This window comes from Fibrobacter sp. UWB16 (assembly GCF_900215325.1).
In the GTDB taxonomy this organism is placed as follows: Bacteria; Fibrobacterota; Fibrobacteria; order Fibrobacterales; family Fibrobacteraceae; genus Fibrobacter.
On record NZ_OCMS01000001.1, the window covers coordinates 1268775 to 1326445 of the forward strand.

General features: G+C 48.4%; 46 protein-coding genes (2 of these 46 cut by a window edge). 12 read left to right on the forward strand and 34 right to left on the reverse strand.

What is annotated here, in order from left to right:
* Nucleotides 1–380: the 5' portion of a hypothetical protein gene (locus CRN95_RS05185; RefSeq protein ID WP_088631154.1), read on the reverse strand. It extends 64 nt beyond the left edge of the window; the window shows 380 of its 444 coding nt (coding positions 1–380); it begins with the start codon at nt 378–380; its stop codon lies off the left edge, out of view.
* Nucleotides 381–476: 96 nt separating this feature from the next.
* On the opposite strand from CRN95_RS05185, the gene mltG reads away from it, so the two are divergent.
* Entirely contained in the window at nt 477–1490 is a 1014-nt protein-coding gene (gene mltG, locus CRN95_RS05190) for an endolytic transglycosylase MltG (RefSeq protein ID WP_235002885.1), read from the forward strand.
* 197 nt (nt 1491–1687) lie between these two features.
* On the opposite strand, the gene CRN95_RS05195 is transcribed toward mltG, so the two are convergent.
* The 8 genes from CRN95_RS05195 to CRN95_RS05230 form a co-directional block, all read right to left on the reverse strand.
* On the reverse strand, nt 1688–3943 hold the full coding sequence (locus CRN95_RS05195; protein WP_097020268.1) for a patatin-like phospholipase family protein: 2256 nt from the start codon (nt 3941–3943) through the stop codon (nt 1688–1690).
* The gene (locus CRN95_RS05200; protein ID WP_088631151.1) at nt 3915–4922 is read right to left on the reverse strand and encodes an ATPase, T2SS/T4P/T4SS family; all 1008 of its coding nucleotides are present in this window, start codon (nt 4920–4922) and stop codon (nt 3915–3917) included. The genes CRN95_RS05195 and CRN95_RS05200 overlap by 29 nt, the downstream gene beginning before the upstream one ends.
* Nucleotides 4923–4933: 11 nt before the next feature.
* Nucleotides 4934–6580, reverse strand: a complete 1647-nt coding sequence (locus tag CRN95_RS05205; RefSeq protein WP_088631150.1) for a type IV pilus twitching motility protein PilT — start codon at nt 6578–6580, stop codon at nt 4934–4936.
* Nucleotides 6577–7380 carry an ABC transporter permease gene (locus CRN95_RS05210; protein ID WP_088631149.1) on the reverse strand — a complete coding sequence of 268 codons (804 nt, stop codon included), beginning with the start codon at nt 7378–7380 and terminating at the stop codon, nt 6577–6579. The genes CRN95_RS05205 and CRN95_RS05210 overlap by 4 nt, the downstream gene beginning before the upstream one ends.
* On the reverse strand, nt 7367–8278 hold the full coding sequence (locus CRN95_RS05215; protein WP_088631195.1) for an ABC transporter ATP-binding protein: 912 nt from the start codon (nt 8276–8278) through the stop codon (nt 7367–7369). The genes CRN95_RS05210 and CRN95_RS05215 overlap by 14 nt, the downstream gene beginning before the upstream one ends.
* Before the next feature lie 20 nt (nt 8279–8298).
* On the reverse strand, nt 8299–8616 hold the full coding sequence (locus CRN95_RS05220; protein ID WP_088631148.1) for a hypothetical protein: 318 nt from the start codon (nt 8614–8616) through the stop codon (nt 8299–8301).
* Nucleotides 8617–8826: 210 nt separating this feature from the next.
* A complete protein-coding gene (locus tag CRN95_RS05225; RefSeq protein WP_073423721.1) occupies nt 8827–9351 on the reverse strand; it encodes an FISUMP domain-containing protein in 525 nt (174 codons plus the stop codon).
* A gap of 182 nt (nt 9352–9533) precedes the next feature.
* Nucleotides 9534–10895, reverse strand: coding sequence for an RNA-binding domain-containing protein (locus CRN95_RS05230; RefSeq protein ID WP_088631147.1), 1362 nt, complete (start codon nt 10893–10895; stop codon nt 9534–9536).
* A 543-nt stretch (nt 10896–11438) separates the two neighbouring features.
* Between CRN95_RS05230 and CRN95_RS14635 the strand changes: the two genes are divergently transcribed.
* Complete coding sequence (locus tag CRN95_RS14635) at nt 11439–13007, forward strand: FISUMP domain-containing protein (RefSeq protein WP_141099879.1); 1569 nt, start codon at nt 11439–11441, stop codon at nt 13005–13007.
* A gap of 130 nt (nt 13008–13137) precedes the next feature.
* Here CRN95_RS14635 and CRN95_RS05240 read toward each other — a convergent pair whose 3' ends face one another.
* The 7 genes from CRN95_RS05240 to CRN95_RS05270 form a co-directional block, all read right to left on the reverse strand.
* A complete protein-coding gene (locus CRN95_RS05240; RefSeq protein WP_088631146.1) occupies nt 13138–13893 on the reverse strand; it encodes a geranylgeranylglyceryl/heptaprenylglyceryl phosphate synthase in 756 nt (251 codons plus the stop codon).
* A gap of 240 nt (nt 13894–14133) precedes the next feature.
* Entirely contained in the window at nt 14134–15885 is a 1752-nt protein-coding gene (locus tag CRN95_RS05245) for an FISUMP domain-containing protein (protein WP_097020269.1), read from the reverse strand.
* Between the two features lie 8 nt (nt 15886–15893).
* Entirely contained in the window at nt 15894–16724 is an 831-nt protein-coding gene (locus tag CRN95_RS05250; protein WP_088631144.1) for a TIGR02147 family protein, read from the reverse strand.
* A 399-nt stretch (nt 16725–17123) separates the two neighbouring features.
* On the reverse strand, nt 17124–18914 hold the full coding sequence (locus CRN95_RS05255; RefSeq protein WP_088631143.1) for an FISUMP domain-containing protein: 1791 nt from the start codon (nt 18912–18914) through the stop codon (nt 17124–17126).
* 9 nt (nt 18915–18923) lie between these two features.
* A complete protein-coding gene (locus CRN95_RS05260; RefSeq protein ID WP_088631142.1) occupies nt 18924–19757 on the reverse strand; it encodes a TIGR02147 family protein in 834 nt (277 codons plus the stop codon).
* 315 nt (nt 19758–20072) lie between these two features.
* Nucleotides 20073–21995, reverse strand: coding sequence for an FISUMP domain-containing protein (locus CRN95_RS05265; RefSeq protein ID WP_088631141.1), 1923 nt, complete (start codon nt 21993–21995; stop codon nt 20073–20075).
* Between the two features lie 9 nt (nt 21996–22004).
* Nucleotides 22005–22835: a TIGR02147 family protein gene (locus CRN95_RS05270; RefSeq protein ID WP_088631140.1), complete on the reverse strand. Its 831-nt coding sequence runs from the start codon at nt 22833–22835 to the stop codon at nt 22005–22007.
* Nucleotides 22836–23038: 203 nt separating this feature from the next.
* Between CRN95_RS05270 and CRN95_RS05275 the strand changes: the two genes are divergently transcribed.
* Entirely contained in the window at nt 23039–24088 is a 1050-nt protein-coding gene (locus CRN95_RS05275) for a GSCFA domain-containing protein (RefSeq protein ID WP_088631139.1), read from the forward strand.
* Nucleotides 24089–24344: 256 nt separating this feature from the next.
* Here CRN95_RS05275 and CRN95_RS05280 read toward each other — a convergent pair whose 3' ends face one another.
* The 11 genes from CRN95_RS05280 to CRN95_RS05330 all read right to left on the reverse strand — a co-directional run bounded on the left by CRN95_RS05280 (nt 24345) and on the right by CRN95_RS05330 (nt 38100).
* On the reverse strand, nt 24345–26267 hold the full coding sequence (locus CRN95_RS05280; RefSeq protein WP_088631138.1) for an FISUMP domain-containing protein: 1923 nt from the start codon (nt 26265–26267) through the stop codon (nt 24345–24347).
* A 13-nt stretch (nt 26268–26280) separates the two neighbouring features.
* On the reverse strand, nt 26281–27111 hold the full coding sequence (locus CRN95_RS05285) for a TIGR02147 family protein (RefSeq protein ID WP_088631137.1): 831 nt from the start codon (nt 27109–27111) through the stop codon (nt 26281–26283).
* A gap of 534 nt (nt 27112–27645) precedes the next feature.
* Nucleotides 27646–29181 carry a DEAD/DEAH box helicase gene (locus CRN95_RS05290; protein WP_088631136.1) on the reverse strand — a complete coding sequence of 512 codons (1536 nt, stop codon included), beginning with the start codon at nt 29179–29181 and terminating at the stop codon, nt 27646–27648.
* A gap of 44 nt (nt 29182–29225) precedes the next feature.
* The gene (locus tag CRN95_RS05295) at nt 29226–30251 is read right to left on the reverse strand and encodes a GGDEF domain-containing protein (RefSeq protein ID WP_235002886.1); all 1026 of its coding nucleotides are present in this window, start codon (nt 30249–30251) and stop codon (nt 29226–29228) included.
* Between the two features lie 237 nt (nt 30252–30488).
* Nucleotides 30489–31175, reverse strand: a complete 687-nt coding sequence (locus CRN95_RS05300; protein WP_073423734.1) for a methionine ABC transporter permease — start codon at nt 31173–31175, stop codon at nt 30489–30491.
* On the reverse strand, nt 31172–31981 hold the full coding sequence (locus tag CRN95_RS05305; protein WP_014545774.1) for a methionine ABC transporter ATP-binding protein: 810 nt from the start codon (nt 31979–31981) through the stop codon (nt 31172–31174). The genes CRN95_RS05300 and CRN95_RS05305 overlap by 4 nt, the downstream gene beginning before the upstream one ends.
* Nucleotides 31982–31990: 9 nt before the next feature.
* On the reverse strand, nt 31991–32785 hold the full coding sequence (locus tag CRN95_RS05310) for a MetQ/NlpA family ABC transporter substrate-binding protein (RefSeq protein ID WP_088631134.1): 795 nt from the start codon (nt 32783–32785) through the stop codon (nt 31991–31993).
* A 116-nt stretch (nt 32786–32901) separates the two neighbouring features.
* Nucleotides 32902–33351, reverse strand: a complete 450-nt coding sequence (locus tag CRN95_RS05315) for a zinc ribbon domain-containing protein (RefSeq protein WP_088631133.1) — start codon at nt 33349–33351, stop codon at nt 32902–32904.
* 234 nt (nt 33352–33585) lie between these two features.
* Nucleotides 33586–36234, reverse strand: coding sequence for an alanine--tRNA ligase (gene alaS, locus CRN95_RS05320; protein WP_088631132.1), 2649 nt, complete (start codon nt 36232–36234; stop codon nt 33586–33588).
* Between the two features lie 128 nt (nt 36235–36362).
* Nucleotides 36363–36848, reverse strand: a complete 486-nt coding sequence (locus CRN95_RS05325; protein WP_088631131.1) for a hypothetical protein — start codon at nt 36846–36848, stop codon at nt 36363–36365.
* 178 nt (nt 36849–37026) lie between these two features.
* Nucleotides 37027–38100 (reverse strand): family 16 glycosylhydrolase, encoded by a 1074-nt coding sequence (locus CRN95_RS05330; RefSeq protein WP_088631130.1) that lies wholly within the window; start codon nt 38098–38100, stop codon nt 37027–37029.
* Between the two features lie 369 nt (nt 38101–38469).
* On the opposite strand from CRN95_RS05330, the gene pflB reads away from it, so the two are divergent.
* Nucleotides 38470–40725 (forward strand): formate C-acetyltransferase, encoded by a 2256-nt coding sequence (gene pflB / locus CRN95_RS05335; RefSeq protein ID WP_088631129.1) that lies wholly within the window; start codon nt 38470–38472, stop codon nt 40723–40725.
* Between the two features lie 108 nt (nt 40726–40833).
* On the opposite strand, the gene CRN95_RS05340 is transcribed toward pflB, so the two are convergent.
* A complete protein-coding gene (locus tag CRN95_RS05340) occupies nt 40834–41541 on the reverse strand; it encodes an MBL fold metallo-hydrolase (protein ID WP_088631128.1) in 708 nt (235 codons plus the stop codon).
* An 87-nt stretch (nt 41542–41628) separates the two neighbouring features.
* Complete coding sequence (locus CRN95_RS05345; protein ID WP_088631127.1) at nt 41629–42504, reverse strand: hypothetical protein; 876 nt, start codon at nt 42502–42504, stop codon at nt 41629–41631.
* 210 nt (nt 42505–42714) lie between these two features.
* On the opposite strand from CRN95_RS05345, the gene pflA reads away from it, so the two are divergent.
* A complete protein-coding gene (gene pflA / locus CRN95_RS05350) occupies nt 42715–43494 on the forward strand; it encodes a pyruvate formate-lyase-activating protein (protein WP_088631126.1) in 780 nt (259 codons plus the stop codon).
* 382 nt (nt 43495–43876) lie between these two features.
* On the opposite strand, the gene CRN95_RS05355 is transcribed toward pflA, so the two are convergent.
* A complete protein-coding gene (locus CRN95_RS05355) occupies nt 43877–45079 on the reverse strand; it encodes a type II secretion system F family protein (RefSeq protein WP_088631125.1) in 1203 nt (400 codons plus the stop codon).
* Between the two features lie 3 nt (nt 45080–45082).
* Nucleotides 45083–46150 carry a type IV pilus twitching motility protein PilT gene (locus CRN95_RS05360; protein WP_088631124.1) on the reverse strand — a complete coding sequence of 356 codons (1068 nt, stop codon included), beginning with the start codon at nt 46148–46150 and terminating at the stop codon, nt 45083–45085.
* Nucleotides 46151–46201: 51 nt separating this feature from the next.
* On the opposite strand from CRN95_RS05360, the gene CRN95_RS05365 reads away from it, so the two are divergent.
* On the forward strand, nt 46202–46720 hold the full coding sequence (locus CRN95_RS05365) for a TlpA disulfide reductase family protein (RefSeq protein ID WP_088631123.1): 519 nt from the start codon (nt 46202–46204) through the stop codon (nt 46718–46720).
* 111 nt (nt 46721–46831) lie between these two features.
* Here the strand turns inward: CRN95_RS05365 and epmA are convergent, their stop codons facing one another.
* Both epmA and CRN95_RS05375 read right to left on the reverse strand, forming a co-directional pair.
* Entirely contained in the window at nt 46832–47803 is a 972-nt protein-coding gene (gene epmA / locus CRN95_RS05370) for an EF-P lysine aminoacylase EpmA (RefSeq protein ID WP_085491281.1), read from the reverse strand.
* Nucleotides 47803–49179 (reverse strand): FISUMP domain-containing protein, encoded by a 1377-nt coding sequence (locus CRN95_RS05375; protein ID WP_097020271.1) that lies wholly within the window; start codon nt 49177–49179, stop codon nt 47803–47805. The genes epmA and CRN95_RS05375 overlap by 1 nt, the downstream gene beginning before the upstream one ends.
* Before the next feature lie 239 nt (nt 49180–49418).
* On the opposite strand from CRN95_RS05375, the gene CRN95_RS05380 reads away from it, so the two are divergent.
* The 3 genes from CRN95_RS05380 to CRN95_RS05390 are packed head-to-tail and all read left to right on the forward strand — an operon-like array spanning nt 49419 to nt 53298.
* A complete protein-coding gene (locus tag CRN95_RS05380) occupies nt 49419–50642 on the forward strand; it encodes an aminotransferase class V-fold PLP-dependent enzyme (RefSeq protein WP_088631121.1) in 1224 nt (407 codons plus the stop codon).
* A gap of 25 nt (nt 50643–50667) precedes the next feature.
* Nucleotides 50668–51501, forward strand: coding sequence for a ThiF family adenylyltransferase (locus CRN95_RS05385; RefSeq protein WP_088631120.1), 834 nt, complete (start codon nt 50668–50670; stop codon nt 51499–51501).
* Nucleotides 51502–51561: 60 nt separating this feature from the next.
* The gene (locus tag CRN95_RS05390; RefSeq protein ID WP_088631119.1) at nt 51562–53298 is read left to right on the forward strand and encodes an AAA family ATPase; all 1737 of its coding nucleotides are present in this window, start codon (nt 51562–51564) and stop codon (nt 53296–53298) included.
* Between the two features lie 25 nt (nt 53299–53323).
* Here CRN95_RS05390 and CRN95_RS05395 read toward each other — a convergent pair whose 3' ends face one another.
* A complete protein-coding gene (locus tag CRN95_RS05395; protein WP_088631193.1) occupies nt 53324–53845 on the reverse strand; it encodes a phospholipase D-like domain-containing protein in 522 nt (173 codons plus the stop codon).
* 409 nt (nt 53846–54254) lie between these two features.
* Between CRN95_RS05395 and CRN95_RS05400 the strand changes: the two genes are divergently transcribed.
* The 3 genes from CRN95_RS05400 to mnmA all read left to right on the forward strand — a co-directional run.
* A complete protein-coding gene (locus tag CRN95_RS05400) occupies nt 54255–55541 on the forward strand; it encodes an O-acetylhomoserine aminocarboxypropyltransferase/cysteine synthase family protein (RefSeq protein WP_014545806.1) in 1287 nt (428 codons plus the stop codon).
* Nucleotides 55542–55566: 25 nt separating this feature from the next.
* A complete protein-coding gene (gene cysK / locus CRN95_RS05405) occupies nt 55567–56499 on the forward strand; it encodes a cysteine synthase A (RefSeq protein WP_088631118.1) in 933 nt (310 codons plus the stop codon).
* A 217-nt stretch (nt 56500–56716) separates the two neighbouring features.
* Nucleotides 56717–57671, forward strand: partial view of a tRNA 2-thiouridine(34) synthase MnmA gene (gene mnmA, locus CRN95_RS05410; RefSeq protein WP_097020272.1) — the 5' portion only. 146 nt of this gene lie beyond the right edge of the window; only the first 955 of its 1101 coding nucleotides appear in the window; its start codon is at nt 56717–56719; its stop codon lies off the right edge, out of view.

The following is a 57671-nucleotide window of genomic DNA, read 5'->3' on the forward strand; positions in this document are numbered from 1 at the left end:
AAGTCACGGTCGATGTTCACACCGTCGAAGTCGATGTCGTCGTTTTCCAACACGAACACGGCGCTCGGGTTATCAAGCCAGCCCACGATGTCCACGTCTTCCAACTTCATGGACTTGTCGCCAGCCTTCTGGGCAACGTATTCAATCTTGGACTTCGGAACCCAGCCCTGACCGCAGCTGCCCTTCACGAGGACTTCGGTATCGCCTTCCTTCAAGACTGTCAGTTCGTCGTTAAAGCCAGCCGTGCAGACAACGGAGCCACCATCTTTTTCTTTGGTGAGTTCCACATCGCCAAGCTTGGACTTAACCTTCTTGGCTGCGAAGGAAGAAGCAACCAGCAAAGCGAAGGCGACAAACATAATTTTTTTCATCATTTTCATAGCGAATCCTCAAAACAAGGGAAATATTCAACAATGCAATACGAATATACCTTTTATTTTGCCAATCCGTTGCATTTTCTTTTAAATTTTTACGCAATGAAGAAGATTTTTTCAATTACCGCCATTATCCTCGTTTTAACCGCTGTTTTTGCGTATTTCCACGTAAATCAACGGTTGAGCGCCGTTTCACTCAACGAAAAAACCGTCATTTTGGAGATTCCAAAGGGCAGTTCCCCCACAAAAGTTTTACAAATTTTACACGAAAAAGGGGTCTGGACAGACGACCTGGCGTTCAATTTATGGTGCAAATTGAACAAACCGGCCCTCAAGGCCGGCTGGTACGAGGTTCCTGCCCACCAGACGCTCGACGAGCTGACTGAACTCTTCGAAAGTGGCAAAAGTGCAGTCCGCAAGGTGACCATCCCCGAAGGTCGAGCCTCCTGGGAAATCCCCGCCTACCTTAAAAAGAGCTTCCCGGACCTCGACACGGCCCGTTGGAACAAACTAGTCCAGGACCCGAAGTTCGCCCATTCACTCGGCATCGAAGGGAACTCCCTTGAAGGCTACCTGTTGCCAGATACGTACCCATTCGCCATCAACTCCGACGAAGAATCCATACTGCGACAGATGGTCGCCGCCAACTTTAAGGTCCGCGACGAGATGAAACAGCGCAAAGGATCCAAGTGGGAAACGCTTGGCAACTGGCACCGCGTGTTGACACTTGCAAGCGTGGTCGAAGAAGAAACGGGCATTCCGGACGAACGTCCGCTCATTGCAGGCGTGTTCCACAACCGCCTCCGCATCGGCATGCCGCTCGGGGCAGACCCGACAGTGCGGTTCATCTTCAAGAACTTGACAGGCCCGATCTACAAAAGCCAGTTGAATAGCGACAGCCCCTACAACACCCGAAAGTTCCCGGGACTCATGCCGGGCCCGATTTCAAATCCGGGTCGCAAGGCCATCGAAGCAACGCTCTTCCCCGACAAGACCGAGGCACTTTACTTTGTTGCAAAGGACGACGGTTCGCACACGCACTTCTTCAGTACGAACCTCGCCGATCACAACAAGTATAAGGATGTCGCCGCCAAGAACCGCGGGGAGAAGAAATAAGTTTAACCTCAAGAATTGACTGGATGGGGCAAGCCCCAACTCCTTGGCTCGGTCATGCCCATGCAAGCATGGTCGCGACATTGACGCTTCGCGTCTTGCTAAACGGCTCAGCCATATTTGTGCAAGCACAACTGCATTCGCCTTGGGGCATACTCGCCTTTTGAGTTGTCTTCGCTGCGCTCAGGATGACGTCTACATTAAAACAGATTGTAGTCGCCGATACGGATAAAGTACCTATAGTCCTTAAAGCGTTTTAAATCGCCGAAGGTTTCCGTATCGACAACGCGGTTAAGCCCGGCATAAACCGTGAAAGAGCGATACTTATAGCGGAGTGCCGGTTCAAAGACAAACTTATTTGGTTTCAGCTTTGCAGTCGCCTTGTCTTCGAAATCATGGACATAGGCAAACGAGAGCCAGGCTCCAAAGCCATAACGCTGGACACCGCCGTTCATGCGCAACATCGCATAGCCATGCGTGGCAAGTTCCGGATCCAGATAATCTTCGGACCACGGTGTAGCCGCCACATGCAAACGATAGCGGTCTTCCATCACGGCATTTTCAAAAGTCGTGGGGAACTTGAAATGCCCATCACGATAAGCGTCAAAACCCACTGCCGCCCCAAAAGTCACTGAAGAGTTACGAGTCGGAGCGCAGGAAATCTTTCCATCAAAAGCGTAAATGCCGTGTATCGGCCCTCTCTGATGGAAGCCATAGCCAATCAAGTTCATGCCAACATAGGCGTTAGCCGAATAGCCATTAGACGCAAACCAAGGATTGTCATCACCCTTCAACAGAGAATACCGAATACTTTGCGTTGCCGGATTCGTTTCGTACTTGCTGACATATTTGAATAAATCTTCCTCTTCGTAGTACTGGTCACTAGGGAATGGAGGCATTTTAAAATCGCGGCTGCCAAAAAGGAACTTGACCTCGACAGACTGCATGTCATCCAACGCATATCTTGCCGACAAGAAGAGGTCATTGCGCTTTTCATACACAATCCGATTTTCGTCCAGGATGTAATCCTTTTCGAACGATTTTAAATATTGCAGCTTCATCAAGTCATAGCCAAAGCAGAACTTCCATCGGCGGCTAATCAGGTTAGAAATTTCAAGGCGCGGGCGGAATCCGTAAGACGCAGTACCATAAAAGCCCGCAAGTTTCAGATTTATTTCCATCTGATTTACGTAATTAAACGTCAATTCACCATAGGCGTTGGCGCCGTTTACATTAGAGCCAAAACCACCGGCCGCCACATCAAGCGTCGGATGAACGCCCACATCAATCAATAGCCCGCCATCCGGCTGCATATTGAACGAGACCGTATCGTATGGGACCTTGGAGGCGATGGCATAAGCAAAATTTCTCGGAGCATCAAAACCCGTATCTTGAGGATTCCAGTAAGAAAGGACAGACGAATGGAGTTCCGATGACAGACTGTCAAAAACCGGATTAAACGCAAACCAGGCTTCGGACTTTTGCTTTTCGGTGTATTCCCTACGCCCATCGACGACCGGGATAATATCGCGCAAACGATGCTCCACCGCCGAGAACCCCGCCTGAATCATAGACTTTCGGGAAGTATCGCGGATGGAATGCGGCCTGATGAAAATGCCCTGAGCATTCAATTTCGACAAGGCGTTTTTCTTGAGCATCTGCATCTCGGGATTTCCATCAAGTTCATAACGGACGGGATCGGAGATCGCAATCAGCGAAGTCTCTTGCTGATTTTTAGATGATGGCACAGCCAAATACGGGCAAAGTTCCCCGGACTTACCGTTCCCCGCAAGCGGAAGCGATGCGACAATATCGGCATAAGACGGATTTTCAATCACGCTATCGCAAGTGAGAAGCGTAAAAGGGATACGAAAAGAACCGCGTTGGCGATAAAGAGATTCCTCAAAGCGGAGCCGCGAAAGCGAACGTTCAATGGAGGAGGTATCAGGGACAAGCGCATGCATGCTGCGATAGACATTCCCTGCCGTATCGGCATAAAACGAGAATCTTTGGCGAAGCGACGGGATTCCATCAACGGAAACAGGCAGGCCAAATGCATCGTGCTCTGTCTTTGCATTAATAGAATTCACCCCTAAATAATCTGCAACATGCGGGTCTAGCATCAGGCGCTGGATATCGTCAATCGAGACACCTAGCGACCACAAAGCCCCCATCCAGGCGCCCCACGATGTGGCGACAATGGAATCGACAGGAATCTTGTATTCTTCCAAAGCGTACAGGACACCCAAATGATACCACGGAGAATGTTCGCCACCGCCAAGGTAAAGCACCGATTTTGCTTTTTTAGCCTGTAACGAATCAGGCACCAGCTGCATAGCACTCAAAAGCGTTTCATCAGCGGAATGTGCCGCCTCTACAGGCGCCACATAAACAGAGGCAATAGCCGCCGTCAAAAGGAGCGTTTTTTTAAGCCAGCCGTGCGGGATTGGAAACATACCGACCTGCCTCTGCAGCAGTCACATAATTCGAGCGAACAAGTTCGGCCAAGCAATCATCCATCAAGAGCATGCCTTCGGATGCGGAGGACGCCATCACGGATGGGAGTTTGAATTGTTCGCCATTGCGAATGTGAGCTGCCACGTTTTGCGTGTTAAAAAGGATTTCCCAGGCCGAAACTGCGCCACCGCCTTCAGCTGCGGAAGGCAAAAGCCTTTGCACAACGACAGCCTTGAGTGCGGCCGCAAGCATCGTACGGACAAGGTCGCGATTTTCGGGAGTAGCTGCAGAAAGGAGAGCATCGACAACGCCAACGGCGTTACCCGCAGTCACGTTCATGACCACTAGAGCGCCCGATTCTGCGGCTCGCAAAATGGAAATCAATGACAAGCCGTCAAAATCGCCAAGCCAGAAAAGATCTGTTCCGCTGCGAAGGCCTTGTTCCAGCTTTTCTGAGGTCGAACCAACCGTATTCACAAGCTTTAAGCTTTCGCCCGTTTTCACAGGCAGTTCATGACTTTCGTCCAAATCGCAGAACCGCAAAATGCCAGAACTGCACAAAGCCGAAACATAAGACGTCGCCGAGACCGTTTTTCCAGAGCACGCTGGCCCTGCAAAAATCACGAGACCGGAACTAAGACCAAGCAGGCTATCGAGAGCCGCAGGCGCGCCAAGCGCTGTAAATTCCGGGCATTCGGCCATGAGCGGGCGGAAAATTGCCGCATTGCCAAGCGCTTCGCGGAAGTACTTTACGCGCCACTTGGAGTTCACCCAAGGCCCACCGACAAACGTTCCCGATTCGCCATCGAGAGCGCCCAAAAATTCAAGCAAAGAACCAAACGGGAGTGCAGAAGATTCAGGGACCGCACAGACGCGACCCGCAAAGCGGACCGCCGAAGGAGCGCCCTCAGTCACAATCAATTCGCTTGCCCCGATGTTCAAGGCGTATTCCAAAAGAGATTCAATTTCTGATGCCATGATGAACCTCGCTAAACCTTGCGGTAAGACGCAAAACGGCGGCTGTCGTTTGCACGTTTCCAGGCTTCGTTGCCTTCGATGTAACCGGATTCTACGCACATCTGCAAAGAATCGTCGAGCGTAATGCCTTGGTCTTTCTGGTTGCTAATCGCAGAGAGGATCTGCGACACATCGCATTTGCGGATCATGCCCGCAATCGTCGACGTGACTTTCATCGCTTCGGTGGCAAGCACAAGTCCCTGGTTTTGCACTGCAGGAATCAAGTGCTGCACGATAACGCCCTTGAGTTGTTCAGCAAGTGAGCATGCAAAGGCGCTGCGGTTCTCGCTCGGCACAGACATGAGGAGGCGCGAAAGAAGCGCGTTGATATTGTTACCGCTCGCGACAGCAAATACGAGAGCGCCCGCGTTCGAAGCCTGCATGAGCAGAGAAAGTTCTTCCATCGTTTCGAGATGGTCAAAGAGAATCACGTCGGCGCCGGTGCGAATGGCAAGTTCGATGCCAGCGGCACCGGAGCGCACATGCAAGCCCACTTCACGTTGGGCGATGGAACCGTTCGGATTCTGGAGCAAGCGTTCAATCGGCTTTTCGACCGTCTGGATGAACACCTGGCGATTCGCAGCAATGCATTCGGCAAAGGCGGTCATCGTCGTGGAGCGGCCGCTCGACGACGGGCCCGCAATGAGCACAAGCCCGCTATTGAGCGTCGCAAACTGCATGCTGAATTCGGGCAAGTAAAGATTCTCGAGCGCCACCGATTCCATCGGAATGATGCGGATGGAAATGCTCGGCGTGACGTCGTTCCACGTCACGGAAATGCGGGCACGACCAACACCGGGGAGGGCAAAAGTCTTACTGAAATTGCGACCGATTACAATCTTGTAGCCGTCCGCAAAACCTTCGGCAGCTTCGGCCAGGCGGTCCATCAAATGCGTTTTTTCGAGCACCTTTTCGGATGCGATAAAGAGCTTGCCGGACTGGCGCATGGTTATCTGGCGGTCGGCGTAGAGATAAACGTCCGTGACGTTAAACTTGCGAGCGTAAGCGATGATTTTTGCAAGCGGCGTAATCGGATGCAAGACATCGGGAGCTTCGACAGCTTCGCCTTCGCCGGTTGCAACGGCGAACTGCGACGGAAGTTCTTCGGTCGCAGTTTCTTCGGCGGGCGTTTCGCTTTCGACCGGAACTTGCACGCTCGCCATGCTCGTAGTTTCGAGACCTTCGACTTTTTCGATAACGACCGTCGAAGATGAGGCTTCGCCGTAAAGGCTGCTGTTGCCTTCAATTTTTATGGCAGGTTCTTCCGCCGGCTGCGGAGCAGGCGCGGCAGAAACTGCTGGAGCAGGCTGCACAGGGGGTGCAGAATGCGCCGGAGACGAAGGTTGCGCTGGCGTTGATGCGGAATGCGCGGGAGCTGCGGCAGACGCAGGTGCCGCGGGCTTTTCTGCAGGTTTTGCAGCGGGCTTCGCGTTTTTCGCTTCGAGGTTCTTCACAAACGCGAGAACCTTATCGTACATGGACTGTTTCAAGATTCCCGCACGAACAAGAACCTGACCGATATCCATCGAGTCGGAGATTTCGCCCCAGTGGGCCTTGACCTGGTCCTCGGACACAACCTTGTTGTGCACAAGGACCTTTGCCATGTACTGATTTCTCATAGGAAATCCCTCCGGCTAAACCACCAACTTGCGATGGCTAAGAACACGCCGATGTAACCGAGTGCATAAACGCTGTTCCAGAACACATACATGTCCGGGAGCGCAACCCCATGCACCACATAGTTCGTCACGTTAAAACGATAAAGTCCTGGGAATACGGCGTGAATCACGACCGCCGCCTTTTCAAGAATTGCAGAAGATGCTCCCTGCAGTTCGCCCATGCGGCTTGCAAACTTGACCTGTTCCATAAGCTGGTCGCTCAAGTGGCCCGCAAAATAAACGCCAAGCGTAAAGAGCGCCGAGAGCACCGTGCTACTGAAACTGCTGAACAGGAGTGCAACCGCAATCACAACCGCCATCTCACAGAAGATGAGGTAGATTGCCGTCAAGAGGCTAAGCGTCGGGCTAGAATTTGTAACCCACAGAATCGCATAATAGATTCCCGTGAGGAGCACGAGATGCACTGCGACAACCGCCAAAAGCCCAAAGTACTTGCCCACGATAAACGCTGCACGGCTAATGGGTTTTGACAAAAGCGTGAGCACCGTACGGCGCTGGATTTCCTTTTGCACAAGGCTAATGCCCACGAAGATGGAAATCAAAAGGCCCGAAAGGCTCATCACCGAAAGCGTCGTGGACTTGATGACATAAGCGCGATCAAACACCGACCACTCGCCAAGCACAATGCTAAAAAGCGTAAGTGCAATCGCCAAAAAGCCAATGTTATAAAGAATCTTGTCGCGAATGGATTCGCGGAACGTATTGAGGGCAATAATGCCGATATGCTTAAGCGTCTGCACGGGCAATTTCCTCCGTCAAAATATCTTCGAGACTCGGACGCTTGTGGTCCATCTTTTCTACGGCAATCCCGTTCGAGAGGCAGAAACCGAGCAAACGGTCACGGGCGACATCGTCAGCGCAGATGTATTCTTGCGGGTGACCGGTAAGCGTTACACCGCGCGGCAAGTCCGCTTCCAAAATTGCCTGACGCGTACGCACATGGTATTCCACGCCGCAGGATTCCGTGATTTCATCGACGGTCCCTTCGCGGACAATCTTGCCATCGACAATCATCGCCACGCGGTGGCTGATGCTTTCCACGTCGCTCAATAAATGGCTCGAATAGAAAATCGTCACGCCATCGCGGTTGAGCTGCTGGATAGCCTCGCGCACGTCGCGGCGACCCATCGGGTCCAGGCCGCTCATCGGTTCGTCAAGAATCAAAAGCTTCGGCTTGCCAAGAATCGCCTGGGCAATCCCCACGCGCTGCATCATGCCCTTGGAATACGAACGCAAGCGGCGGTCGATCCAGTCCTTGTTCGCGTGCAAAAGTTCAAGAGCCCAGCCAATGCGAGACTCGAGTTCGGCCCCCTTGAGGCCCACGAGCTTTCCGTAAAAGCGCAAAAGTTCACGGCCCGAGAGGTAATCGTAAAAATACGGCTGTTCCGGAGAATAACCGATGTACTGGCGACTCTTCACATCGCGCGGGCTGATGCCGTTCACAAGCACCTTGCCCGAATCAAAATTCAAAAGCCCCGTCAAAACCTTAATCGTTGTAGACTTGCCAGCGCCGTTAGGCCCAATAAATCCATACACCTTGCCCGCTTCGACTTTGAAGCTCACGTCCTTGAGCGCAAGCTTCGGCTTCATCGTAAAGCCACTGCGGTACGTCTTGTGCAGGTGCTCAATTTCAATCATCAAATCGCTCATACACGCAATCACTTGTTAGAATTTTCGTCGGAATCGCTAGCCGCATCTTCGCTAGACTCATTATCAGAATCGCCGAGGCCTGCCGCCTTATAGGATTCTTCAATTTCTCGACGGCGGCGGTCTGCCTTTTCCTTTTTATTGACAAAAAAGTAAATGACGGCACCGATCAAATACACGATAATGCCCGAATAGAAAATCGGGTTGATAGATCTGCCCTCAAGACCGGGGAAAACGTTCAAAATAATTTCGTGGCCAAAAAGCGAAAGCAGCACCAAGATAAAACCGAGCGCCCTAAGCACGTGAGTGACAATCACAATTTTTTGCATCGTAAACCTCTAAACGATGCCGTACAACCCGCACGGCATTCACATTTTGAATATATGTATTTATAGATGAAAAAGGCGAGCGAAATCGCGAATATCGTGCGATTTTAAGCGAAATACACGCAAAAAAGGCCTTGCGACGGGATGCCACAGGGCCTTCTTGTTATGATTCAGCTAAGAGGATTGTGTTTTAGCGCATTGCGGGCGCTGTAGTTATTTCGCCTTGACGCAACGGACGGAGGCGGCGATGGTCTTGTTGTAATGTTCATACGTTACTTTGTCCTGTACGCGGACCATCACAGCGCGGGATTCGTCGAATGCATCAGCAGTCCAGAAGCTTGCGCTCACGTTTTCGTCAGCGAACTTGCCATCGTAATAGCGGAAGCCATCCTTACCAATGTTGAGAGCCTTGAGATCGGCCTTTTCAAAGTCTGCCTGTTTTGGGAGTTCCCAGCCTGTGGGGCATGCGTCATTAGCGGATTTCCAATCGTAGAGGCGGCCATACTTTTTGCAGTTGTCGAGGTTATTGCCGTAGCAGTAACTGGAATCAAAATTCAGAAGGTTGGCGTTTTCAGCCATCCACACGCGGCCACCCGTTTCGACGGTGGAATAGGTCTGGCCTTGGCATTTGAGCGTCTTGGCGGATTCATCGTAGTGGCAGTTTTCAACTTTTTCGCATGCAGTAAATGCAATTGCGGTTACAAAAAGAGCCAATACGGCAACGAACTTGAACTTCATATGTTCAATCTCCTTAAGATTGTTTTGGGCACCTCCATTTCTAGAGGCTGCCATTAATGATTTTTTCAAGAGCTCTTTTTTTCGGGCACAAATGTAGATGGAATTAGCCGTTTTGACTAATACTTTCTTTCAATAAGATTCATAATTTTTATTGATGAATTAAGAAAATTCTATAAGACAATTTAAATCGTTTGGGATGTACTAAGGATTTCCCAATAGCCTTCCTTTTTTCCATTTCGTCGCGCAATAACATTGGCTTTCTTCATCTTGTTGATATGATAACGAATCCCATCAATTGTGATATTGCCAATAATTTCAGCCAATTCTTTATTTGTTACAGAAGGCCGCTCTCTGATAATTTCAAGAATCTGACGTGTTTTGTTATCGGTAGTCTTATCGGTAGTCTTATCGGTAGTCTTATCGGTAGTTCTCCGCGCGAAAACACTAACTTTTAGCCCACTCCCTACAATTTCGAATTTTGGAACACTAAGTCCAGCAGCACGGAACAATTCGATCACACGCGTAACACCCGATCCATACTTTTCAATTTCGCCTAACTGATGAAAATGATTGGCTATAGCCTTGTTGCGAAGAGTTGAAAGATACTGATTATTCAATAAATCTTCAACATTCATACCATCCAACAATCGACCAGGATTAAAAAATTCAATATGATCTGAAAACACCTTAACACATGATTCAGAAGGAGATCGATAATCTCGATGCACTACCATATTTAAAATCAGTTCACGTAGCGCATCTAAGGGATAATCCCAAACCAAATCATTTTCTGGCTTACCCGTAATCACAACAGCGCAATTTATATGTTTCTTAACAAAATTGAAAATTCGCTCAACCTGACTTACCAAATCGCCCTGCGCTTCATCTCGATCCTTAATAACCGTCGGAGTCTGAAAGAATCCCATTTGGACAGCAGTATTCATATGCCACTCTTTGGCGAAAAGCATCTCAGCCGCAAAGGTTAATTTACCGTTCCTTAACAATCGATTCTTTCGTAAAAAATCTAGAGGATCTTGAGAAACGTGATATCCACGTTGATTTATCCGTTGAATACTCTGTTCTACTTTTTCAAGCGAAATATCATTTAAAGAACTAGAATCATCCAATACATAATCCCAACTTGAATTTTGCGTCTGAAGCATGCAATCACCTATTTCCGCAGGAGTCATAATATGATTGCTGTTTTTATGACGCATAAAGCAACGCCCCTGAACTGCCACTGGTTTTACAGCACTTTCTCGAACAACTATAGCTATTAGATTTTTCCCTTTATATTTAAAGGACTCCACATCAGGAACTTGCACCGGCTCTGTTTTGCTTTTTATTTCATTAATCCATTGTTGCAAACTTTCTGCACCTAATTGTAAGCCATGAACTTTTTCACTCGATTTAAGCCCAATAATTATGGATCCACCATGCTTATTCGCAAACGCACATACGGATTCTATAACCTCTTGGTTAAAAGAAGACTTAAATTCTATTTTTTCATTTTCTCCTAACGTTATCAGCTCCTCAAAGTTCACTTAAAGCACCTCATTTTTTTCCAAACAGCCTGCCGTTGTCATCAATATAATAAAAGCATTTGCAACACAGCAAGAGGCCGCAAATACCGATTTTGCGAAATAAACTTCCTAATTAGAGTAGATAATTATTTTCTTTTTCGAAAAGAACACTTTCATCACTAAAAAAATATGGTATATTTATTTTGACGTTAAGTTTTTTTTCACAAAAGAAATTTAACGGTTATAGCAGATACCTTTTGCTGAAGGAATTCTTTAAGCGCATTAAGAAGGAGCGTTATAGGAAAACCCCAAATTGTATTTGCAAATAGATTTTAGAGTTCGCTCTTATTCTAGCAATTGGAAAACGACCAAAATTTCAATCCTCTAGGAATAAGGCAGAGCACTCACACCTCGTGGTGTGGGTCGTTTGTGCCTACTAGAAGGAAAAGGTTTCTTGGTCGTTACCTCAATTGCTGTGGGTGCTTGCGATTCCACACTTTTTTATTGGAATCAAGCACCCATTGTAAGGGGAACTCCGCGAGTTTTTTAACCACGGAGGTCAATATGAAGAAGACAAACCTAATCACACTAGTAAGAAACATCATTCTTACATTTCCACTATATTCCGCTGCATTTATTGGTTGTGGCGAAGAAGTTACCGAAGTCACAAATGTGACAAATGAAGTAACGGGAATGGAGCAAGTCAAAAAATATTCAGACTTGCCCAAATGCTCTTCTGATAATTTCGGTTTGATATACTACGTATCAGACTCTGCCAAAGTATTTTACTGCAACGAAAAGAAATGGCTAACACTAAACGGAAGCAACGGAAAAGATGGTTCAGACGGTAAAGACGGCAAGAACGGCACCAACGGAAAGGACGGCGTTTCTCCCGTATTGTTCGATTCAGCTGGGAATTATATCCCAGGAAACGGCGACTCAATTACCGTTGTGATAAAAAACTATGGTAAAACCGTTACGGGGCTAGGGGAATGCACTTCCAAACGCGAAGGCGAAGTTGCACATTTAGACTCTGTAGACAACCCCCTATATTACATCTGCAAGTCCAAATCATGGAAAACAGCGACACCGCTTGAATATGACACCTATAAATGGGCAGACACAACTGATGGTGCGTCAAAATTAGGAAAAGTCACCAAGAAAATGTACGTTTTCGACAAGACTAAATGGCGTGCAGCAATTGGTGCAGAAATCGAACTAGGACTATGCATTGAAAAACGTACTGGCGAAGTGTCTAAATATTACGAAGTTTATTTTACATGCAACAACAGGCAGTGGAGTCCTTCGACTCTGCTTGAGTATGATACTTACGGGAAAGACTGCCTAGAAAACGGATCTATTGATAGCGGTAAAATTTTTCCCTATAACAAGTATGTGTGTGATAGAGGAATGTTTAGATTCGCCATGCCAATGGAATTAGCTATAAAGCAAGGATGTTCTAGCTACAACAAGGGCGAAAAGGTCCAATATCAGTATTCGAATTATGTGTGTGACCCAGATTCGAGTATAGCATGGAATGTTTACTACAATACCGATTTGTGGTTTGCAGATAGAGATTCATCTGGGTGGAGTTTCGATTTTGACCATATAAACATGGGAACAATGAAAGACCCCCGTGATGGCAAGGTATACAAAACCGTAGGGCTGAAATCACAAATGTGGATGGCAGAAAATTTGAAATATGAACTGAAGGGGAGTTACTGCTATCACGATAGTTTGAAGTATTGTGATAAATATGGAGTATATTACAAAGAGTCTTCAATTTCGAAGGCATGCCCCGAAGGATGGCACGTTCCAACAGCAATAGAATGGGGAGTATTGTTTAGTTTACCAATTACGCAAAATCCGGATGGATTGTGGATAGACGGCGAATACAAATTTAATTATGACGCAACAGGTCCTTGCCGTTCAGAATCAACATACAACGGACATACCACAGTAAATTGGTATGATAACGACTGTGCTGATGGATATTGGACATCGAGTAAAGGTGGAGATTACTATTTAGTGACATCCATTAGTAGTGGTTATGGTTATTATGAGTATACGACTACAACGGTTTATGATAATAATGAAGTTCGTCAAATTCGTTGCATTAAAGATACGGAATAAGATACCGCCATTTTAAATAAATTCAAATCGCCCTGACTCTTGTTGGGACGATTTTATTCGTAAAGCCAAAGCCACCTATTTGAAAAGAAAAAAAACATGAGATCCTTCGACTTTGCTCAGGATGACAGCACTAACCCTTTACATGTATAGCCGAAGCAAATTCTTTCAAGAGTGCAGGATCGTTGACTTTTTCCCAGAGGGTGCCTGTCACAATGATCTGGGCGCCAGCGGCAACGCGGACGGCTGCAGTCTGCGGGTCCTTGATTCCACCACCGGTGATAATCGTCATTTCGGTCGCCTTGCGAGTGTAGGCGATGTGTTCGACCGGCACAGGTTCTTCTGCACCGCTACCGGCTTCGAGGTAAACGTAACGCATGCCCATGAGTTCTGCAGCGATGGAATTCACCATGCTGAGCTTCGGCTTGTTGGCCGGCACCGGCATCGTATTGCTGATGTATTCGACCGTCGTGCGCTTGCCACTGTTAATGAGCTGGTATGCCGTCGGGATTGCTTCCATGTTGAGCGCACGCACGAGGGCGCCACCGCGCACCTGTTCATCAATAAGGTAGTTCGGATTGCGACCGCTCACGAGCGTCATGAAAAGCATGGCATCAAAGCCAGGAACAACCTGAGAAGCGCCACCCGGGAAAAGGATTACCGGCAAGTCGACTGCGGCCTTAAGGGCTGCGACCTGTTTCGGGAGCGTAAAATTGCCGAGGTAAGAACCGCCGACCAAGAGCAAGTCCGCACCATTTTCTGCAGCCATCGAGCCAGCCTTGACAAAGGCGGCCTCGTCCGAAGTATCCGGATCCAAGAGCACCGCAAAAAGTGCGCCGCGCTTTTCGATATCAGCATTCAAACGGAGTTCAGTCTTACCAGGTTTCATAACAATTCCTTTTCACACATAATGCGCTAGATAGAGTAAAGATACAATATTTCCACAAGGAGATTCCTGTTCAGGCCAAGGTAACATCGCAAATCAAGATTTCACGGGATCCTTCAGGCTTTCGCCCTCAGGATGACGAGGCGCACGAGCATGACAAAGCAAAAAGAAGGCGGGCCTCAGCCCGCCTTCTGTCCCTCTATCCTCCTAACAACAACCCAAGCACTATTAGAGGGAGCAAATTCAATTTTTAACGCAACGGATCGAGAAATCTTGCATATAGAAGCCTTCCAGCACAGTCCAACTCACAAAATTTATTCCAAGCAATGTGTATTTGCCATCACCGTCCCGCGTCAAAGAGGGGTATGTTTCTACGGCCAAATCACCAAAACCGATTTGTGTCAAATTCCGCCCCATCCGACCATCTACACGGCAGATTTCACCGCACGACTCACGCACAAAGTCAAACAATTCATTCCATTCCTCGCCTTGCGGGATATGCCATCCGTCCGGACATAGGCCTTGATAATACCCGTTCGCCGTTTCAACAGAATCAACATAGGTAGCAAGCTTTGACGACCCGAAATATCCATCATCAAAATCAATAACATAACGGCAAACCAAAGTGTCCAAAACGTCCGCAGGTTGTTCCAGCCCCGTAAGGCAATCACTATAAAAAACAAGTGCTTGATTCGGATCCAGGCCCAAAACGTCTTCAACATTTTCATAACGAACCCAAGTGTTCCAATACGCAGAATCAAGCGTGTTGCGATATTCCAGAAAATCACGGTCACCCCCTTGATCGCGGGCAACTTCAGCAGAATCATACCCCACAGCAGGGACAATTCGTTCATCGCTGTAATTCAGATTTTCGGCCATCCAAGTCATCGGTTTTCCATTTATATTATACGTAACCGTACGGTAAGTTTTTCCGTCACGCGGATCCGTCATCGACCCCGTTTCGTAATCCACCTGTTCAGCAATCTTGTATCTATAAGTCTTACGCCACTGTTTAGCGTTGCAAGTCAAAACGGCCCAGCGCTCATAATCGATATCGATTTCCAAAGAGCGGCCATCATTACCGTCATCGCATTTACCGAGTCCATTTATGCCGGCCATCAACTGAGTCAAATATTCTTTTTCGCCTTCATTTTGGGCATAGACAAATTCAAAATCCAAGCGCCACGAGAATGTATTTTTCACGGAGTCGTTCGCTGCGAAAGATCCAGTCTGAGCAAAGGTTTTAAAAGAAGCCAAAGGCGTTTCCGAGTCACCCCAACCAACGACAAGCGAGCTCAAGTAGCGCAACGCCATCTGCTTGTAATCATCTTCCCAATAGTCAAGTTTGTCAAAATCAAATGTCGCATCAAAAAGACCAACAGCATCTAAAACCTCACGGTCGGCCTGTTGTTTTGCAGCGACAAAGCTCATCCCTTGCTTCACCAAGTACCGCACGCGAATCGCTTCGAGATAGGTCATCATGTTGATGCCGACATTTTTCGTTTCGCGCAGGTCCACAATAGCACTATACAGCACATCGTCATCAAACGACCAAGTACCATCCCACTCCCAATAAGCATTTTCTTGCCATGGAGAGAGTTCAAGCAAGACATACGGACTATGGACTGTCACGCTATCAAAACGGAACATCCCAGACGTATCCGTGCAGCGCGTCATATAAGAAGCACCAGTTGTATCCAAAGTAACAGAATCAAGTTCAGACATTCTTATTACGGATCCCAATTCGACATCGCTAATCAAGGCAAGAGGAGTACCACCAACAGAATCGGCAGCCAAGCGCACAGCCATCACATTCACGGATATATTTTTAAGCAGTGCAGTTTCTTCCGTGGAGCCACCATCATGCGCAAGCGGAGACCGATCAAGATCTTCGGAACAGCTCGAAAGAAACAAGAGAAGAAGCAGCGCTACAATCAGGCAAAACGCCGCTTCTACAAAATCACGCCACAGCGTGTTTTGATCTGATTTTTTCATATATCCTCCTAACCCTTTTTAACACTCTTTTTTGTCATCGGGAAAAACTGCACATTCAAACGGTAGACTTCATCCGTTTCATCATCGCGTGTTGCAATCGCAATAATTTTTTTGCGGAAGGCAGCAATTTCCTGAACAATTTCATCGTAAGCGCGACGCGTAACACCAAGCGTAAGGCCCGAAAAATGGCGCTCATCTTGCGAAACGCCTTCAATAGCATCAAGTGCAAACTCGCCCATCTGGCGGTGCATCCCGCGAACAGCCAAAGGAGTCACATCCATCGGCCCCGTCGTTATAGACTTTTCCGTCTGTACGTAATTTCCATTTTCATCTTTTTGCAAAAAATTCGACTTGAGCAAAAAATTCAGCGATTCGCTGACTTCGGCAGCCGTGACTTCCGGACGGCAGGCTTTAGCAAGGGCAAGCGGCTTTGCGCCAGGCATGGCAGGGGCGAGTTCACGGAGCACTGGATTTTTCCAGCTTTCAAAATAACGGAAGGAATCGCCTTCGATAATCCTCACCTTGTGAATATCAGCGATAGCGAGCATTTTATTAAAAATGGCTTTTTTCTCTTCATCCTTTTTTGCGTGGTCGAACTTAACCATTTCGCAAAAATAATCGAGCTCATAATTTTCAAGCCCCATTGCAGAAGCCACACGGGCAGCAGCATCTTCACTGAGATTGAAACGGCCTTCGCTTACATATTTAAGATAAACCGGCGACGAGAAACCCGCCGCACGCGTAAGCACTTGCCAGGTAAACGCAGATTTCGCCTTCTTTTCGGCGTAATAATCCGCTATATACTGGCGGTAGTTCGTGTATTCCAACACGTCCTTCATTCATCCTCCCAAAAAACACCCTTTACTTTTGTACGCCCGTATTGTTGTACGATATAAATATAAATGAATTTTTCGTAAATTCTTTAAAATCACGATAAAAAAGTGTTGTTTTCGTTGTAATTTTACAAATTTCTTTGATTTTTAGGAAATTTCATGAAATTTTATGATACATATAAATTAATTATCATCTAAACAAGATTTCACTGGATCCCTCGGGCTAACGCCCTCGGGATGACGAGGGGCAAGCCTCGGGATGACGAGATACAAGCCTCGGGATGACGAGGGGCAAGCCTTAAATGACGAGAGGCAGATTCAGGATGACGAGATATAACAAGAAAGGCGGGCCGAAGCCCGCCTTCCCTTTCCTCCTAACAAATATTTTTATTGCGTCTTGAATGCTTATTTCTTGATGCAGCGGACAGCGGCAGAAGTATTCGGTGCATAAGGGCTATTGTCATACCCCTCACTTTCTATTCTTTTCACAAAGACATGCATATCCGCCAACCCTAAACTAAAGCCAATGGGTTTCCAATTGAAAATCTCCAGTTTATACAAAGGCACATCCGCTAAAACAAACTCGTTAGTGTACCCAAAGGTTATGAAATACACAAGACGAAGTTCTTCCTCAATGCTAGCCTGAACCCAGCCATTCAAACCAAATCCCGTCGCAACAGCATCATAAAGCGCCGGCAAAACGTCATTTTGATCAACACCATATCGTTCACCCATATTTCGCAACAACGTTTGCCAATCTTCAAATGTCGGGATTCTCCACCCATCCGGGCAAACGCCCTGATACGCATTATGATTAGACGGTGTGATATAATCTGTATAATTCCAAGTCCAAGTTTTTTCAGAATTTTCTTCAGACGAATCCGACTTTGCAAAATACGTTGTATCCCCTAGAGCATCAACGGAATACACCTTCACATCATCGTCTCCAATATTCATTGCGGCTTTCCACTGATATTCATGCCCATACACACCACAATCCGCACTTCTAGAATCTTCCTTGCGGTAGCAGTCGATACTTCCAGACAAATTCGCTCTTAACGAACTATCAACGCTCAAAGATGTGGTATCCACAAAATCAAGATTTTCAGCCATCCATGTTTGCGAGACATCGCCCCAATTATACGTCACCGTCTTATAAGTTTTTCCATCTCGATTATCCGTCATAGAACCCATGGTATGTTCAATCGTTTTAAATCCCAAGGTCCACTTAGAGGAGCGGCAAACCACAGACACCTTACCATGAGCGACGTCAATTTCAGCGACCGCATTTTCACGAGCATCCGTGCACTTGCCAAGGTCATTCAATCGAGCCAAATAGCCAACCTTATAGTCTATCATTTTTTTCGAATTCAAATAATATTGTTCTCGAATTTCACCTCGTCCGACAAATAATTTCGGCGGCACGGCATAAACGAGCATAGGATCCATTCCTCGAAGATCTTTAAGCACATCTTTTTCGCACATTCGAATCAGTTCATTCACATAAGCCAATTCAGAATTTCCGTCTTTTAAATTTTCAAATCCACCGAAATCTTCATATATACCAAGATTTTCAAGGATTTCGCGCTCCGCCATTTCGCCCGCCTCCGCAAAGGATTTTCCTTCAGCGAAATACTTTTGCAACAACGGCATCTTGGAAGTAGTGAGAGAGCTTACACTTACTTTTTTCACATCTCTCAAATCCACAATAGCCTTCAACTCCTGCGAATACATACGACGGTCACGTGAACTATCTACCATGCTTGCCGGCCTAGACGCATTACGCCCATAGAAAGCTCCACGTTCTCGACAATCTTCTACATAGCACGAATCCAAAGTTTCAATCAGCACATATGGGCTATTTAGAGCCAACGACTCAAATGCAAAACGACCACTATCATTATCAACGGTATCTACAAAAGAACGGCCCGTTTTTTCAAGCGTCAACGAATCCAATTCATAAACAGAAACAACCGTCCCCTTAGCAGCAAACACAGAACCATCGTTCTTCAAAGAATCCTCCGATCCGTTCTCGTCCGCTGTCGACCTCAGCAACGCAGGATACACATCGCCCACGCGACCAGCCAAGGAGTACACGCACGTTTCTTCTTCAGTACCACCAGCAACATCATTATCAGAGCAAGCCGTCCAAAGGAGCGCCATCAGCGCAGCCGAAGTAATTTTGTTGAAATTCATGATATCCTCCTAACCTTTTTTATTTAAATGTTTATTCGTCATCGGAAAGAACTGCATATTCAAGCGATACACTTCTTCCGTTGCATCATCTTCTCTCGCGATTGCAACGATGCGTTTGCGGCACTCGGCAATTTCCTGAACGATTTTTTCGTAGGCTTTGCGCGTGATGCCAAGTGTAAGGCCCGAAAAATGGCGTTCATCCTGAGATACGCCTTCGATAGCCTCGAGCGCGAATTCGCCCATTTGCCGATGGAGCGAACGAACCGCTACCGGTGTCGCCTGCAGGGGACCCGTCGTCACGGATTTTTCGGTCTGTACATAATTTCCATCCTTGCCCTTTTGCAATAAATTCGCCTTAACCAAAAAGCTTAGCGACTCCGTCACTTCAGCAGCAGTAATTTCTGGACGGCAGGCACGGGCAAGAGCAAGGGGCTTTGCGCCCGGCATCGAAGGTGCCAGTTCACGGAGCACCGGATTTTTCCAGTCTTCGAAAAAGCGGTAAGAATCGGCCTCTATGATTTTCACCTTGTGCGCAGCAGCGATCGCAAGCATCTTGTTGAAGAAAAACTTTTTTTCTTCATCCGTCTTGGCGTGGTCAAAGCGGACCATTTCACAGAAATAATCCCGCTCGTATTCCACAAGGGACATTGCTGAAGCAACGCGGAGCGCAGCTTCTTCGCTCAAGTTGAACCGGCCTTCGCTCACGTACTTCAGGTAAACGGGCGAAGAAAAGCCAGCCTTCTCAGCAAACATCTGCCAGGTAAATGCGGACTTAGCTTTTCTATCGGCGTAATAGTCCACAATATACTGCCGATAGCTAGTGTATTCTAGCACATCTCTCATGTTTCCTCCTAACAAACGGCTTTACGATTCCACACATTGCGAATAAAGCATAAACCGTTTCACGGTTCAAATATACATTCAATTTCTAAAAAGTCAATAGTTTTTACAATATAAAATCTAATTTTTTATCAAATTTTAGCGTTTTATAAAAATTTAATTAAAAAATCAATCATTTTTCACAATATAAAACAGTCTAGTAAAAAAACAAGAAGGTGATCCCGGCACAAGGCCGGGATGACACAGCACAAAAAGAAGGCGGGGCGAACCCCGTCTTCCCTTTCCTCCTAACCAATAATTGTATTACGTTTTGACTATTTATTCTTTTATGCAGCGCACAGCACCCATCATATAAGGAGCATAAGGATCGTTCCACAAGAACGGAAGATCCGGGCCTCGCCCTCGATTTTCCGGATGTTCCAGATAATCCTCATAGACATCCAAAGGATATCTCAGATCTCCCATTTCAATGCCCAAGCTTTCGCCCTTCATGAAATACTCGAAGACCTCAAAAACATACATTGGAATATCAGCGACGAGGAAATTGTTATAAAACCCTGAATTCACCCCAACACGGACACGATCTGAGTCATACAATTTAATGGCAACATTATTTTTCAAACCAAAACCAGTCGCCGCCTCGTCATACAGAACAATTGTTCCGACACCATCAAAGCCATACGCTTTACTCATATTTTTCAGCAAAGCTTTCCAATCGTTAAACGTCGGCATTCTCCATCCATCCGGGCAGACTCCTTTATACGCACTTTGATTAATCTGCGTAGCATAATCTGCATAGTTCCATGTCCAATATTTAAAATACGGCAAACTTCCCATATGTTCTTCAGGATAGTACAGCGTATCGCACGCGTTTCTGATACTATCATAAGGATAATTCCAATCATTCAAAAATCCATCGACGCACTTCTTTTCGACATATGTCGTATCTCCCAAAGAATCAACCGTATACGTCCTAGCATCATCATAATTAACATTCATCGCAGCACGCCACTGATACGCAAGCCCGTAAACATCGCAGTTTTCGTTATCACGCGCCGAGCGATAGCACGACACACTTCCTCGCAGATTAGCCTTCAACGCACTATCCGCACTCAACGAAGTCGTATCGGCGTAATTGAGATTTTCCGCCATCCAGGTTTGCGAGCCATCACCCCAATTATACGTTACGGTCTTATAGCTTTTGCCGTCACGATCATCCACCATAGTTCCATTCGTGTGCTCAATCGTTTTAAAACCAATAGTCCAATTACCAGAGCGGCACACCACAGACGCATATTTATGTTCATATGCCCCAGCCTTAACCCTACCTTCAGTATTTTCACGAGATTCATCGCACCTTCCTAAGCCATCTTTTTTAGCCATATAATTCGTCTTATATTGCATCATTTTCATGGAATTCAAATAAAACTGTTCCACGACAGGTTCTCGAATAGAGAAAGCCTTTGGCGATGCAAAATAGAGCATTACATCAGTAAAGAGAAAATCAATACGCAGATCCCAATCATCCAAACGAGCCAATTCATTAACAAAAGGTAATTCGGAACCCTCCTGATCCATAGTTTCAAAAGCCCCAAGATCACTATATATACCGAAGTCCTCAAGAATTTTGCGTTCCGCCATCCGGTTCGCTTCATCAAAAGACTTTCCTTCTGCAATAAATTCACGTAACAACGGAATCTTCACACTTGTCAATGTGCTAACGTTTAATTTTTTCACTTGTCGTAAATCTACAATAGCACTCAACGTGAGCGGATACTTATCCCCTCTTGTACTATCAACGGCCTTTCCTGCACGACGTCCATAGAAAATTCCTCGCTCTCCGCAGTTCTCATAATAACAGGAGTCACGAGTTTCAATCAACACATATGGACTATTCAAAGCAAGATCTTTAAATTCAAAGCGACCATCATCGTTGTCGACAGTATCAACAAAAGAACGACCCGTCGTATCGAAAGTCAAAGAATCCAATTCATAAACAGTGACAACCGTTCCCTTAGCAGCAAATATAGATCCTTCATATTCTAAAGAATCGCTTGATGTTTTTTCCGAATCCGTAACCTTCACCAATTTCGGATAGATGTCGCCAACCATCCCAGCCAAGGCATAGACGCCCTGTTCTTCTTCGGCTCCACCCATCGCGCTAACAGACTTGTTATCATCGGAGCAAGCCACAAAAAGGAGCGCCATCAGCGCAGCCAAAGTAATTTTGTTGAAATTCATAGTTTCCTCCTAGTCCTTTTTAACACTCTTTTTTGTCATCGGGAAGAACTGCACGTTCAGACGGTAGACTTCTTCCGTTGCAGTTTCACTTGTCGCAATCGCAATGATGTCCTTGCGAAATTCGGCAATCCTCTGCACGATTTTTTCGTACGCTTCACGAGTGATACCAAGTGTAAGACCCGAGAAATGGCGTTCATCTTGCGGGACGCCTTCAATTGCGTCGAGTGCAAACTCGCCCATTTGGCGGTGCAATCCGCGAACGGCAAGCGGAGTGAATTCCATCGGACCAGTCGTCACGACTTTGTCGGTTTGGGCGTAGTTCCCGTCTTTGTCTTTTTGAAGCAAATTTGCCTTGACCAAAAAACTCAGCGACTCAGAAATTTCAGCTGCCGAAACTTCAGGGCGGCAAGCATGCGCCATTGCCAAAGGCTTTGCACCCGGCATCGCAGGGGCGAGTTCACGGAGCACCGGATTTTTCCAATCTTCAAAAAAGCGGAAGGATTCTCCATCGACGATTTTCGCCTTGCGGGATTCCGCGATTGAGACCATCTTGCTAAACGCGGCGCGTTTTTCGCTATCGTTCTTCGCATGGTCAAACTTGACCATCTCGACAAAGAACTCGCGTTCGTAATCAGCAAGACACATTGCCTGCGCCGTGCGAGTTGCAGCATCTTCGCTCAAGTTAAAGCGGCCCTCGCTCACATATTTAAGATAGACCGGCGAAGAGAATCCCGCCGTTTTGGCAAACTCCTGCCAAGAAAATGCAGTCTTCGCCTTTCGATCGGCATAGTAATCTGCAATATACTGGCGGTAGTCCGTATATTCAAGTATTTCTTTCATTTTTCCTCCTAACCAACGACCCATTCGCTAACGATCGTTTGTTGTTACTTTAAATATAGCTCATACATTTTCAAAAATCAATAGTTTTACAATATATTTTATTGATTTTTACGATAAATTTAAAGATTTCAATAACAATTATAAAAATTACATAATTTCACAATATAAAGAATATTGTAGTTTTATCCTACTATATTTACTTCATGGACTTTTTTACGAAAATCGATATTCCGGCTGCTGATTGGCAGATTGACTACAATTCTAGGCTCGCATTTTTCGGATCTTGCTTTGCCGACAACATCTCGGCACAGTTTGCATCGCGAAAATTCAACGTTTTAGCAAATCCGTTCGGGACGGTTTACAATCCGCTTTCAGCGGCGATGCAGATTAAAGCGATTGCAAACGGGAAAATTTTTGGAGAGGCGGACGTTTTCCAGGACATGCGATTGGGCGTTTCGGAGAGCCGCAACGAGATTCGCGGCCCTTGGCATTGCTGGAACGCACACGGCTCGCTCTCGGCAGCAACTCGTGAAGAATGTATTGCAAAATTGAACGCAGCCACGCAAGAAGCTCGAGAGTTTTTGCAGAAAGCCGACGTCGTGTTTATCACGCTCGGAACCGCGTTCGTGTACTTTTTGAAGGAGAGCGGCATCGCCGTTTCGAATTGCCACAGGCAAAATCCAAACCTGTTTATTCGCAAGATGATTTCTGTAGACCACGCCACCGAAGCGCTGAAAAGCATCGTGCGGGATTTACTGAAGTTAAAAAATGACCGAATCATTCCGCCTTCGGCTCGCAATGACGAGCAAGGCAAGAATCGCGAATTTCACATTGTCTTTACGGTTTCGCCGTTACGGCATTTAAGCGATGGCGCACACGAGAACACGCTATCGAAAGCGACTTTGCAACTTGCGATAGAGAAGGTCATCAGAGAAATCGTCACAGAGTCTGCGACGACCATCAGTTATTTCCCGAGTTACGAGATCGTGATGGACGAGCTGCGCGACTACCGTTTTTACGATGATGACATGATTCATTTGTCAAAGACGGCGGAAGGCTACATTTTCGAGCGCATGGCAGAAACTTACTGCGACGGGAAAACGCTTGAAGACATCAAGCAGGTCGAAAAGTTCTTGAAAAGCGCGAACCACCGCATACAAGATGTTAATTCGCCCGCCACGGCGGCGTTCTTGCAAAAGATGCACTCCGAAGCCCAAAAACTCGAAAGACAAATCGAAGGGCTGAAATTATAACGCAGAGGAGATTCCGGCTCAAGGCTGGAATGACAAAGGAGCCGAGAGATGCAGGAACACGCTTGCATGTTCCTATATCCGAGGCGAACGAGTCATGCACGAAGTGCAATGACAACGCAAAGCGAGAGTTGACTGGATCCTTCGTCGCTTCGCGACTCTGGATGACGTAAAAAAGAAGGCGGGCCGAAGCCCGCCCTCCTCCTTTCCTCCTAACAAAAAACAGAAAGTGAGAGAGAGAATTTTACAGTGAACTTTATTAGTCCTTGATGCAACGGACAAAATACGGATCAAAGACATAGTAGTAAGAATCCGCAGGCCAATAGCTATAACTCATCCTATCGCCAATTAGGACTCCGCTCGCGCCAGCAAAAGGACCATCCTGAAAATCAGGAGCCACAATATAGGAACGAATCGGAGCCACAATCATCCAATCACCATCTCCATGGTATGGGTGTAAATCGTCCTTCATCCCAAACCCGAAACCGACTTCATCGGCAAGGACCGCGCCCACTCTAGCCGTATCCACTCCATACTGTTCCACTATATACTGACGCAGGGTTTCCCAATCGCTTTTATTCGGAATTCGCCAGCCATCGGGGCAAATTCCCTGATAAGACGAAGAATTAAATTCAGGAATCAGCTCCGCATAGTTCCAGTTCCACGCACCCAAGCCACCATTTTCTTCAAATATGGCAGCGCAGTACCCCGTGCCAGCAGCGTCCCACCACAAATTTCCTAAGCATTCTTCTTCTGGCGAACTACAGGAAATCGCATGCCAAGCGGCTTCGCTGTCGGCCATCACCTTATACGAATACATACACGTATCCGGCATATAGGCCGTATCACTCGAAGAATCGACTGCCAAGAACCGCACCGATTCCTTGTCAAGATTCATCGCGGCTTCCCAACGGTACTCGCGGCTACTAGCTTCGCAGCTCGAATTTCTTTCATATGTCCTGCGTTCCGATTCCTTTTTATCAAAGCAAACCGAGCGTTCAAGCAAATCCGCCTTGAGAGAATCTCCCGATGCAGAAATCGCTCCCGTATAATCCAAATCTTCCGCCATCCACGTTTGCGTTTTTCCATTGATATCGTACGTGACGGTTTTATAAACCTTTCCATCGCGAGCATCGACAAGTTCACCCGTCGTATACTCGATTGACTTATAACCAGGCACCCATTCACCCGAACGGCACACGATCATCGAGGAATTATATTCATATTGGTTCAGTTCAAACATTTCTCCTTCATTTTTCTCTGTACACTGGGCGTGTCCCATTTTCTTCGCCCAATAGCCAAGCTTGTATTTCAGCATCTTTATCGTATTCCAATACATCTGTTCCTTACCTTCAGACGCGTAAACCTTAGGAGGAACATTCCAATATTGTTCAATCAGCATTTCCAGATTATCGTGATTAGGAACCACATTCGTATCTAGCCCTGCATATTCCTGGACCAGTTGTCTTACAAATGCAAGTTCCTCATTTTCTGCACTGTCGAGGCTTTCAAAGCGGCCCAGTTTCTTATATATTCCATAATTTTCAAGAACCAGACGTTCGGCCTCCACATTCGCCTCGTCAAACGAACTTCCCGAAGCGACAAGCCCTCGAACTACAGGACTTTTCATGTGAGTCAAAATATTGATACTGACATTTTCCGATTTACGCAGATCAATAACAGCACTCAACATTCTTGAATACTCAATTTGATCGTAATCATCACTAAAGTAGATATCACTCCGGTAATATTTCAGTTCTTCTCGACCACACTCTATACTACCGCAAGATTCCAGCACGGACACTAACACATACGGACTATGGAAGGCAATGTTTTCAAAAGAGAATTTACCGTCATCGCTCAAAACGGTATCTATAACGTAGTTACCGGTCGTATCAAGCGTTACGGAATCCAGCTCGAACAATGTGACAACAGAGCCCTTCTTTACAGTAACATCGTTTTCGGCACTCCAGGAAATTTCCTGTCCGCTACTAGTCCTCGCCGACAACATACTCGGATAAACATTTCCAATACGGCCCGCCATGGCATAGACGCCAGTCTCTTCGACGGTGCCACCGGCAACATTGTTTCCTGAATCCGTTTCCGAGCACGCTGCAAACATAAAGGCGAGCAGCATCGCCATTTTGCAGACAAACTGTCCGCTAAATTTTGAGTAATTCATGATTCCTCCAACTCTATTTTTTTAATTCTTGTTTTTGCGTCAGCGGGAAAAGCTGCATGTTCAGGCGATAGACTTCGTCTGTAGCGGCGTTTTTCCGAGCAATGGCGATAACTTTTTTACGGCAATCGGCAATTTCTTGCACGATTTCATCGTAGCCTTCTTTAGTGATACCGAATGTAACACCCGAGAAATTTCGCTTGTCCTGAGCGACACCTTCAATCGCCTCAAGCGCGAGTTCGCCCATTTGGCGGTGCATCGTGCGGACAGCCAAAGGCGTTACCCCCATGGGGCCCGTTGTCAAGGACTTTTCCGTTTGTACGTAATTGCCTTCGTCATCTTTTTTCAGGAATCCGCCTTTGACGAGGAAGTTCAGCACATCGCTGACTTCGGCAGCGGTAATTTCTGGGCGGCAGGCATGAGCTAGAGCAAGCGGTTTTGCGCCAGGCATTGATGGAGCGAGTTCACGAATGACCGGATTTTTCCAGCTTTCGAAAAAGCGGAAAGCATCGCCTTCCAAGATTTTAGCCTTGTGGGCGTCCGCAATTGCAAGCATTTTGCTGAAAGCGGCCTTCTTTTCTGTGTCCGTCTTGGCGTGGTCAAACTTGACCATTTCGGTGAAATATTCGCGTTCGTAATCGAACAAGCGCATGGCATCTGCCACGCGAGCGGCCGCCGAATCGCTCAAATTGAAGCGGCCTTCGCTCACGTATTTTAGATAAACACGCGAAGAAAAACCTGCTTCGTTCGCGAACTCCTGCCAAGTAAACGCAGATTTCGCCTTTTTATCGGCATAGTAATCTGCAATATACTGGCGATAGCTCGTATATTCCAGGATTTCTCTCATTTTTCCTCCTTTATTTTGAATTGGAGATTTTACCCGTCCAAATCACTCTCGAAGCCAAATATACAACAAAAATTTAAAAACAGCAATAGTCTACAACACAAAATAGTGATTTTTGTTAAAATTATTGTGATTTTACAGATTATTATAAAATTTTAATCATTTTCCACAACACAAAAGTATTGTAGATTTTTTTTCAATAGGGAATGGCGATCCCGGAACGGAGTCCGGGATGACAACGCAAAAGGAGACGCCCGCTCACTTCGACTGCGCTCAGCACAGGCTCCGACGGGCATGACAATACGATGGAATGGCGATTCCGGCACCCCGGAACACGTCCGGGGCAGGCTCAAGCCGGGATGACAATGTAAAGGGAGATGCCCTCCCCATACGCGGATCACGACTACAAAGCAGCAAAACTGCAAGTAGTCAAAGAGATCAAGTCGGGCATGGCAATACGATGGAATGGCGATCCCGGCACAAGGCCGGGATGACAATGTAAAGGAAATGCGCGGGCGTTGCGCCCGCAGCGATATTTTAATGCTGTTGGGATTGCGATTCGCGCATGCGGCGGCGAGCACGGGAACCCGGGCGGTTACGGCGATGACGGCGACCGCCGTTCTGCGGATTCGGGGTGTTGTCGGCAGGAGCGTTCTGCGCGTTCACATTCTGGGCGGAATTGCGAGATTCATTGCGAGAGTCCTGTTCGTGATTGCGCGGAGCATTGTTACGCTGAAGATTTTCATCATTTGCATTACGGGCATTCTCGCGATTTTCATTGCGGTTGTCCTTGCGACCGCGAGGACCGCGATTATCCTTATGCGAACCTTGTTTATTGCGAGTTTTCGCAGCGCAGGCCTGAGCTTCTTCGCGCGACATGCGACCGCGAGAATTGCGCATCATGCTTTCGGCAGTTTCTTTTTGCGGAGGCGGGAGCTTCTCGTAAATGCTCTGATCGCCTTCCGGGATTTTCACACGAGTAAGCTTTTCAATCCCGCGCAAATCGGATTCTTCGTCCGGAGAACAGAACGAAATAGCAACGCCTTCCTTCCCTGCACGGGCCGTACGGCCAATGCGATGCACGAACGTTTCGTGTTCATTCGGCAAGTCGTAATTGAATACATGGCTCACATCGTCCACGTCAATGCCACGTGCAGCAATGTCTGTAGCCACAAGTACTCGAATTTGTTCGCACTTAAAATTTCCGAGAGCTTCTTGACGACGGTTCTGGCTCTTGTTCCCGTGAATGGCGGCACACTTGATGCCGGCCTTTTCGAGAACGCGCACAATTTTATCGGCACCATGCTTTGTACGACAGAAGACAAGCACCTTTTTCATTTCAGGGTGTTCTGCCAAGAGTTCCTTGAGGAGAGCCCCCTTGCGGCGCTTGTCAATGCGGTAAAGTTCCTGACGGATGCGTTCAATCGGAGTGCTCTGCGGCGCAACTTCAACACGCACCGGATTCGGGCGCAAAATCGTCGCGGCAAGTTTCGAAATTTCTTCCGGCATCGTAGCACTAAAGAACAAATTCTGTCGGTCTTGCGGGAGCATCGCGACGACCTTGCGGATATCATGGATAAAGCCCATGTCCAGCATGCGGTCTGCTTCGTCAAGCACAAAGAATTCAAGCTTCTTGAGCGACACGGCCTTTTGACCAATTAAATCCAACAAACGTCCTGGGGTAGCGACAAGCACATCGACACCACGAATAAGCTTTTGCTTTTGCGGATTGTCGTTCACGCCACCAAAAATGCACGCCGTCGAAATCGCCGTGAACTGCGCATAATCCTTGAAGCAGTCTTCCACCTGGATGGCAAGCTCACGTGTCGGCAACAAAATCAAAGCACGGCAAGTTTTGGGAGAACGGAACTTCCCGGAATCCAAAAGTCGCTGCAAAATCGGGAGAGCAAAAGCAGCCGTCTTACCGGTTCCCGTCTGAGCAATTCCCAAGAGATCCTTGCCTTCGAGAAGGCTCGGGATGGAACGTTCTTGAATCGGGGTCGGGGTTTCGTAACCAACAGCGCGGACAGCCCGCTGCAATGGATTTGCCAAAGGAAGTTCTTCAAATTTCATACTGCGCAAAGATAGAAAAAGAGAGGCTTATACCTCTCGAACAGTCAGCGCTTACGGCGATTCATTTCGGCATGAGCGGCATAGAACGCTTCTTTATCCTCGTACATGCGCTCATCAACAGCGTTAATAAAGGCATCCGCACTTTCGTTCTTCATGTCGAACTTGTGGAAGCCAACAGAAATAAAAAGTTTGTAGGGTTTGTCAGTTTCTTTATTGAATTTATCAAAAGAGTGGCGGATTCGAGCAAGGCAATTTTCTATTGCAACGTCATCTTGAGTATTCAACAAAATAATAAATTCATCGCCCGCATAGCGAACTACGCTACCTGCGTTACCCACCGCCGATTTCAGGATTCGGGCCGTTATCACCAATGCATCGTCACCCACCGCATGGCCTAATTCATCGTTGATACGCTTGAACCCATTCAAGTCAATCATGATACCCGTAATGTTCAACTTCGTCCGGTCCGTAAGTTTGTCCAACAGATAATTCAAATAGGAACGGTTAAAAAGACCTGTCAGCTGGTCATGGTAAATCATTTCGTTCTGGAGACTCGCAAGCACGCCCGCAATCGAGACGGCGATACTCGTCGGAATCACAGAAATTCCATAATAAAGCGACTGCACCACACCACCGATGAGAATCGGCGCGAGATAAACCCAAATCGGGAAAAACTTGAGGATGCCGCCCTTTGAGCGCGCCTTGATATAAACCACAACGCTATAAACGACAAAAAAGTAATCTACCACTAAGAAGAAAGCGTACAGATCAGTTCTCGAATAAAGGTTGTTCTCGTCGATAGAAAATACAATCGGCGTAAAGATATTTATCAAGAGCAAAGTAATGCCAACGGCAACAATTGAGTCGAGCACAATTCTAGAACGGCGCGGGATTCCACCATTCAAATGGAACGAAAGGAATCGCACCCAGAAAAAGCTTGCAAGCATATTCGCCGCAAAAAGCCACGTACTCGTCGCATAAACGGCAATCTTTGGAACAAGGCCGGGCACGCCCTTCATCGAATAAGAAATCGGGTCGGCTATGCAGCTCGTGAGAGCAAGGAACATCATCAATAGCAAATTCCGGTCCGCACGGCTGCGCGTCTGGAAACGCCATAAATTACAAACAATCATGACAGCAATCAGAACTATCCCGATTACGTTTGTAACATAAATGCTTTCTAGATTAAATAACGGCTCCATATTTCCAACCTGCTCCCTAATTATACATTATAATTAGGCAATCTTGGCAATAAGGGTTCCGCAGAAAAACGCTTTTTGCAACAAAAAAAAAGAAGTTTCAAGAAATTATTTAGGACTTTTCTGGCGTCCAAAACTCCCGATAGGGTATTTCACCACCAAAGTTGCCGCCTTGTTGCCGAGGAACTGGATAACCTCCACCATCGCAATGATGATAACGACCGATTCGATCATTACGTCAGTACGGAAACGCTGGTAGCCATAACGGATGGCTAGATCACCAAGACCTCCCCCGCCGATTGCCCCCGCCATCGCCGAATAGCCAATCAGCGTGATTATAGTCAAAGTAACACCAGAAATAATCGATGGAAGCGCTTCGGGAATCAACACTTTTCGCACCACCTGACGTTTGGATGCGCCCATGGCAACAGCCGCCTGGATTACGCCCTTGTCCACCTCGTTCAACGCCGTTTCGGTCAAGCGCGCAATAAAAGGAGCCGCCGCAATGGATAGCGGAATAATCGTAGCCTCAGTTCCAATCGCCGTACCCAACACCACACGGGAAAGCGGGAACAGCACAATCATCAAAATCACGAACGGGAACGAACGTAGCACATTCACGATACGGCTAATTAATTGATACGGAATAATTTTGGGAGCGATACCGCGCGGGGATGTGACAAATAAGAAAATTCCAAGAGGAAATCCGAGAAGAATCGCGAACAACGTCGAAAAGAAAACCATGACGACAGTTTCCCAAGTCGATTGCAAAACCAGTTCTGTTATAGGACTCATCTTTTGTTCACCTCGTAACCTTGAGCCTGCAAATAAGCGATAGCGGAATCCACTGTGATTTCTTCGCGACGGATGTTCGACAAAAATTCACGAGTGATTTCGTGCCTGGGTGAACGGAAAACATCCGACACCGCCCCCGTCTCGATAACGTAACCTTTGTCTACAACAGCGACATATTGGCAAGCATCGCGCACCACTTCCATCTGGTGCGTAATCATCACCACTGTGAGATTCATTCCTGCGTGGATTTTCTTAATCAAGTCCAGAATTTCGTGAGTCGTCTGCGGGTCGAGCGCACTCGTCGCTTCGTCGCAAAAAAGAATGTTCGGCCGCGGCGCCAAGGCACGTGCAATCGCCACGCGCTGTTTTTGACCACCCGAAAGTGTTGTAATCGGCGACTTCTCGCGGTCTTCAAGGCCCACAAGCGCAAGCATCTCTTTGACGCGAGCGTCGATATCGCGGCGGTTCCAGCCTGCAAGTTCCAGCGGGAACGCCACATTCTTGCCTGCCGTGCGAGAACTGAACAAATTAAAATTCTGGAAAATCATTCCGATTTCGAGCCTACGGCGGTTCAGCTCTTTTTTTGGCAAATGGTCCACACGAACGCCATCGTAATAGACCTCACCCCTATCGGGAGTTTCCAACAAACTCGCAAGCCGCAACAGCGAAGATTTGCCAGCCCCGCTCTTGCCGATAATGCCGATGATGGAATTATCAGGAAAATCAAGGGAAACATCCTTGACTGCCGTGACGCTTGCGCGTTTTGTCGTGTATGTTTTATTGAGATGTTCGAGCCTAAGCTGCATTGACGCAATCTAAAAAACGGGAACCACTTCGCCCTTGGTGTACTTGCCCTTAATCCAATTCTTGACCTTTTCGCTCTTGAGGGCGTTCACCAAGGCCTGAATCTTTGCAGACTTCTCGTTACCCGCCTTGACCGCAATAACATTCACGTAAGGCGAACTCGCATTTTCAACAAACAAACCATGAGACGATGCATTAAGACCTGCCGGAATCGCATAGTTGCCGTTGATGGCGGCCGCATCCACATCCTGCAAAATGCGCGGGAGCGAAGCAGCCTCCAGTTCCTTGAACTTCAGCTTTTTCGGATTCTCGGTAATATCAATGGGAGTTGCAGTGATGCCAGACTTTGGATCAAGCTTAATAAGGCCAGCAGCCTGCAACAAAAGCAAGGCGCGCCCTTCGTTGGTCGGGTCGTTCGGAATCGCAATCGTTGCACCTTTCTTCAAATCTGCAAGCGATTTGACCTTTTTCTTGGAATTCTTCGACGGATAAAGTGCGAAAGGTTCCACATGAATGCCGCCCGCATTCACAAGATGCGTTCCCTTTTCTTTATTGAAACTTTCGAGGTAAGGCAAATGCTGGAAGTAATTGGCATCTAATTCGCCAGATTCCAGCGCCTCGTTCGGAGTCACGTAATCTGTGAACTCAACAACCTTGAGTTCATAGCCCGCCTTGGCAAGGTCATCCTTAACCAAGTTCAAGATGGAAGCATGCGGCTCCGGAGTCGCACCAACCTTGATGACTTCGGCAGAAAACGTAGCAATAGCGGCAAAAGCAACAGACAAAATAATCTTACTGATATTCATTTTTACTCTCCTATTTTTTTTCGCACAAAAGATAGGATTAGCAAGAGTTATCAGCAAGATATATTTAACTATAGCGTTTTATAGGATTTTTCTATACGTATTTTGTGCAAAACGCTTTACGCTTGTTTCCAATGCTTTAGTTGCGAGAGGTGTTTGTCGAAAAAGGCGCGGCGTTCTGCATCGGGAGTATTGTCGGGATTGGGCATGTGCGAAAGCAGAAAATCGAGGAGGACCGACTTGTCGTTGTAAACAAACTTACCGTCGGTATAGCACCACTTGCAATAATCTTCGTTGAATTCGCCGTTCAGTTCACGGCTGATCATGGAATCTTCGCTGAGAGGCATTCCGCAGCATTGGCAGAAGAGTTGGCGCGGAGCGCCGAGTAACGTGTTGATGGACACGTCGAATTCACGGGAGATGACTTTGAGCATTTCGGTATTCGGCTGGGTTTCGCCAGTTTCCCAGCGGCTCACAGCTTGGCGCGTTACATGCAAGCGTTCGGCCATCTGGTCCTGGGTCAGGTTTTGATTCGAGCGCAACTTAAGCAAAACTTCTCGTACTTCCATAATATTCTCCTTTTGCAAATAAAATATTTTTTATCGTTTATCATTTCTTTTGACGAGTATAATATAGAACCAAGCTATAACAAAAGCAAGCAACAGGTTGTTGCTTTTTTACGAGAGATGCGCAACCGAGAAACGCGCCCCCCCCCAGGTCCACAAACAAAAAAAAGGCGCCACGCATAAATGCGAGGAACACCTTTTATAGGAGGAGATTCCCGCTCGGAGGCGGGAATGACATTATGCACCGAGCTTTGCTCTAATCCAGTTGTTAGCGTTAGCGATAGCTTCGGCAATCTTTTCCGGTTCGCGGGTACCAGCCTGAGCGCGGTCCGGACGGCCACCGCCCTTACCGTTGCAAGCCTTAGCGAGATCCTTGACGATGTCGCCAGCCTTGATGCCCTTGGCCTGAACGTTCTTGCCAACCATCACGGCGATGCTACCGGAACCATTGTCCTTGTTCGCAATCACAGCAACGCTATCGACGTCAAGCTTGTTCTGAACGCCGTCGAGCAAGTTCTTGTACTTTTCATCCGGCAAGGAGAGTTCGCGAACGTAGAGGTTCACGCCCATCACGTTGATGCCACCGTTCAAGAGTTCGGCAGCGGCGAGCGTTGCGAGTTCAAGCTTCACGGACTGGAGGCTCTTTTCGAGGTTCTGCGTCTTGGCAAACGTCTGCTGAATGCGGTCGAGAACTTCGGCATCCTTGCAGCGGAGCTGTTCACGGAGAGCCGTGAGGATCTGCGTACCAGCACGGAGGAGGCTCAAGGCGCCACGGCCAGAAACGGCTTCGATACGGCGCACGCCTGCGGACACGCTAGATTCAGAAACGATCTTCACCATGCCGATGTTACCGGTGTTCTGCACATGCAAGCCACCGCAAAGTTCGCGGGAGAATTCGACGCCAGCGTCACCCATTTTCACGACGCGGACCTTGTCGCCATACTTTTCGCCGAACAGAGCCATAGCACCGCTAGCCTTAGCTTCATCGACGTCCATCACGTCGGTGTGAACCGGCAAGCATTCCATGATCTTGGCGTTCACGATGTCTTCGACCTTCTGGATTTCTTCAGTGGTCATGGCGTTGAAGTGGCTGAAGTCGAAGCGGAGGAGTTCGTTCGAAACGAAGCTACCCTGCTGCTGCACGTGAGTACCAAGCACTTCACGGAGAGCGGCTTGGAGCAAGTGCGTTGCGGAGTGGTTCTTGCGGATGTCAGCGCGACGATCGTTATCGACAGTAGCCATGAACACGGCGCCCATCGTTTTTTCGTTAGCATCGCCCTTCACAACCTTACCACGGCAGAGAGCAGTATCGTTCACCTTCACGGTGTCGAACACCTGGATTTCGAGGTCGGCAGAAACGAGCGTTCCCTTGTCACCAACCTGGCCACCCATTTCGGCGTAGAACGGAGAGGTTTCGAGGACGATGGAGAGCACGCCCTTGTCTTCGCGCCAGCGGACAACCTTCGTTTCGCAAGCGGAGAGTTCATAACCGACAAAGTTTGTGCTAGCTTCGCTGTACTGCGTCCAGCCTTCGGTACCCATCGTGTTGATGCCCTGCTTCATGTTAGCGCGGGCGCGTTCCTTCTGTTCATTCATGCACTTTTCATAGCCTTCTTCATCAATGAGGAGGCCCTTTTCTTCGGCGAGAATGCCAGTGAGGTCCGGCGGGAATCCATAAGTATCATAGAGCAAGAACACCTTGTCGCCCGGAATCTTGTCGCCCTTCTTGAGTTCGGCAGAGATAGCGGCGAAGCGTTCGAGACCAGCGTCGAGCGTACGGATAAAGCTTTCTTCTTCGCTCTTAATCACGCTAGCAACAAATTCCTTGCGTTCACGGATTTCCGGGAAGGCATCGCCCATCGTGTCGGCGAGCACCTGAACGAGCTGGCAAATGAACGGCTTCTTCTGACCGAGGAGGCGGGCAAAGCGGCTAGCACGGCGGAGGATGCGGCGGAGCACGTAGCCACGGCCTTCGTTAGACGGGAGAGCGCCATCAGCAATTGCAAACGAAATAGCGCGGATGTGGTCGGCAATCACGCGGTGCGGGGTGCCGGCTTCGCCATCGTTGTACGGAACGCCAGAGAGTTCAGCGATCTTTGCGATAATCGGGGTGAACACGTCGGTATCGTAGTTGCTGGTCTTGCCCTGAAGAATAGCGCAGATACGTTCGAAACCCATACCGGTATCGACGTTCTTGGCCTTGAGCGGAATGAGGGAGCCGTCGCTCACGCGTTCATACTGCATGAACACGTTATTCCAAATTTCAATGTAGCGGTCGTTTTCGCCGTTCACGCCCTTGATCGGGTCCTTGAACGTTTCGGCCTGCGTAGCGAGGTCGCCGCGATCGTAATGGATTTCGGAGCAAGGACCGCACGGACCGGTGTCGCCCATTTCCCAGAAGTTGGAGTGTGCATCAAAACGCATGATGCGGTCATCCGGAAGACCGGACACGTCCTTCCAAATCTGCCAGGCTTCGTCATCATCCTGATAGACAGTTGCGAACAGGCGTTCCTTCGGGAGTTTCCACACTTCGGTCAAGAGTTCCCAGGCCCAAGAAATAGCTTCCTTCTTATAATAGTCACCGAAGCTCCAGTTGCCGAGCATTTCGAAGAAGGTGTGGTGGTAGTTGTCGCGGCCCACGACGTCGAGGTCGTTGTGCTTGCCGGACACGCGGAGACACTTCTGGCTGTTGCATACGCGCTTCCAACCCTTCGGATTGTCGCCAAGGAAAATTGCCTTGAACTGGTTCATGCCCGCGTTCGTGAACATGAGCGTCGGGTCGTCATGCGGAACCACCGGCGAAGAACGCACAAAGAGGTGGCCCTTGGATTCGAAGAACTTGATAAAGGATTCGCGCACTTGCGCAGAAGTCATTTTTTCGGACATAGCTATTCCTTTGATTTTTTACGGCGACAAATTTAGAAAAAAAAGGAGATGCCCGCACGGAGGCGGGCATGACAATGTACCAATAACTAATAGCTAATGACCAATGACTAACGACTATCGACCAACTACTAGTACAGTTTTTTCATGTCGGTGAGGTGGCCTTCTTTTTCGTGGAAGAGCGTGAGCGAGCCTCCCTGAATCTTCTGGAAAATCTTGGTGAGCTTTTCAACGGCGATAGCCTCTTCAAAGCCGACTTCGTTATAAGCGGTTTCGCCAATCACGATGCCCACGTTCATCATATCCGGGGCCTTGCGGCGCAAGTAATTCAAGAATTCCTCATCGCTATTGAGCACGTCTGTCGGCGTGAGCTTTTCAAATTCCGACGGATCACGCGTACTTGCGTGCAGTGGGAACATGTCGTCGCCCACGATCTGTTTCGAATTCAAATAGAAAACATTTCCGACATACAAACTAATAGAATCATTCAGAACCTGACGCACTTCAATCAGCACATCGCTTGTAATCGAAGCCTCCTGAATGTCAAGCTTAGAAGGGGCGCAAGCCATAAAAGCAAGCGAAATTGCGGCAAGAGCCGTAAGGAAAAATTTTTTCATGATTACCTCTTTTTAAACCAATATACAATCATTTACATTTCAAGAAAAGCAAAAAATGTTTTATAAAAAAAGGGATATTCCCTCCCGGAACGGGGTCCGGGATGACAAGTGGCGGGAATGACATACAAAAAAGCCCCCCAGATTTCTCCGGGAGGCTTGTTTCTATACACCAAACTTTTTATTCGGCTTCGTAGTCCATGATGAGGCGGCAAACACCGTTTTCAACGATGACGTTGTCTTCACGGAGCATCACGCGTTCCATTTCCCAGTTACCGCGGCTCCAATGGTCGTAGTTAAGATCTTCGCCATCGAAATCGTCCTGCCAGAGCATCGTAAAGCCCTTGGTAGCTTCATCGTAAGAGTAAACGCGGACATAGTCAATCTGCTGTTCGACCGGGAGGCCAACACCGCCATCCCACTTACCCGTCCAGGCAGAGCTCTTGGAGGCCCAGAGGTTAAAGCGGAGAGACTGTTCCTTAGTCAAGAACTTCACTTGGTCTGCGTCAGCATGGGTACCACGGCTCATGCCAAGCGTATCGCGGCGAACTTCGACGCTGTCGATTTCCCAGGAAACGTATTCCGGAGTCCAAACGATTGCGTAAAGGTGGAAGTCCTGCGTAGCATCGAAGCCAAATTCATGAAGCGGCTTGCTTTCAGAAGCGGTCGTAGCCTTGATCGTGGGATCGGCTTCACGAGTGATGATATTGGACTGCCACTTGTCAGCAGCCTTGCCCAAAACTTCAATATCAATTTCGTTCCACGGTTCATCTTCCTTGAGCCAGGAGTTATCATAATAGACGAACATGGAGCTCACGGTGCCAGAAAGGGCAGCCATCTTCATGCGAGCTTCGAAACGGCCATACTTGAACTGGTCAAGGCCAGTAAGTTCAGCGCCGTAGAAGGAGTACTTCTTAGTCGGATCGAGAGCGGTCAGCTTCGGCACTACATAAGTGAACTGAGAAGCGCCATTCGAGCTGGAAGAAACACCCGGGAGGGCATCCACAGAGCTTGAGGACACGCCCGGAAGAGCTTCGACAGAGCTAGAAGAAAGTTCCGGAAGGACGACCGAACTCGAGGACAAGTCACCAACCGGCAACACAGAGCTCGAAGACAAATCAGTCGGAGGGAGCTGGGCTTCGGAACTAGAAGACACCGTTGCATTTGTGCTCGGCGGAGCAGCGAAATTTGTATCTTCATCAGAGCATGCAGCAAGGAAAGCCACAGCAACCATCGGAATAAGAATCTTTTTCATTGTTGACCTCTTAATTTCTTTAACTATAAGATAGTTTTTGATTTTCCCTAGCGTACACCTAGCGACAGCATTTTTAAAGTCAACTGTATCGATTGTATTTTACACATTTTTGAAACACTTTTACATAAAAAACCGACTTTTTCAAAAATTAGCCATGTAACATTCTCGTAAGCATTTTGCAAAGTCACTTCAGATTGAAAAGCCTCATTTTATACCTTGCCTGCCCCTTTTTTAATATGTATATTGCGTTTTACAAAAAAAATCGATAGAAAAAAGCACAATTTCGGGCCCACCTTTTTCTACAAGGCTTAAAAGTTAAACAACTTTTTAATTGTATTGACAGCCGGGTTCGAGACAAAAGAGGTTACTATGCAGGAAGCATGGACAGGCTTTAAAGGCGGTCGCTGGCAGGAAGAAATTAACGTCCGCGACTTTATCCAGAAAAACTATACTCCCTACGATGGCGACAAGTCGTTTTTGCAGGGACCGACTGAAGCTACGAACAAGCTCTGGGCAGAACTCCAGGAACTACAGAAGAGAGAAATTGCAAAGGGTGGCGTCCTCGACATGGACACAGACGTTGTCTCCACTCTCACAAGCCATCAGGCAGGCTACATTTCCGAAGAAACCAAGGATCTCGAAAAGATCGTAGGTCTCCAGACCGACAAGCCGCTCAAGCGCGCATTCATGCCGTTCGGCGGCATCAAGATGGCTGAAGAATCTTGCAAGAACTACGGTTACACGCCGAGCGAAGAACTTCACCGCATCTTTACGGAATTCCACAAGACCCACAACCAGGGCGTTTTCGACGCTTACACGCCGGCAATGCGTATGGCCCGCAAGGCCCACATCATTACGGGTCTTCCGGATACTTACGGCCGTGGCCGTATCGTCGGTGACTACCGCCGCGTCGCCCTTTACGGTATCGACTACCTCATCGCCCAGAAGAAGGCCGACAAGGCTCTGACCGACGAAACGGATATGCGCGAACACGTGATCCGCCAGCGCGAAGAACTCGCCGAACAGATCAAGGCCCTCGAAGGCATGAAGGTCATGGCCAAGATTTACGGCTACGACATTTCCAAGCCGGCAACGAACGCCCGCGAAGCCGTGCAGTGGCTCTATTTCGGTTACCTCGCTGCCATCAAGACGCAGAACGGTGCCGCCATGAGCGTCGGCCGCGTTTCGACCTTCCTCGACATTTACATGACCCGTGACTTGCAGAACGGCGTCATCAACGAAACCGAAGCTCAGGAAATCATCGACCATTTCGTGATGAAGCTTCGTATGGTCAAGTTCGCCCGTATCACCAGCTACAACGAACTCTTCAGTGGTGACCCGGTGTGGGCTACGCTCGAAGTTGCTGGCCTCGGCCAGGATGGTCGCCATCAGGTGACCAAGAACGACTACCGCTTCTTGCACACGCTCGTGAACATGGGTCCGTCTCCGGAACCGAACCTCACGATTCTCTACAGCCCGCGCCTCCCGGCAAGCTTCAAGAAGTTCGCTGCAGAAATCTCCGTGAAGACCAGCGCCATCCAGTACGAAAACGATGACACGATGCGTCCGATCTGGGGCGACGACTACAGCATCTGCTGCTGCGTTTCTGCAACTCAGACCGGTAAGGAAATGCAGTTCTTCGGCGCTCGTGCAAACCTCGCCAAGACACTCCTCTACGCCATCAACGGTGGTAAGGATGAATGCCTCGTGAAGGGTACGCAGGTTGGCCCGGAATATCCGCCGATCACCAGCGAATACCTCAACTACGACGAAGTCGTCCACAAGTTTGGACTCTACATGGACTGGATTGCTCACTTGTACGTGAACACGCTCAACTTGATCCACTACATGCACGACAAGTACTACTACGAAGCTGCCGAAATGGCCCTCATCGACACCAACGTCCGTCGTACGTTTGCTACGGGTATCGCAGGCTTCAGCCACGTTGTCGACTCCCTTTCTGCAATCAAGTACGCTAAGGTCAAGGTCATCCGTGACCCGGCTACGGGCCTTGCCGAAGACTTCCAGATCGAAGGCGACTTCCCGCGTTATGGAAACGACGACGATCGCGCAGACAGCATCGCTGTTTGGCTCCTCAAGACGTTCATGGCTAAGATCAAGCAGACTCCGACTTACCGTGACTCAGAACCGACCACTTCCATCCTTACCATCACGAGTAACGTTGTTTACGGTAAGGCTACGGGTGCACTCCCGGATGGCCGTAAGCAGGGCGAACCGTTCTCTCCGGGTGCAAGCCCGAGCTACGGTGCCGAAAAGAACGGTCTCTTGGCATCTCTCAACTCTGTTGCCAAGATTCCGTACGAATACGCTCTCGACGGTATCAGCAACACGCAGACCATCAACCCGGATGCACTCGGCCATGACGACGAAGAACGTGCCAACAAGCTCGTGCAGGTTCTCGACGGTTACTTCGGCCAGAGCAGCCACCACTTGAACGTGAACGTGTTCGGTGTCGAAAAGCTCAAGGACGCTATGGAACATCCGGAGAAGGAAGAATACCAGAACTTCACGATCCGCGTTTCTGGCTACGCCGTGCGCTTCATCAAGCTCACTCGCGAACAGCAGCTCGACGTGATTGCCCGCCAGGCACACGGCGTGCTTTAATCGGCTTACAAATTAAGCGAAAAGGTTCCCGAAAGGGGACCTTTTTTGTTTTTGTAAAATTGCTACGGAAAATTGTTGCGAGAAAATGTTGCGGGAAAGTCCGCAAAATCATGCCACGATGTAATTCTCGTTCTTTTGGCGGCGGGCAAGCACTGATTCCAAGAACTGGATGACAGAGCTTTTATCGCGCACAAGGCCGCGCTTGTGGCTTAAGCAAAAGCGCGATGCAGTAAGCGACTTGAGCATCTTGATTTGTTGTTCGAGAATCTGCACATTGTACACGTCAGGTTCTCCATGCCCTACCATCGGATATGTCGCATCGCCCAAGAAAACGAAGTCATCTACAATAAGCGCAAGCGAGCCTTTCGCATGGCTATTCGGAATGGGCAAAATTTCGATATGCACGACATCGTCAAACGAAAGTGGTGAAGACACTGTAATCTTTTCGTGACCAGCAATTTCGCCAACGACTTTTGAGGCATGCGAACCAACATAAAGCGTATCAAAATCTAGTGAAACCTCGCCATTGCAATGCCGAACGACATTCAGCAAATGGTCCCGATGAAAATGCGAAATTACGATGTTCTTTTTGAGCGGAACAGTGGCATTTTTGATGCACTCGCTAGTATCAAGATGCGTCGAGCTCTCGGAACTGCGCGGCAACGCGTTTATAAAATCAACAGCCTCGTCGCAGGCACCCACATCAAAAATCCACCACGCAGAATCGCCACGCACAGCAACAACATCCGCGCTCAGCGGCTCATACGACATTTGCAAATACCGGATTCTATCTGTCAGTTTCACGATTTTCGTCATCGAAAGCCAAAGATAGAATTTTCCTCCGATTCTCTGTTCTCATAAACAATAGCGTAAACACAATTCTCAAAAAAAATAATTACGACCTTATTCCGCACTGACCGCACGCGAATACGGAGCATCAACAACACGAGCTATTGTATCGCCATCGGCCAAACTTTCTTTGGTCGTATAAGAAATACACGGCCACAACTTTAAATCCGAATTTTGTGAACTTTTGCAATACGCATCGGCTACACCCGTGATGATTACTTTATTTATTTGAACTTTCTTCTCCCCTCTTTTGCACATACTGCAAACGACAACCGTATATGAATTCTCTCTATAAATCGAATCCAGCACGGCCACATTTTCTTTAACATCATCATTTACCGCAACCATTTCTGTTGTCGTTTTCAGGTCTTGTACAGTGATTAGGCCATCTTTAAAGAGCCCATTTCCGTCAGTTGAAATATATAAGTTGTTTCTATTATTTCGTACAACACGGCCTTCAAAAAGACGCTTGAAATTAAATGTGTATCCAGATATTTTTGAGTCTTCGTGCTCAGAAAACTGCCATTCTTCATCAACAGAAACAAGCATATACTTATCCGCATACTTGCTAGGCATAATGGTTTTCAATATCCCATTGGCGCACTGTTTTCGATTTGATTCCAATTCAGAAAGATCAACTTGCACACCTTCCTTTTCAAACAAAATTTCATTTTCATCGGTACTTAGAACGCGTACATCATACTTTTCACTCAAGAGTGTTTTCATTTCATTAAAAGTTTCATTACCAGATTCAATGACCGCAATGTTCGATGAAGCAACCCGCGCTGAATTCAAATAATTTTGAGCATCATCACTAAGCACAATCGAAGACTTATCAGCAGCACCTGCCGAAGACGCAAGTGCGTCAGGACCGCTTGAACACGCAGCAAACAAGCCTGCTGCAACCAAAATTTGCAAATAATGTTTCATTATGTTTTCTTCCAAAATATTTTATACACCATAAAATCTAAAAAGAATCGCAAAATAAAAAAGATATTTTCTCCGGAAAAATTACGGATTTACCAACCATACGCAACGCATTTTCCATCGTTTTGTATTATATAGAACATCTTTCGCTTTTTACAGAACACCGCAAAAAATTCCACGCAAAACGAAAACGCAATTTTTTATTTTTGCATCATGACTCTCGGAAGAATCAATAAGCTTGAAACGTTCGGATCGGTCGATGGACCGGGAATTCGATTTGTCGTCTTTACGCAGGGCTGCCCCATGCGCTGCAAGTTCTGCCACAACCCGGAAACATGGGATTTCGGGACGAAAAGTGCAAACGGAACACCGAATGGATCGTTTGAAATAAGCGCCGAAGACTTGCTGAAAAAAGCCGTACGCTACAAGCCCTACTGGGGAACCGATGGCGGCATCACCGTAAGCGGCGGCGAACCTCTTGCACAAATCGACTTCATGATTGAATTCTTCGAAGCGGCAAAAGCGTCGGGAGTCCACACGTGCGTCGACACAAGCGGCATCACGTTCAGGCCCACTGGCGAACCTTTCGCGAAATTTGAACGTTTGATGAAATCCACTGACCTCTTGCTCGTGGACATCAAGCACATCGATGCAGACGAGCACAAGGAACTCACAGGCCACGGCAACGAAAACATCATCGAATTTTTCCGTTACCTCGACCGCATCCAAAAGCCCATCTGGATCCGCCACGTGCTCGTGCCTGGCATTAGCGATAACGACGAAGCCCTCACGCGCACCCGCGACTTCATCCGCACATTAAGCAACGTCAAGCGCGTCGAAGTCCTCCCCTACCACGCATTCGCCCTCAGCAAGTACCAAGAACTTGAAATCGACTACGCGCTCAAGGACACGCAAACGCCCACCGCCGAACGCGTCAAAAACGCCAACGAAATCCTCGAAACCGCAAAATACACAGGCTGGATGAAAAAGTAGGCAGTAGGCGATAGGAAGTAGGAAGGGATTGTTATACGAGAAGGTGATCCCGGCACAAGGCCGGGATGACAGCGCAAAAAAGGAGATGCCCGCTCGGAGGCGGGCATGACAAAGTAAAAAGACGAGGCGCGCAGCCTCGTCTTTATATTTAATTCGAGATTTCGTCTAAAGCCTAGCGAGAGCAGGAATCAACTTCGCGTAGCGTACCCACACATTCCAGCAAGGGATAAGAAACAAGTAAGACGAGGTATCAAACCTCGTCTTTTAAATTTATTTGAGATTTTGCCTAAAGCCTAGCGAGAGCAGGAATCAGCTTCGCGTAGCGTATTGTTATACGTGAGCGAAGCTGTGACGAACTATCGCGACGGCTTTCGGCGAAAGATCAGCCTTTAATGGCGTCGCCCATGCTAAACATCGGCATATACATTGCAATTAGGAGGCCACCGACGGCGCCGCCCAAGAACACGATGATCAACGGTTCAATCATACTCACAACGGCATCGACTGCGGCGTCCACTTCTTCGTCGTAGAAGTCCGCGAGTTTCAAAAGCATACCGCCCAAGTTACCGGTCTTTTCACCGACGCCTGTCATCTGGATCACCATGGGCGGGAAAATACCCACTTCTTCCATCGGCTCGGCAATTGACTTACCGCCTGCAATACCAATCGATATCTTATAAATTGCCTTTTCAACGACTTTATTACCAGCGGTTGTCGCAACGACCTTCAAGGCATCCATCACAGACACACCAGCATTCAAAAGCGTTCCGAGCGTTCGAGCAAAGCCAGCCGTCGCAGACTTAATCTGCAAATCGCCTAGCTTTGGCACCTTTAGCGTAAACTTGTCCATTGCAAATTGCGCTTGCGGTATTCGCATTATCATCTTGTAGGCAAAAATGACAATGATAAGCCCGATGAACATGAACGCACCATTATTGCGTATAAAGTCAGAAATATTCATCACGACTTGCGTCGGGGCCGGGAGTTCAGCGTCAAGAGCGGCGAACTGTTCAGCGAACGTCGGCACCACGAACGTCATAAGAGCAATCACAACGACAATACCCACGATAATAACCATGATCGGGTACGTCAAAGCTTTTTTCACCTTACGTTTGAGGCGCTGGTTGTTTTCGAGCGTTTCTGCCAGACGAGCCAAAATGCCTTCGAGAATACCACCCGCTTCACCGGCGGCCACCATGTTGCAATACAAGGAGTCAAAGACCTTCGGATGCTGAGCCAAAGCATCGGCAAGCGAAGAACCGCCGTTAATTGACTGCGTGAGTTTATGCACAACGCTCTTGAGTTCCGGGTTTTCGCACTGCGCTTCGAGAATGTTCAAGCACTGAAGCATCGGAAGACCTGCCGAGCACATAGACGAGAACATACGCGTAAAACGAGTGATGTCTTCGGTCTTGATGCCGGAACCAATCTTAATCTTGATTTCGGTCGGCTTCTTTTTGAGGCTCGTGATAACCAAGCGACGACGGAGCAAGAGAGCTTCGGCTTCGGCCTTGTCCTTTGCTTCGAGCGTTCCTTCAAAGCTGTTGCCCTGCGAGTTTTGGGCCTTGTACAAAAATTCTGCCATCGATTACACCCCTTCCTTTACGAACAACTGTTCCAACTGATCCGGGCTCGACGAACGGGCAAGTGCATCAAAGCGGTCGACCTTGTGGTTCTTGACAAGATCGCACAAGCACATGTTCATCGTATTCATGCCGAACTTCTGACCGATTTCAATCATGGATTCAATCTGGTGCACCTTGTCATCGCGGATCAAAGCACGGATACCCGGCGTCACGTTCATGACTTCGTACGCCATCACGCGGCCACCGCCAATCTTTGGCAAAAGGGTCTGGCAGATGACGCCTTGGAGCACAAACGAGAGCTGCGTACGCACGGTCTGCTGTTCACCCTTCGGGAAGGCGTCGACCACACGGTTAATCGTCTGTACGCAAGAGTTTGTATGAAGCGTAGCAAAAGTCAAGTGACCCGTTTCGGCAATCGTAAGTGCCGAGCGGATTGTTTCCAAGTCACGCATTTCGCCGATAAGCACCACGTCCGGGTCCTGACGGAGAGCCATCTTGAGGGCCTGGGCAAAGCTGTGCGTATCGCTACCAACTTCGCGCTGGTTGATCATGCAACCCTGATGCTTATGCAAAAATTCGATCGGGTCTTCGACCGTCAAAATGTGGTCGTGACGTTCCTTGTTAATCTTGTCGATCATGGCAGCCAAGGTCGTGGACTTACCAGAACCGGTAGCACCCGTCACCAGCACAAGGCCAGAGGGGCGGGTCGTAAATTCGGCCATAATCTTCGGAAGGCCAAGATCCTTGAACGTCTTGATATCAAGAGGAATAATACGGAGGGCAAGCGCCACGCAGCCACGCTGCAGGTAGGCGTTCGCACGGAAACGCGCAAGATTTGCAATACCGAATGAAAAGTCGCATTCCTTTTGCTGTTCAAAAGTCTTTTTCTGGGCTTCATTCATCAAGCTGTAAGTCATACGCATGGTTTCGTCGGGCTTAAGCTTGTTTTCCCCGATGGGGGTAAGCTTGCCGGAAAGACGAATAAGAGGGGGGGCGCCGGCCGTAATATGCAAGTCGGACGCCCCACGTTTGACCATTTCTGCTAAAAGATCTTGAATGTTATATGCCATGCTCTAGAATATAATTTAAAAAGCCCAAAAATTTCATAAATTCTTTATGCAATGCGTTCATCCACTTATAAAATACTCGCATGGGTAGGGGCAATTATTTTCCTCGGTTTCGCGTTTTATGCGATCGAGGCGAAGTCCCGCTACAAACTGAACTTCCCAGAGACTGTCGTAAACTTCGCGGCAGACGATGTAACGGGAGGTAAATCGGACTACGCAAGCGAGAAGGGGACGGCAACACTTATTGTTTTGACCGCCTCCTGGTGCCCATCGTGCCGAGCGGAGCTCCCCATTCTCAAGCAGTTCAACGAAGAATTCGGCCCGAAGGGCCTTAAGATTTTGATGATTGACGAGGACGATTCCAAGAAGGTCGCCCGCAAGTACAAGAAGAGTATGGATATTCCGTGGACGATGCTCCACTGGAACTACGACGCGCTCAAGGCGCTGGGGAACCCAGGTGTGATTCCCGTAAGTTTTGTAGTCGACAAGGACGACAAGATCCAGCACGTCGATGTCGGAGTGCTCAACGAACTGAGAGTCCGACACGAGCTAAAGCGACTGCTGGGACAGTAATACGAGATGGCGACCCCGTCCCCATTCGCGGATCATGACCACATAAGAACTAAAGTTCTAAGTGGTCAAAGAAAATAAATCCGGGGTGACAAGCCAGGTGGCAACCAAGCGTTAAGCAATGGGGCTTGGGAAGAGGATCACGTCAGCGATTTTTTCTTTGCCGAGGGCGAGCATGAACAGGCGGTCGAGCCCAAGAGCCACACCAGAGCAAGCAGGCATTCCCGATTCAAGAGCAGCAAGGAATCGTTCGTCGATAGGCGGTAAGGGCTTGTTCATCCCCTTGCGGATTTCCAAATCAGCATAGAAACGGCGACGCTGCTCCACAGGATCCGTAAGCTCCGTGTAACCATTGCAAAGTTCCACTTGGTTCACAAAAAGCTCAAAGCGGCGAGCCCACGTATAGCCCTCAGCATCCACGTAAGTCTGCGCCAAAGCAGCCTGCGACGGCGGGTAATCCAAGATGAACTCGGGACCGTTACTAGCGAGTGCAGGTTCCACGAGGAAGACCATGAGATAGTCCCACCAGTCTTCGCGCGTGAGCGTTTCGCTCTTTTCGGGCACAGGAATCTCGCGAGCGCGGCAAGCATCCGCAAAGTCTGTAAGCTTTTCGCAAAACGGATTTACGCCAGCGTAATTTTTGAACGCATCAATCCAGCGGGTGCGGCGGGCATTTAGTTTGGTCCCAATAATTTCACTCACGAGGTCTTCGACTTCGTCCATGAGTTTGTCCTGAATCATACCCACGCGGTACCATTCCACCATCGAGAACTCGTTGTTGTGGTGGCCGCCAAATTCATCCTTGCGGAACGACTTTGTAATCTGGAAGATATCACCGAACTTTGCAGCAAGCAAACGCTTCATGTGAAATTCCGGGCTCGTCATCATGAACCGCTTCGGGTCTTCGATTTCAAAGTAATCGAGCTGCGGGTCCGTTCCGCCGTATGCAGAAAGCACAGGCGTCTCGACTTCGAGCGCATTACGACGAACAAAGAAATCACGGACACGGGCCATCAGCGCCTGGCGCTTGACCCAAGTTTCACGCGTGCAAGTGGGCGCAAACGCGCCCGAGTTCAAATTTTCCATTACTCAGCTCCGGCTACACAACGGACCGCAAGATAGAAACTCGGGTCCACGGAGATGGAGCCGACATCCTTATCGGAGCTGAACATTGTGCGAGCCTTGCCACGAGAATCCTCTTCGGAATTGGCTGTCCAGAAGTAGGCGCCATCGCCCATCGTCGTGCAGACGCCGGTCTTGTTGGCGTAGCCACCGAACATGGCCGTGAATGCATAATCGTCACTGCCATTGCTCTTGAGTTTGAGTGCAGCTTCGCGAGAACCGCCCGCATATTCTTCAAGCTTTTTCCAATCCGCATCCGTGGCGAGATGGTAGCCTGCCGGGCAAGCCTTCTTGGCGGCTTCTTGCGTGTAAAGGCGGCCAAACGTTTTGCAGTTCGCATCATCACGGTCGTAGCAAATCGAGCCATCCGGATCGTTGTAGTTCAAGTTCTCGACAAACCAGTCCACACCGCCAATTTCCTTGACCTTGTAAACTTGTTTGTCACGCTTGTCCACAAAATTCTTGAACACCGGGCAACGAGTACTAAAACCTGCTTCAGAGAGAATCGGATCGACCTTGCCCTTCCAAGCCGTGCAGAAGCGGAACAACTGACCGCCCGGGAGCGAAGAGCCCTTATGCTTGGCGGCCCAGGTCTTCACGTAATGGAGACCCGTCACAGCGGTATCGGGAATCGAGAGCACCTTGGCATACTTGCCAGCGAGTGCGGCATACGTACCGGCAACAGACATCGGAGCCTTCCAGAAGCCATCAGAAAGACCTTCGCGCAAGCTTGCAAAAACCGGAGACGGCTTGTAGACCTTAATCGTCTTGTCCACCATCTGTTCAGGTTTCGTCTTGCAGTTCACATCGTGGTCAATGGCCATCAATGAATTTGCATCCACCTTGCACTGGGCAATGCACTTTGTTCGTGCAGCACCTTTCTTGGGGCACGGTTTCCAGACCGTGGTATCGACACTCACGAGCGACTGTTTTCCAAAAGCCTTCGTCTTCGTTGCCGCCTTAGCCACCTCGTCAAGCGTCTTGAGAGCCTTTGCACTCCCCTTTTCGCCATCGGCGAGCAAATACTTGATGACACCCGAGCAGGCATTCGCGGCATTCGCCATCGAGCACACCTTCGGACCAAAGCCATACGCAAACTGGGACGGGCAAGCGGCAAACGCTTCATCCGGCATCTGCTTAAAATGCTTGCCATAAATGTTCGTTGCATTCTTTGCCGACATCTTGCCGCAATAGATTTCTTCGAGCTCGCCGGAATTGACAATCTTTTTCACCTTTTTCCAGTTGTTGGAATCAACGGCCTTGCGGAGCGCTTCCTGGGCAAAACTACCCTGTGCCAAAATTGCAGAACAAACCAAACTTGCTATAAAAAGATTCTTCATCTAAACCTCTTTTAAAACTTAACTGGATCCTTCGCTTTCGCTCAGGATGACAGTTCCAATATCAAAATGACAATTCCTAAGTCAGGATGACATTCCTGAGTCGGGATAACGACATGAATAGTTTTAATATATAACGAATTATAAACAATCCCTAACGAATAATCAAAAAAAATCTTGAACCCTAATAATATTTTACTTGAATTTGACTCCACCTATAGAGGATTTCTATCTTTGGGGCCATGAACGCAGAAGTCTTACGCAATGAATTCCCGATGTTGGTCGCTGGCGACAAAGAATCAAAGCCGCTCGCCTTTTTGGACAGCACCGCCACGACCCAGAAGCCCGCAAGCGTCATCGACGCGATGGACGATTTTTACCGCGAGCACTACAGCTCCGTGAAGCGCGGGGTTTACCGCCTCAGCGCACGCACCACAGAAGCCTTTGAAAAGACCCGCAAAGACGTTGCGAAGTTCATCAACGCAAAATCCGAAGACGAAATCGTCTTTACTCGCGGCACCACCGAAAGCATCAATCTCGTTGCCTGGAGCTATGGACGCAAGTTCTTCGAAGCAGGCGATGAAATTATCATCAGCGGATTGGAACACCACGCCAACATTGTGAGCTGGCAGCTCGTCGCCGAAATGAAGGGCGCAAAGATCAAGGTCATTCCCGTCCGCGATGACGGCGATTTGGACTTGAGCAAGCTCCCCGAGCTCCTCACGCCGCGCACCAAAATGGTCGCCGTTACCCACGTGAGTAATTCCGTTGGCACCGTGAACCCAATTGCAGAAATCATTGCGACCGTTCGCAAGCTCGCCCCGCAAGCAAAAGTTTTGATAGACGCCGCCCAGAGCTCTAGCCACATCAAGATTGACGTGCAGAAGCTCGACTGCGATTTTCTCGCATTCAGCGGCCACAAGATGTACGGCCCGACTGGCATCGGCGTTCTTTACGGCAAGTACGACGTGCTCGACAGCATGCCACCTTGGCATGGCGGTGGCGAAATGATCAAGAACGTCACGTTTGAAAAGACGACTTACGCCAACGTTCCAGCACGCTTTGAAGCAGGCACGCCCGCCATTGCCGAAGTCATCGGCCTCGGGAAAGCCATTGAATGGCTGAACAACGTCGGCCTTGACAACATCCGCAAGCACGAAGAACAAATTACGCAGTACGCTCTGAAGCAGCTCGCCGAAATCCCGCAAGTGAAAGTCCTCGGCAACCCGAAGGAACGTGGCGCGCTCATCAGCATTACGTTAGACGGAATTGCCGTCGGTGATGCAGCCATGATTCTCGACGAAGAAAACGTCGCCGTGCGTAGCGGGCACCATTGCGCACAACCGGTGATGGACCGCTTTGGCGTAGATGCCACGCTCCGCCTGAGCTTTGGCGTTTACACGCTCGAACGCGACATCGACCGCTTTGTTGCCGGCATCAAGCGCGTCGTCCGTCTGTTCGCCTAAATTCCGCCAGTTTTGCAGGATTCTCATGGGAATTGAAAAAGGCATTTTCAACCGCACATCGCTCCTTCTCGGAGACGATGTTATGGACTGTATCTACCAAAAACGCGTCATCATTTTTGGACTCGGCGGAGTCGGCAGCTGGTGTGCCGAAAGCCTTGTCCGTTCCGGCATCAAGGAACTCGTGCTCGTCGATTCTGACCGCGTGTGCGTCACCAACGTAAACCGCCAGCTGATGGCCACCACCAAAACCGTGGGCCAAGTCAAAGTCGAAGTGCTTAAAAACCGCTTGTTAGAAATCAATCCGCACGCAAACGTCATCGCACTGCAGGACATCTACGAAGAAGCGAATACGGACAAGTTCCAGCTAGACACATTCGATTACATCATCGACGCTATCGACAGCCTCGAAAACAAGATGCAGTTGCTTTGGCACGCCACGCACACCAAGGCAACCGTATTCTCGTCGATGGGAGCCGCCCTCAAGATGGACCCCACAAAAATCAAGGTCGCCGAATTCTGGAAGGTTACAGGTTGTCCGCTCGCACGCGCACTTCGCGACAAGTTCAAGCGAAAAAAATTGTGGCTCAAGAAAAAAGTACTTTGCGTTTATAGCGACGAACTCTTGAAAAATCGCGGTCAAAATTCTTCTTGCGGAACCGCCGCCTGCATGTGTCCTAAAATCCGCCAAGAACGCAGCGAAGCGGAACTCAAGAACGCCGAACTTGTCGATCACGAATGGTGTAGCAGCAAGGCTCAAATCAACGGCACCATGGCACATGCCACGGCCATTTTCGGCTTTATGATTGCAGGTCTTGTGATGAACGACATTTATCAGAAGGCGTTAACGCAAGCTGAGTAATTTAACTTGCTCTTGACTTTTTTAACTTAATAAGTTAAATTAAAGTTAAAAGGAGAGAGCATGAGCATCGGCGGAATTACATTTAAGACCATCAACGGCAAGCGTTACGCTTACTATCAATGGACCGAAAACGGCAAGCAGCACAGTCGCCGTGTCAAGGATGATGAATTTGCGGAACTCGCTGCAAAAATTGCAACAGAAAAAACGAAAAAGAACTCGTCAAAAAACATTCAGCAACTGATGGTCGCTGAAAATATAGCACCATATTCAGCAAAACCCGATTTCAAAACCGACATAAAAATCGGAGCACAACTCATCCGTTTTTTTGAACCCGTCATGAAATGGAAAAAGCGCGAATGTTTCGGCGCGCTCCACGATTACATTTACGGAGAAAACAACGACCGAGTTCTCATCCTATACGGGCTACGTCGCACAGGCAAAACGACGCTCATCCGCCAACTAATTGGCGAAATGTCTGCCGACATGCAACAGAAAACGGCGTTTATCCAGCTGAGCTCTAGACATTCGCTCGCCGACGTCAACCACGACCTGAAACAATTAGAATTGCTTGGTTTTCGTTACGTATTCATTGACGAAGTGACATTGCTAAACGATTTCATCGAAGGTGCCGCATTATTCTCCGATATTTTCGCCGCCGGCGGCATGAAAGTGGTTTTATCCGGGACTGATTCTTTGGGATTTGTTTTTTCTGAAGACGAGCAACTTTACGACCGTTGCATTTTATTGCACACAACATTCATCCCCTATCGTGAATTTGAAAACGTTCTTGGAATTGAAGGTATTGATAAATTTATCGAGTTCGGCGGAACGATGAGCATGGGCGGGAGCAACTACAACACAGACAAGTTTACTTTCGCTACACAAAAAAGTGCAAACGATTACGTGGATTCGGCCATCGCACGAAACATTCAACATTCCCTCAAATGCTACCAGCACGAAGGGCATTTCCGCGCATTGCAAGATCTATACAATGCGGGCGAATTGACGAGCGCCATCAACCGCATCGTAGAAGATGTCAACCACAGATTTACCATAGATGTACTGACTAAAAAATTCAAGTCAAACGATTTAAGAATATCGGCATCGAATCTGCGTCGCGACAGAAACAAGCCTACCGACATTCTCGACCACATCGATATCAACGCTTTTACAAAACAACTAAAACATCTTTTGCTCATCAAGGACAAAGCAGAACAATCTGTAGAAATCAGCGAACCACACCGCATAGAAATCAAGGAATATCTTGACTTACTCGATTTGACTTGCGACATCGATATTGTCAACATGTCCAACCTGAACGAGCACCGTACACGTACAGTTCTTTCGCAACCAGGACTCCGTTACGCCCAAGCATCAGCACTCATCAAGAGCCTTTTGCTAGACGAGACATTCAAACAAGTTCCGATTACTGAGCGTATGGCAATCGAGAAACGAATTCTCGATGAAATCCGTGGACGCATGATGGAAGAAATCGTACTCCTGGAAACCAAAATTGCAAAACCCACAAAGCAAGTTTTCCAATTGCAGTTTGCCATCGGCGAATTCGACATGGTGGTATTCGACCCACAAAATGCCTGTTCCGAAATCTACGAAATCAAGCATAGTGACAAAATTGCTAAAGAGCAATGCCGCCACTTGCTTGATCCCAAGAAATGTGCCGAAACAGAATTCCGCTACGGGAAAATCTTAAGCAAGAACGTCATCTACCGCGGAGCAAAAGACCGCTTTGGCGATATTAATTATTTGAATGTAGAAGAGTATTTGAAAGGGCTTTAGCGAAGCGATATTAATGTCGCCTGAGCTATTTTATCCTATCGCTGCAGAATTCTTGACGACCACATTTTTCGCAGTGGGCGCCCATCCAAAGCGTGTCAAATTGTTCGATGGCAGGTTCGACGATTTCCGGGTCGTTCGTGAGGATTCCCGCTTCGAAGTTGCGACGGAGGGAACTTTTCATGCCGATGCCAGCGCCTGTCAAGTTTGCGGAGCCGATGTAGGCGGTTTCTAGATCGAAAATCATCATCTTGAAATGGACTCGCGGACACATGACGCGTTCAAGGTCGGTTGCAAGAATTTTATAGCGGTCAAAATCTTCGCGGAAGTTCGGGCCGGGTTCCTTGGCGTGAATGAGCCGCACGCCCACACCGCGTTTGAGGAGTCCTGCGAGTTGTCCGAGCAACGGTATTGATTCGCCGTTCTGTTTCACATAAACATCCTTGATGTCGGCGGTGCCAATCCAGAGCGTTTCGCGGACTGTCGCGATACGGGAAATGACTTCGGAATAGTGTTCTTCGTTTTGGATGTACTTGGTAAACGTAGGCATAACGGAAATATACAATGAAAAAAGCGCACGTTTTCGGCCTAAAATCCCCTATTTGCCACTCGTTATTACCAAAATTACGGTCTTGTTATAGCTTTTATTTATAGACAAGCAACTTTTCTAGAAAATTTTTATAATTTACCCTACTTTCCTATTGGGCTAGTAGGGTTTTGTTTTTAAATTATGCACATCAAACGAACGAGGCACCCCGAAAGGGAAAAGCCTGGAGGATTTCGCTATGCGATGTCGAATGTGTAACCAAGCTGAAGGCAGGCGGGCCTAATACCGCCAAAATTTAACGCTCAGGATTGAGCAAAACTATTAACTATCGCGTCGCCCGACGCCAACAGTAACAAAACGTTCGGGCGAACGCGAAAATTTCGCGCCAAGCGCACAAAAGGATTTAAATAATATGACGACTCAGAATAAGCTCCATTTCGAAACTCTTCAGCTCCACGTTGGTCAGGAACAGGCAGACCCGGCAACCGATTCCCGCGCAGTTCCTATATACCAGACCACCTCTTACGTATTCCACAGCGCTCAGCACGCTTCTGACCGTTTCCATCTGAAGGATGCAGGCAACATTTACGGCCGCCTCACCAATACCACGCAGGACGTTTTTGAAAAGCGCATCGCTGCTCTCGAAGGCGGTATCGCAGGTCTCGCAGTCGCTTCCGGTGCAGCAGCTCTTACTTATGCCATCACGGCTCTCGCTCGCAAGGGTGACCACGTGGTCGCACAGCGCTCCATTTACGGTGGCACCTACAACCTCTTGGAACATACGCTTTCCAAGTTCGGCATTGAAACGACTTTCGTCGACATCCACAACCTCAAGGAAGTCGAAAACTCTATCAAGTCCAACACCAAGCTCATCTTCATTGAAACGCTCGGCAACCCGAATTCCGACATCCCGGATATCGAAGCCATCTCCGAACTCGCTCACAAGAACAAGATTCCGGTTGTTATCGACAACACCTTCGGTACTCCGTACTTGATTCGTCCGCTCGAACACGGTGCTGATATCGTCGTGCATTCAGCAACGAAGTTCATCGGCGGTCACGGTACGACTCTCGGCGGCGTGATTGTTGACGGTGGCAAGTTTGATTGGGCTGCATCTGGCAAGTTCCCGCAGTTCACCGAAACGAACCCGAGCTACGGTGTGCCTTTCACCGCAGCAGCTGGCGCTGCAGCTTACATCGTTTACATCCGCGCCATTCTTCTCCGCGACGAAGGTGCAGCAATTTCCCCGTTCAATGCATTCCTTCTCTTGCAGGGCACTGAAACGCTTTCGCTCCGCCTTGACCGTCACGTGGAAAACACCAAGAAGGTTCTCGAATTCCTCTCGAAGCACCCGAAGGTTGCAAAGGTCAACCACCCGAGCTTTGCAGATCATCCGCAGCACGCTCTCTACCAGAAGTACTTCCCGAACGGTGCAGGTTCCATCTTCACATTCGATGTGAAGGGCGGCCAGGCAGAAGCCTTCAAGTTCATCGACGGGCTCAAGATTTTCAGCTTGCTCGCTAACGTTGCCGACGTGAAGAGCCTCGTTGTTCACCCGTATACAACGACCCACTCGGAACTCACTCCGGCTGAACTTGCCGAAGCTGGTATCTCTCCTGCAACGATCCGTCTCTCTATCGGTACGGAACACTACGAAGACATCATCAACGACCTCGCACAGGCTCTTGACCAGATTTAATTACAAATAACAAAAGGATTCTACCATGTCAAAAATTTACGCATCTGCTGACCAACTTATCGGTCATACCCCGCTCCTCGAACTTTCCCACATCGAAAAGGAAAACAATCTCCAGGCTAAGATCGTGGCAAAGCTTGAATATTTCAACCCGGCTGGATCTGTCAAGGATCGTATTGCTAAGGCAATGATTGACGATGCCGAAGCTTCAGGCAAGCTTAAGCCGGGTTCCGTGATTATCGAACCGACTTCTGGTAACACTGGTATCGGTCTCGCTTCCGTCGCAGCAGCTCGCGGCTACCGCATCATCATCGTGATGCCGGAAACCATGAGTGTTGAACGTCGCCAGCTCATCAAGGCCTACGGTGCAGAAATCGTTCTCACCGAAGGTGCTAAGGGCATGAAGGGTGCAATCGCTCGCGCAACAGAACTCTCTCAGGAAATTCCGAACAGCTTTATCCCGGGTCAGTTCGTGAACCCGGCAAACCCGGCCGCCCACAAGGCAACGACGGGTCCGGAAATTTGGGAAGACACGGATGGCAAGGTTGACATTTTCGTCGCAGGCGTAGGTACTGGTGGAACGGTCACGGGTGTCGGTGAATACCTCAAGTCCCAAAATCCGAATGTGAAGGTTGTCGCAGTTGAACCGGAATCTTCTCCGGTGCTTTCCAAGGGCACGGCTGGTCCGCACAAGATCCAGGGTATTGGCGCAGGCTTTGTTCCGGATACTTTGAACACCTCCGTCTATGACGAAGTGCTCCCGGTCAAGAACGAAGACGCATTCGCCGCAGGGAAGGCAATTGCCAAGGCTGAAGGTATCCTCGTCGGTATCTCTTCTGGAGCAGCCCTCCACGCCGCAGTCGAACTTGCAAAGCGTCCGGAAAACAAGGGCAAAACGATTGTCGCACTCCTCCCGGATAGCGGAGACCGTTACCTCTCCACTCCGCTCTTCGCTGACTAAGTGTTAGATAAAATTTGTTCGGTAAGTGCTTCGCGGTTCCATTCGCCTCGCAGTAGAAACCGAAAAAAAATTAAGATGATTCATTATTGAGTGAAAAACGCTAGAAGGTTCCATTCGCCTCCCTAGCGTTTATTTGTGTTTTATACCTCATCTGTAGTCGTGCTATTCTAAAAGTTTTTTCGAGATGCGCGCCGGGTGAATTACAAAAGGCAACAAGATGTCTGAAAAAAAGCGTGTCGCTGTTGGATTGTCGGGCGGTGTAGATTCCGCCCTTTCGGCGTATTTACTGAAAAAGCAAGGTTACGAAGTTGTCGGCATGACGATGGCGACGTGGGACGGCTCCGTGAAAATGCCCGCAGTCGAAGGTCGCGAAGGCTGTTACGGTCCGAGCGAAGACAAGAATATCGAAGAGGCAAAGCTCGTTGCCGAACGTCTCGGGATTCCGCATTACGTTGTTCCGGTTGCCGAAGATTACAAGCGTGAAGTTCTCGACTATTTCCGTGCGGAATACCGCGCAGGGCGAACGCCGAATCCGTGCGTCCGTTGCAATCAGAGCATCAAGTTTGGAGCGCTACAGCATGCGGCACGCAAGCTCGGGATTGATTTCGATTACTTTGCGACGGGGCATTACGCGCGACTCGATTTCAAGAATCCTGATGTTCCGTTCTTGTACGAAGCACTGGACGAGCATAAAGACCAGACGTACTTTTTATCGAGACTCTCGGCAGAGCAACTTTCCACTGTGATTTTCCCGCTCGGCGGAATGCAGAAAGCAGACGTGAAAGCGCTCGCCAAGGAAATCGGCTGGGACGATTTTGCAACAAAGCGCGAAAGCCAGGACTTTATCGAGTGCGGCGATTACTCGGTGCTATTTGACGAGAGCGATAACGTTCCCGGAGATTTTATCGATGTGAACGGAAAGGTTCTCGGGAAGCACAAGGGCATTGTGCATTACACGATCGGGCAACGTAAGGGGCTCAACATCGGCGGGCAAGCGGAACCGCTTTACGTTGTGGCGATTGATGCACACCACAATCAGGTGATTTTAGGTCCGCGAAGCGCATTGAGCTGTACCGAAGTTTCTGCCGTTGACTTAAACCTGATGGTTTCGGAGACATCCCCACTTTTGAAGGAGCCGCTCACGGCACACATTCGCCTTGGGCATAAAGGCG

Coding starts and splice junctions, on each gene's coding strand:
- mltG (WP_235002885.1), top strand. CDS start 477: ATGAAGAAGATTTTTTCAATTACCGCCATTATCCTCGTTTTAACCGCT.
- CRN95_RS05195 (WP_097020268.1), bottom strand. CDS start 3,943: ATGTTTCCAATCCCGCACGGCTGGCTTAAAAAAACGCTCCTTTTGACG.
- CRN95_RS05200 (WP_088631151.1), bottom strand. CDS start 4,922: ATGGCATCAGAAATTGAATCTCTTTTGGAATACGCCTTGAACATCGGG.
- CRN95_RS05205 (WP_088631150.1), bottom strand. CDS start 6,580: ATGAGAAATCAGTACATGGCAAAGGTCCTTGTGCACAACAAGGTTGTG.
- CRN95_RS05215 (WP_088631195.1), bottom strand. CDS start 8,278: ATGATTGAAATTGAGCACCTGCACAAGACGTACCGCAGTGGCTTTACG.
- CRN95_RS05220 (WP_088631148.1), bottom strand. CDS start 8,616: ATGCAAAAAATTGTGATTGTCACTCACGTGCTTAGGGCGCTCGGTTTT.
- CRN95_RS05225 (WP_073423721.1), bottom strand. CDS start 9,351: ATGAAGTTCAAGTTCGTTGCCGTATTGGCTCTTTTTGTAACCGCAATT.
- CRN95_RS14635 (WP_141099879.1), top strand. CDS start 11,439: ATGAAGAAGACAAACCTAATCACACTAGTAAGAAACATCATTCTTACA.
- CRN95_RS05240 (WP_088631146.1), bottom strand. CDS start 13,893: ATGAAACCTGGTAAGACTGAACTCCGTTTGAATGCTGATATCGAAAAG.
- CRN95_RS05245 (WP_097020269.1), bottom strand. CDS start 15,885: ATGAAAAAATCAGATCAAAACACGCTGTGGCGTGATTTTGTAGAAGCG.
- CRN95_RS05250 (WP_088631144.1), bottom strand. CDS start 16,724: ATGAAGGACGTGTTGGAATACACGAACTACCGCCAGTATATAGCGGAT.
- CRN95_RS05255 (WP_088631143.1), bottom strand. CDS start 18,914: ATGAATTTCAACAAAATTACTTCGGCTGCGCTGATGGCGCTCCTTTGG.
- CRN95_RS05260 (WP_088631142.1), bottom strand. CDS start 19,757: ATGAGAGATGTGCTAGAATACACTAGCTATCGGCAGTATATTGTGGAC.
- CRN95_RS05265 (WP_088631141.1), bottom strand. CDS start 21,995: ATGAATTTCAACAAAATTACTTTGGCTGCGCTGATGGCGCTCCTTTTT.
- CRN95_RS05270 (WP_088631140.1), bottom strand. CDS start 22,835: ATGAAAGAAATACTTGAATATACGGACTACCGCCAGTATATTGCAGAT.
- CRN95_RS05275 (WP_088631139.1), top strand. CDS start 23,039: ATGGACTTTTTTACGAAAATCGATATTCCGGCTGCTGATTGGCAGATT.
- CRN95_RS05280 (WP_088631138.1), bottom strand. CDS start 26,267: ATGAATTACTCAAAATTTAGCGGACAGTTTGTCTGCAAAATGGCGATG.
- CRN95_RS05285 (WP_088631137.1), bottom strand. CDS start 27,111: ATGAGAGAAATCCTGGAATATACGAGCTATCGCCAGTATATTGCAGAT.
- CRN95_RS05290 (WP_088631136.1), bottom strand. CDS start 29,181: ATGAAATTTGAAGAACTTCCTTTGGCAAATCCATTGCAGCGGGCTGTC.
- CRN95_RS05295 (WP_235002886.1), bottom strand. CDS start 30,251: ATGATGTTCCTTGCTCTCACGAGCTGCATAGCCGACCCGATTTCTTAT.
- CRN95_RS05300 (WP_073423734.1), bottom strand. CDS start 31,175: ATGAGTCCTATAACAGAACTGGTTTTGCAATCGACTTGGGAAACTGTC.
- CRN95_RS05305 (WP_014545774.1), bottom strand. CDS start 31,981: ATGCAGCTTAGGCTCGAACATCTCAATAAAACATACACGACAAAACGC.
- CRN95_RS05310 (WP_088631134.1), bottom strand. CDS start 32,785: ATGAATATCAGTAAGATTATTTTGTCTGTTGCTTTTGCCGCTATTGCT.
- CRN95_RS05315 (WP_088631133.1), bottom strand. CDS start 33,351: ATGGAAGTACGAGAAGTTTTGCTTAAGTTGCGCTCGAATCAAAACCTG.
- alaS (WP_088631132.1), bottom strand. CDS start 36,234: ATGTCCGAAAAAATGACTTCTGCGCAAGTGCGCGAATCCTTTATCAAG.
- CRN95_RS05325 (WP_088631131.1), bottom strand. CDS start 36,848: ATGAAAAAATTTTTCCTTACGGCTCTTGCCGCAATTTCGCTTGCTTTT.
- CRN95_RS05330 (WP_088631130.1), bottom strand. CDS start 38,100: ATGAAAAAGATTCTTATTCCGATGGTTGCTGTGGCTTTCCTTGCTGCA.
- pflB (WP_088631129.1), top strand. CDS start 38,470: ATGCAGGAAGCATGGACAGGCTTTAAAGGCGGTCGCTGGCAGGAAGAA.
- CRN95_RS05340 (WP_088631128.1), bottom strand. CDS start 41,541: ATGACGAAAATCGTGAAACTGACAGATAGAATCCGGTATTTGCAAATG.
- CRN95_RS05345 (WP_088631127.1), bottom strand. CDS start 42,504: ATGAAACATTATTTGCAAATTTTGGTTGCAGCAGGCTTGTTTGCTGCG.
- pflA (WP_088631126.1), top strand. CDS start 42,715: ATGACTCTCGGAAGAATCAATAAGCTTGAAACGTTCGGATCGGTCGAT.
- CRN95_RS05355 (WP_088631125.1), bottom strand. CDS start 45,079: ATGGCAGAATTTTTGTACAAGGCCCAAAACTCGCAGGGCAACAGCTTT.
- CRN95_RS05360 (WP_088631124.1), bottom strand. CDS start 46,150: ATGGCATATAACATTCAAGATCTTTTAGCAGAAATGGTCAAACGTGGG.
- CRN95_RS05365 (WP_088631123.1), top strand. CDS start 46,202: ATGCGTTCATCCACTTATAAAATACTCGCATGGGTAGGGGCAATTATT.
- epmA (WP_085491281.1), bottom strand. CDS start 47,803: ATGGAAAATTTGAACTCGGGCGCGTTTGCGCCCACTTGCACGCGTGAA.
- CRN95_RS05375 (WP_097020271.1), bottom strand. CDS start 49,179: ATGAAGAATCTTTTTATAGCAAGTTTGGTTTGTTCTGCAATTTTGGCA.
- CRN95_RS05380 (WP_088631121.1), top strand. CDS start 49,419: ATGAACGCAGAAGTCTTACGCAATGAATTCCCGATGTTGGTCGCTGGC.
- CRN95_RS05385 (WP_088631120.1), top strand. CDS start 50,668: ATGGGAATTGAAAAAGGCATTTTCAACCGCACATCGCTCCTTCTCGGA.
- CRN95_RS05390 (WP_088631119.1), top strand. CDS start 51,562: ATGAGCATCGGCGGAATTACATTTAAGACCATCAACGGCAAGCGTTAC.
- CRN95_RS05395 (WP_088631193.1), bottom strand. CDS start 53,845: ATGCCTACGTTTACCAAGTACATCCAAAACGAAGAACACTATTCCGAA.
- CRN95_RS05400 (WP_014545806.1), top strand. CDS start 54,255: ATGACGACTCAGAATAAGCTCCATTTCGAAACTCTTCAGCTCCACGTT.
- cysK (WP_088631118.1), top strand. CDS start 55,567: ATGTCAAAAATTTACGCATCTGCTGACCAACTTATCGGTCATACCCCG.